The following is a 45,389-nucleotide window of genomic DNA, read 5'->3' as shown; positions in this document are numbered from 1 at the left end:
TGCGCGCCGGGCCCGCTGCGCCCGCCCGCGGCGTGCCGGCGGCGGCCGCGCTCGTCCCGGTTGCGCGCGCCGGCGTCAGCGTCGAAGGAGGCATGTCGTTTCTCGCCATCGCGCTCAGAAGTTCTTCTTCAGGTCCATGCCCTGATACATCGACGCGACGAGCTCGCCGTAGCCATTGAACATCAGCGTCTTGCGCTTCGGCGTGAAGAAGCCGTCGTCGCCGATCCGCCGCTCGGTCGCCTGGCTCCAGCGCGGATGATCGACGTTCGGATTCACGTTCGAATAAAAGCCGTATTCGTTCGGTGCATACGTGTTCCAGCTCGTCTTCGGCTGCTTGTCGACGAAGCGGATCTTCACGAGCGACTTCGCGCTCTTGAAGCCGTACTTCCACGGCACGACGATCCGCACCGGCGCGCCGTTCTGGTTCGGCAACACCTGGCCATAGACACCCATCGTCAGCAGCGTCAGCGGATGCATCGCCTCGTCCATCCGCAGCCCTTCGGCGTACGGCCAGTCGAGCACGGGCGTCGACAGGCCCGGCATCTGTGACGGGTCGGCCAGCGTGACGAACTGCACGTATTTCGCGTTGCCGGTCGGCTGCACGCGCTTGATCAGCTCGGACAGCGGCACGCCGATCCACGGGATCACCATCGACCAGCCCTCGACGCAGCGCAGCCGGTATACGCGCTCTTCGAGCGGCGCGAGCTTCAGCAACTCGTCGAGATCGAATACCTTCGGGTGCAGCACCTCGCCTTCGACGCTCACGCGCCACGGACGCGGCCTGAGCATGCCCGCATTCTGCGCCGGGTCGCCCTTGTCGGTGCCGAATTCGTAGAAGTTGTTGTAGGACGTGATGTCCTTGAACGGCGTCACCTTGTCGGCCGCGACGAACTTCGCGTTGGTTTTCGCCGCGAGCTTCGCCGCGCGGGCGTCGGGAGAAGCATAGGCGGCGAACGCCGCACCGCTCGTGCCGAGCAATCCGCCCACGGCCGCCATACCGGCAGCCTGCAGCACGCGCCGCCGGTTCTCGAACATCGCGCGCGGCGTAATGTCGCTTTGCGCGATGTCGCTGCCGGTCAGCAGCGTGCGCAAAGGGTGTTTGATCCACATCGTGCGGCTCCTCGTGCGTGCGCGGCGCGCATGCTTCATGAGCGTTCGACCCGGCCCGTCATGCGCCGTTCGACGCGTGGGCCGCCCGCTCGTTACCAAAGAAAAACCGCCGGGCACGCAGTGCGCCGGCGGTCGTTTGTCGGACCAGCATCGGAAATCTTACAGCTTGCCGTAGCTGTGCAGCCCGGACAGGAACATGTTGACGCCGAGGAACGCGAACGTCGTCACGAGCAGGCCCGTGAGCGCCCACCATGCGGCGACCGTGCCACGCAGGCCCTTCATCAGGCGCATGTGCAGCCATGCCGCATAGTTGAGCCACACGATCAGCGCCCAGGTTTCCTTCGGGTCCCAGCTCCAGTAGCCGCCCCATGCTTCGGCGGCCCACAGCGCGCCGAGGATCGTCGCGATCGTGAAGAACGCGAAACCGACCGCGATCGACTTGTACATCACGTCGTCGAGCACCTCGAGCGTCGGCAGACGATCGGCGAGCACGCCACGCTCCTTCATCAGGTACGCGACCGACACCATCGCCGACAGCGCGAAGCTGCCGTAGCCGATGAAGTTCGCCGGCACGTGGATCTTCATCCACCAGCTCTGCAGCGCCGGCACGAGCGGCTGGATCTGCTGCGCATCGCGCGCAACCGAGTACCACATCAGGAAGCCGACGGCGGCGCTGATCACCAGCAGCACGAACGCGCCGAGCGCACGCGTGCCGTAGTGGCCTTCGTAGTACAGATACAGCAGCGCGGTGATCAGGCTGAACAGTACGAACACTTCATACAGATTCGACACCGGGATGTGTCCGACGTCGGCGCCGATCAGGTAGGACTCGTACCAGCGCACCATCAGCCCGGTGAAGCCCATCAGCACCGCGACCCACGTGAGCTTCTGGCCGATCGCCGAGCCCGACGGCGAGCGTGCGAGCAGGCCGATCCAGTAGAAGATCGTCGCGAGCACGAACAGCGCGCTCATCCACAGGATCGCGGACTGGCTCGACAGGAAGTACTTCAGGAAGAACGCCGCATCGGCGCGCGCGAGATCGCCCTGATAGATCTGGATCGACAGCAGCGACAGCACGGCGATCGACGCCATCAGCAGCCGCGCGGGCTTCCAGCGCCAGCCGAGCACGACGAGCGCCGGCACGGTGCCGATCATCACCGCCTTGTCGTAGTAATTCATGTGCTCGTTGTAGTGCACGAACGCATAGCCCGCGCCTACCACGAGTGCCAGGGCGAACAGCCAGTCGAGCAGCGACAGGCGGGCGAGGAACGGACGGTCGTCGAACAACGGCGCCGAAATCGGAGCCTGGCCAGGCCCCGAACGGGAAGAGGAAACTTGAGTGAGATCCATGATGTTACCGGGTGGAATTCTCGGAATCAGAACCGTCGCCGGCGGGCGGACGGGCAGTCGCGGTCGCGCCGGCGGGCGCGGCATCGCGGGGTGCGGCGCGCAAGGCGGCGCCGGCCGCGTCGCGCGTCTGCACGAATTCTTTCTCGAAATCGAAGGTCTTGCGGGCTGTGGACATCGCCATCACCACATCGACGCCGGAGCCTGCATCCTTGAGCCAGAACCAGAGGCGCCGCTCGCGCACGTAGAACATCGAGAAGATGCCGGCGACCAACAGGAGGCTGCCAAGATACACCAGATTCTTGCCCGGTGCGCGCGTCAACTGAAATACCGAAGCTTGCACCTGCTTGAATGAGTCAAGCTGCAAATAGACCGGCGATCCATACAAAAAGCTGTCCGATAGTGCATTGATCGCGTTCTGCACGAAGCGCACCGTGTCGCTGCCCTGCTGCGCGGGCGGCTCGCCGGCACGCTCGCGCGCGATCTGCCAGACCTCCCACATCGAGCCCTCGAGCATGCGCAGCAAAAGGCTTGCCGCCTTTTCCTGCTCGCCCTTCGGCACCGAACGGTCGATGAACGTGGCGACCGCCTGGAAGCCGCCGATCGGCTGGCCGTCGGCGCCGCGGCCGACGCTGTCGTCGCTTGCCGCAAACAGGGTCAGGACTTTCGATGCGCTGTCCTGCAGGCGCGTACGCAGCGATGCGTCGGTGCCCGGCAGCGAACGCTGCGCGAAGCGCGCGGCGGCTTCGGCGCGCACGGCCGGATCCTCGAGCGCGGCGCGCAGGCGCATCCATTCGCCGATCGAATCCTCGCTGTCGGCCGGAATGCGCATGTAGCGGAACGGATCGTTCGGGCTCGCGCGCACACCGGCGAGGAACACGCGCGCGCCGCCCATGTCGACGGGCAGCATGTAGTTGTTGAACTCGCGCGCCTGGCCGTCCTTGCCGCGAATCTTGTACTGCACCGACGGCCCGATGTTGTGGAGCTGCATCGGCTTCGACGTCTTCGCGCCCGAGCCGAGCCGGTCGTCGAACACTTCCTTCAGCGTCTCCGTCTTCGCGACGCCGCGCACGTCCGGCTTGCCGCTCGCGTCGGCCATGTTCTCGACGTTGATCGCGCGGAAGTCGGCGAACTCGATGGTGTCGCCGTCGCTGCCCGGCATCTGCAGCGGGGCCGAACTGCCGATCGTGCCCTTCACCGCGAACGTCTTCGCGTTGTCGCCCGTCATCGGGTAGGCCGTCATCTGCATCTGCGAGCCGCCGTCCTGGAAGCTCGACTGGTAGATCGACACGCCCTTGTACGTGAACGGCTTGTTGACCTCGACGCGCGCCGGGATCTTCTGGCCCGTCTCGCGATCGATCACGACGATGTCGCTCGCGAAGAGCTTCGGCATCCCGGTCGTGTAGTAGTCGACGATGAACTTGTTGAGCTGGATCGAGAACGGCAGGTCCTGGATCAGCGAGCCGCTCGGCTGATTCAGGATCGCGGTCGACACGAACTGCCCTTCCGGCACCCATGCGTAGCCGCGGAACGTCGGGTTCGACGTGGACAGACGGTGGTCGGCCGAGATATCGCTGATCGTCGCGCTGGTGTTGACGGGGCTCTTGCCGAACATCCACATCTGGAATTTGATCGGCAGGTTGCTGTCGAGCAGGCCGCCGATACAGATCACGATGATGGCAAGGTGGGCGGAGATGTAGCCCCACTTCGTCAGCGCGCCGCGCTTCGCGGAGATCAGCGTCGCGCCGTCGGTTTCGCGCACGACGTGCTTGTAGCCGGCCTTGGTGACGAACGCGGCGAGCGTGGCGGCCACGGTCGCACGCGTGCCGGACGCCGTGTATTCGGCCTTGTGATGGAACGCGCGCAGGCTGCCTTCACGGACCTTGTCCTTCCAGCTCTTCGCATCGGCGAGCATCTTCGGCGCGTTGCGGATCACGCACAGCGAGATCGACGCGACGAGGAAGATCAGGATCAGCATGAACCACCACGCGCTGTACACGTTGTACAGGCCCAGCGCGCGGAAGATGTCCGCCCAGAACGGCCCGAACTGGTTCACGTAGTTCGGATACGGATCGTCCTGGGTCAGGACCGTGCCGATGATGCTGGCGATCGACAACACCACCAGCAGCGCAATCGCGAAGCGCATCGAGCTCACCAGCTCGACCGCGCGTTTGGACGCACTCTGACCAGACTTCGACTGCAACCCCGACGTGGTAACGCTCATTCAAACTCCGACTGACAACAAAAAAGGGCAAGGCGGCCGCAAGCACGCGGCGCCCCACCCTTTTCTTGTTCTGACTCCGGCCGCCCTGCGGGCGCCCGGTCACTGCATCCGCGACGGACCGTTCAATGCAGGCCGGCGATGTAATCGGCGACGGCCTTGATCTCGGTGTCCGACAGACGCGACGCGATCTGATGCATCGCGTCGTTGTTGTTGCGCGCACCGACACCCTGCTGGAACGCGGTCAACTGGGTAACGGTGTAATCCGCCCATTGCCCCGACAGGCGCGGGTACTGGACCGGCATCCCCTGGCCCGTCGGCCCGTGGCAGCTCGCGCACGCGGGCACGCCCTTTTCCGCGATGCCGCCGCGGTAAATCTTCTGGCCGATCGGCACGGTCGCCGCATCGCGTGCCGCACCGACCTTCATCGTCTGCGACCCGTAATACGCGGCAACGCTACGCATGTCGGCCGCGCTCAACGCGCTCGCGAACCCGACCATCACCGCGTTGGTCCGCGCCGGCCCCTTCGCGCCCGGCTGGGTCTTGAAGTCGTTCAGCTGCTTGACCAGATATTCGGGATGCTGGCCGGCGAGTTTCGGGAAACTGCCCGACGCGCTGTTGCCGTCGGCGCCGTGACACGACGCGCAAACCTGCCCGGCAATCGCCTTGCCGCGGTCCAGATCCGGCTTTGCCGCATCCGCCGCTTTTGCCTCCGCCACGAAACCTACGAACCCTGCTGCAACCTGAAGCACCATCAGAGACTTGCACAGTCGATTCATTCGCACACCCTGTTTCGTCTTGTGGGAATTAGAGGTTCTGCAAAAAACGACGTCGACCAGTCTACCGCAGAAGCTACATAAAAGCGCGAGGCAGGCGCCTGCAGCCCTGCGGCAAAACCGGCGTATTGTACAATATCGCGCTGAAAGCTCCCGCGCCTATCGGGGCTACCCCGCCTCCACCAAGCGGCTCGCGCCGCCCGTCCCACCGGTTCCCCCCATGGCCTTTTTGCTCCATCAAGCCCGCTTCTACACGACCGTCAACCATCTGCGCGACCTGCCGCCGACGGTGCAACCGGAAATCGCATTCGCCGGCCGCTCGAATGCCGGCAAATCGACGGCGATCAACGTGCTGTGCAACCAGAAGCGGCTCGCCTTCGCGTCGAAGACGCCCGGCCGCACGCAGCACATCAACTACTTCTCCGTCGGCCCGGCCGCCGAGCCCGTCGCGAACCTGGTCGACCTGCCCGGCTACGGCTACGCGGAAGTGCCGGGGGCCGCGAAGGCCCACTGGGAAATGCTGCTGTCGTCGTATCTGGCGACCCGTTCGCAACTCTGCGGCCTGATCCTGATGATGGATTCGCGTCGCCCGCTGACCGATCTCGATCGCCGGATGATCGAGTGGTTCACGCCGACCGGCAAGCCGATCCATACGCTGCTGACGAAGTGCGACAAATTGACGCGGCAAGAAAGCATCAACGCGCTGCGAACCACGCAAAAGGGGCTCGACGCGTATCGCGACCAGGGCGTGCAGGGCAAGCTGACCGTCCAGCTGTTCTCGGCGATGAAGCGCGTCGGGCTCGACGAGGCGCACGAACTGATCGAAAGCTGGGTGCGGCCGTCCGTCGCCGACGAAAAAAGCGAGCCTGTAGCACAATGACCGGACAGCGCGCGGCCGGGTGTGGCCGTGCGCGCCTGACGGTGCCTGCGAATTCGGCCGGCTCATAAAAAAACCCGCCGTTGAACGGCGGGTCAAACAGCCTAATCGAAAAACGACAGGCACCCGCTCAGGGAGGAGAAGCGGGGAGCAGCGCGCGACGCGTGCCGCTCGATCGCTATCATATACCAACGGTCTCGAAAATGACCTAAGGGTTCCGTAAGGTTCTTCTTGCCCTGATTTCTGCCAAATCGCCATGAGCTTCCATCCGCTTCACCGTCCGCGCCGGATGCGCCGCGACGACTTCTCCCGGCGCCTGATGCGCGAAAACCGCCTGACCACTGATGACCTGATCTACCCGGTGTTCGTCGTCGAAGGCACCAACGAACGGCAGCCCGTGCCGTCGATGCCCGGCGTCGAGCGCGTGTCGGTCGATCTGCTGATGCACGTCGCCGAGCAGTGCGTCGAGCTCGGTGTGCCCGTGCTGTCGCTGTTCCCGGCCATCGAGCCGTCGCTGAAGACGCCTGACGGCCGCGAGGCAGCCAATCCGGAAGGCCTGATCCCGCGCGCCGTGCGCGAGCTGAAAAAGCGCTTCCCCGAGCTCGGCGTGCTGACCGACGTCGCGCTCGACCCGTACACGAGCCACGGCCAGGACGGCGTGCTCGACGAAAACGGCTACGTGATCAACGACGAGACCATCGAAATCCTGGTCGATCAGGCGTGTGCGCAGGCCGAGGCCGGCGTCGACATCGTCGCGCCGTCGGACATGATGGACGGCCGGATCGGCGCGGTGCGCGAAATGCTGGAAAGCGACGGCCATATCCATACGCGGATCATGGCCTACTCGGCCAAGTTCGCGTCGGCATTCTACGGTCCGTTCCGCGACGCGGTCGGCTCGGCGTCCAATCTGGGCAAGGGCAACAAGATGACCTACCAGATGGATCCGGCGAACAGCGACGAAGCGCTGCGCGAGGTGCGCCTCGACATCGACGAAGGCGCCGACATGGTGATGGTCAAGCCCGGCATGCCGTATCTCGACATCGTGCGCCGCGTGAAGGACGAGTTCCGCTTCCCGACCTACGTGTACCAGGTGAGCGGCGAATACGCGATGCTGAAGGCCGCCGCGATGAACGGCTGGCTCGACCACGACAAGGTCGTGCTCGAATCGCTGCTCGCGTTCAAGCGCGCGGGCGCCGATGGCGTGCTCACGTACTTCGCGCTCGACGCCGCGCGCCTGCTGAAAGCGCAGCGCTAAGCCGGGCGCGTTGCCCGCACAATAAAAAACGGCGGAACACTTCGGTGTTCCGCCGTTTTTTATTCGTGTCGATCAGCCGAACTGGCGGAGGCCGCCGGTACATGCCGTGGAATGCGCGTCACACCGTCGGCACTGCCGCCCGATCGAGGCTGCGCAGGAATGTCTCGGCAGCCTGATAGCCGACCACGCGACCGATTTCGTTGCCGCTGCGATCGAAGAAGATGATCCCCGGCGGCCCGAACAGGTTGAAGCGCTTGAGCAGCGCCTGGTCGTCCGGATTGTTCGCCGTGACGTCGGCGCGCACCAGGTGCAGCTGTCCGAGCCGCGCCTGCACGCGGGCGTCCGTGAACGTCAGATGCTCCATCTCCTTGCAGCTCACGCACCAGTCGGCATAGAAATCGAGCATCACCGGCCGGTCCGACGTCTTCAGCAGCGCGTTGAGCTCCGCGCTGGAGCGCACCGATGCGAATGCCGGGCCGCCGGCCTGAGCGGAGGCCGCACCGGCGGCCGCCGACGCGTCGCCCGATGCGACGGTGCGCGACGCGAGCACGGCCAGCGGCTTCACGGGATCGTTCGACCCGGCAGCGAGACCGACGAGCAGCGTCGCGGCCCAGATCGCGAGTGCCGCGCCGAGCCCGCGGGCGAGGCGGCGCCAGATCGAGGCCACGCCCAGATTCGGCGTGAACAGGCCCAGCGCCGCGGCAGCGACAAGCAGCCACAATGCCGACAGCACCATCTTCAGGCCGCCGGCCAGCACGGGCCACACGATCCACAACGCGGCCGCAAGCAGGACGATGCCGAAGAACACCTTCACACCGTCCATCCATGCGCCGGCGCGCGGCAGCACCGTGCCGGCGCCGATGCCGACGATGAGCAGCGGCACGCCGAGGCCCAGCCCCATCGCAAACAGCGCGGCGCCGCCGAGCAGTGCGTTGCCGGTATGGGCGATGAACGCGAGCACCGCAAACAACGGTGCCGTCATGCAGGCGCCGACGACCAGCGCCGACAACGCGCCCATCGCGGCGACCGCCGCGAAATGGCCGCCGCGGCGCGCGCTCGATGCCTCTGCCGCGCCATTCTGCCAACGCGCAGGCATCGCGATGTCCTTGCCCGAAATCAGCGACACCGCAAACGCGGTGAGCAAGACGCCGAACGCGCCGAGCACCCACGGGTTCTGCAACCATGCGCCCAGGCTCTGGCCGACCAGTGCCGCTGCAATGCCGAGAACGGTATAGACGAGCGCCATGCCGACCACGTAGGTCAGCGACAGCGCAAAGCCGCGTGCGTGCGTCGCGCGCGTGCCCTGACCGATGATGATTGCGGACACGATCGGAATCATCGGGTACGAACACGGCAGCAGGCTCAGCACGACGCCTGCGACGAAATACAGCGCGACGATCGTGAAGAAGCCGTGCCCTTCGAGCAGCGACTGCGCGAAATCGGCGCTCGTCACCTTGTCGAACCAGCTGCCCGAAGCCGCGGCACCATTGGCCGACGCGGCCGTGCCCAGCGCGGCCCCGTCGACTTTCACGACGTGCTCGGCAGGCGGATAGCAGATGCCCTCGTCGGCGCAGCCCTGCGACGTCACCGCGAGCTCGAACGGCCCTGTCGCCTGCTTGACGGGCACGCGAATCACGACCTCGTCGCGATAGGTCTCGACTTCCTTCTGGAAGGTCTGATCGAACTTCACGTGACCGGCCGGGAATTGCGGCTCGCCGAGCGTCGCCTGGCCGCCCTTCACCGCGAACGCGAACCGCTCGCGGTACAGGTAATAGCCTTTGGCGACCTTGAAGCGGACGTCCACCTGCCCCGGCGCTTCGCTCGCACTGAACTTGAACGCGACCGACGGATCGAGGAAATCGTCGGCCGCGCGCGCGACCGAAAGGCCGCCCAGCACGAACACGAGCGACAACAGGACTGCAAGGAACCGCAGCGCGCGCACGCGCACGGAAAGCGCCATACCGTTAAACATGAAATAGACGTTGAGTTTCGCTGGTCACCCACTGGCCGTACCCGGCCGAAGCCGTGGCCTGCCACGAGACGATTTCGGGCGTCTCGTATGGATGATGCGCGAGAATAAACCGCTCCAGTTCGAGCGAGCGCATCGGGCTCGTCTTGAACAGCAACTGGATCTCGTCGGCCGTTTCGACCTTGCCCTGCCAGTGATAGCGCGACTTGATCGCGCCGAGCTCGGACACGCACGCGGCCAGCCGTGCGCCCAGTGCGCCATCGGCAAGCGCTGCGGCCGTCGCCGCGTCGGGCACCGTCGTCAGCATCAACACCACCACCATACGCGCCCTCCTGGCTGGTTGACCGGCCTCCGGCCCCCTGATCTTCCTTCCGGGGCCTGCATCGGCCGTCCCGTATCGTAGCGCAGCCCGCGCGACGCTGCCGGCACCGCCCTGCGACAATCGATCGCAGGCGCGCATCAAAAACAAAAAGGGCCAAGCAATTGCTCGGCCCCTTTCAGATCCTGCTGCGTACCGGAAGCTTACTCAGCTTCTTGCACGTTTTCCGTTTCGTCGACTTCCGGACGATCGAGCAGCTCGACCAGTGCCATCGGTGCGTTGTCGCCGACGCGGAAGCCGAACTTCAGCACGCGCAGGTAGCCGCCCGGACGGTTCGCGAAACGCGGACCGAGCACGTCGAACAGCTTCGCGACCGAGTCACGATCGCGCAGGCGGTTGAATGCCAGGCGACGGTTTGCCAGGGACGGCTTCTTGCCGAGCGTGATCAGCGGCTCGACGACTTTACGGAGTTCCTTCGCCTTCGGCAGCGTCGTCTTGATGACTTCGTGCTCGATCAGCGAGTTGGACATGTTACGGAGCATAGCCAGACGGTGGCTGCTCGTGCGGTTCAGTTTCCGCAGACCATGACGATGGCGCATTTCAGTTTCCTTGATTCAAAGTTTTGATCCAGCTCTTCTATCGCACCTCGATGGGTGCACGGGCCGGTAGAGAAAAAAGCAAGATGCGGATTTTAAAGGAAAATCCGCATCTTTGCCAACTACGGCTATAGCGACTAGCGACGCTACAGGCGGGCTTACTTGTCGAGACCAGCCGGCGGCCAGTTTTCGAGCTTCATGCCCAGCGTGAGACCGCGCGAAGCGAGCACTTCCTTGATCTCGTTGAGCGACTTGCGACCGAGGTTCGGCGTCTTCAGCAGCTCGTTTTCCGTGCGCTGGATCAGGTCGCCGATGTAGTAGATGTTCTCGGCCTTCAGGCAGTTCGCCGAACGAACCGTCAGCTCGAGATCGTCCACCGGACGCAGCAGGATCGGATCGATCTGCGGTGCGCGCGACGGTGCTTCCGCAGCCGTTTCCGTGCCTTCCAGTGCCGCGAAAACGGACAATTGGTCGACCAGGATGCGTGCCGATTGACGGATCGCCTCTTCCGGGGTGATCACGCCGCTCGTCTCGATGTTCATCACGAGCTTGTCGAGGTCGGTACGCTGCTCGACACGTGCGCTTTCAACGGCATAGCTGACCCGGCGAACCGGCGAGAACGATGCGTCGAGGACGATGCGGCCGATGATCTTGGCCGTGTCTTCGCCGTAGCGACGGACGTTGCCGGGCACATAGCCGCGACCCTTCTCGATCTTGATCTGAACGTCGAGCTTGCCGCCCTTCGACAGGTGTGCGATCACGTGATTCGGGTTGATGACTTCGCAATCGTGAGCCAGCTCGATATCGCCGGCCGTGACGACGCCTTCGCCTTCCTTGCGCAGGGTCACCGTCACTTCGTCACGGTTGTGCAGCTTGAACACCACACCCTTCAGGTTCAGCAGCAGGTTGACGACGTCCTCTTGCACGCCATCAAGCGTCGAGTACTCGTGCACCACGCCTGCGATCGTCACTTCGGTCGGCGCGTAGCCGACCATCGACGACAGCAGCACGCGGCGAAGCGCATTGCCCAAGGTGTGGCCGTAACCGCGTTCGAACGGTTCCATGACCACCCTCGCGTGGTTCTCGCCAAGCGATTCCACGGCGATGATCTTGGGTTTCAGCAAACTGGTTTGCATGGGCTTTCCTTTTCAATACCCTCGGCTCGTTACACCGATAAGGCTGACCGGTAACAACCAGAAAATAAACAGCCGAGGCCCCTCCTTGCGCAACGCAATCGGGGTACCTCGGCCGTCAATCGGATTAACGCGAATACAATTCGACGATCAGGCTTTCGTTGATGTCGCCAGCGATGTCAGCGCGTTCCGGCATTTGCTTGAACGTGCCTTCGAACTTCTTCGCATCGACTGCAACCCAGCTCGGCATGCCGCCTTGCTCGGCCAGCGACAGCGCTTCGACGATACGCGCCTGCTTCTTCGCCTTTTCGCGGATCGCGACGACGTCACCGGCCTTCACTTGCTGCGACGGCACGTTCGCGACGACGCCGTTCACGGTGATCGACTTGTGGCTCACCAGCTGACGCGCTTCAGCGCGGGTCGAGCCGAAGCCCATGCGATACACGACGTTGTCGAGACGCGACTCGAGCAGTTGCAGCAGGTTTTCACCCGTGTTGCCCTTGCGGCGGTCGGCTTCAGCGAAGTAACGACGGAACTGACGCTCCAGGACGCCGTAAATACGCTTGACCTTCTGCTTTTCGCGCAGCTGCGTACCATAGTCGGACGTACGTGCGCCCGAGGTACGGCCGTGCTGGCCCGGCTTGCTGTCGAGCTTGCACTTGTCGGCGAGCGAGCGGCGCGCGCTCTTCAGGAACAGGTCGGTGCCTTCACGGCGGGACAGCTTGGCCTTGGGGCCGATATAACGTGCCACTTTGCATTCCTTTATCAATCAGTCACGCGGAGCAAAATCCGCGCTAGTTCGCGCCCTTTGGGGCGAACGGTGGGCTTAGTCAATCAAAAAAGCAACGCCCGTCGACGCTACGCGGCGACAGGCAAATGTGCCAGCACGAACGTGCCAGCAGCATTCTTAGATACGACGACGCTTCGGCGGACGGCAGCCGTTGTGCGGAATCGGGGTGACGTCCGAAATCGCGGTGATCTTGATGCCGAGGCCATGCAGTGCACGCACTGCCGACTCACGACCCGGGCCCGGGCCCTTGATCCGCACTTCCAGATTCTTCACGCCGTATTCCATCGCGACGCGACCGGCCGACTCAGCAGCAACCTGAGCAGCGAACGGCGTCGACTTCCGCGAGCCCTTGAAGCCCTGGCCGCCCGACGTCGCCCATGCCAGCGCATTGCCCTGGCGATCGGTGATCGTGATGATCGTGTTGTTGAACGACGCGTGAACGTGAACCACGCCTTCAGCGACGTTCTTCTTAACCTTCTTGCGAACGCGTTGCGCCGCGGTGTTCGAAGCCTTAGCCATTACGTTTTCCTGTAACTGTCAGTTCCGCTTACTTCTTCAGCGCTTGCGCTGCACGACGCGGACCCTTGCGGGTACGTGCGTTCGTACGCGTACGCTGACCGCGCATCGGCAGGCCCTTGCGATGACGAACGCCACGGTAGCAACCGAGGTCCATCAGGCGCTTGATGTTCATCGTCACTTCACGGCGCAGATCGCCTTCGACGATGAACTTGCCCACTTCTTCACGCAGCTTTTCGAGGTCTGCGTCGGTCAGGTCCTTGACCTTCTTCGAGAATTCCACGCCAGACGCCACGCAGATGCTGCGCGAGCGCGTGCGGCCGATACCGAAGATTGCCGTCAGGCCGATCTCGGTATGCTGGTGATTCGGGATGTTAACCCCTGCGATACGAGCCATTGTTTTTCCTCAAACAAAAAGCGCAAACAAACGCGCGGTCAGCCTTGGCGCTGCTTGTGGCGCGGATCCGAGCTGCAGATCACGCGAACGACGCCTTTGCGCTTGATGATCTTGCAATTGCGGCAAATGCGCTTAACCGATGCCATCACTTTCATGATAATACCCTTTTTTCAAATCACTTCGCCCGGAACACGATCCGCGCACGAGACAGATCGTAAGGCGTCAATTCAACCGTCACCTTGTCGCCCGGCAGGATGCGGATGTAGTGCATCCGCATCTTCCCGGAGATATGCCCCAACACGACATGGCCGTTTTCCAGCTTCACGCGGAAGGTCGCATTCGGGAGGTTTTCGATCACCTCACCCTGCATCTGGATTACATCGTCTTTGGCCATAGTCCTGAATTAACGCATTGGGATGTTGCCGCCCTTGAAGTTTGCCTTCTTGAGCAGCGACTCATACTGTTGCGACATAACGTACGACTGCACCTGCGCCATGAAGTCCATCGTGACGACGACAATGATCAGCAGCGACGTTCCACCAAAATAAAACGGCACGTTCCAGCGCAGCACCAGGAATTCCGGCAGCAGACACACGAAGACGATGTAGATCGCACCGGCCAGCGTCAGACGCGTGAGGATGCGGTCGATATATCGTGCGGTCTGGTCGCCCGGACGGATGCCCGGAACAAACGCACCGCTCTTCTTCAGGTTGTCTGCGGTTTCCCTGCTGTTGAACACCAGCGCGGTGTAGAAGAAGCAGAAAAACACGATTGCCAGCGTGTACAGCAGCACATAGACCGGCTGACCCGGCTTCAGCGCCTCCGCGACGTCATGCAACGTGTTGGAGAGCCAGCCTCCCGTCGGTTGACCCGTGCTGAACCAGCCAAGAATCGTGGCCGGAAACAGGATGATCGACGACGCGAAGATCGGCGGAATCACGCCCGACATGTTCAGCTTCAGCGGCAAGTGCGACGACTGCCCACCGTAGATCTTGTTGCCAACCTGACGCTTCGCGTAGTTCACGAGGATCTTGCGCTGACCGCGTTCGATGAACACGACCAGGTAAGTCACCGCGGCAATCAGAACGACGATGATGATCGCCGAGAACGGCCCCATCGAACCCGTTTTCACCAGTTCGAGCAACCCACCCACGGCATTCGGGAACCCTGCTGCGATCCCGCCGAAGATGATGATCGAGATACCGTTGCCCAGACCACGCTCGGTGATCTGCTCACCCAGCCACATCAGGAACATCGTGCCGGTCACCAGCGTCACGACCGTCGTCACACGGAACAGCATGCCGGGGTCGATGACGAGGCCCGGCTGGTTTTCCAGCGCAGCCGCGATACCGAACGCCTGGAAGGTCGCGAGCACCACGGTGAAATACCGCGTGTACTGCGTGATCTTCCGTTGCCCTGCCTGCCCTTCCTTCTTCAGCGCCTCGAGCTGCGGCGAGACGATCGCCAACAGCTGCATGATGATCGACGCCGAGATGTACGGCATGATCCCCAGCGCGAAGATCGTGAAGCGGGAAAGCGCGCCACCCGAGAACATGTTGAACATGCCCAGGATGCCGCCCGCCTGGCTCTGGAACAGCTTCGCCAGTTGATCCGGATCGATGCCCGGCACGGGGATGTGCGCGCCGATGCGATAGACGATCAGCGCCAGGAGCAGGAACATCGCTCGCCGGCGCAGATCGCCGAATTTCGCCGTGCTTCGACCGGGTTTTGCAAGACTCGGGCTGTTAGCCAAGTACCTTCTCCGATGAATGCAAGTGACGACGCGCTACGCGTGTCACTCGGCGAACGAACCGCCAGCCGCTTCGATCGCAGCGCGCGCACCCTTGGTGGCACCGAGACCCTTCACGACGATCTTGCGCTTCAGTTCACCCGTCGCGATGATCTTTGCGCTCTTCGTCAGCTCGCCGACCAGGCCGGCTTGCTTCAGTGCGAGCAGATCGATCTCGTCGACCGGCAGCTTCTCGAGGTCGCCCAGGCGCACTTCACCGACGAATTCCTTCGTCAGCGACGTGAAGCCGCGCTTCGGCAGACGACGTTGCAGCGGCATCTGACCGCCTTCGAAACCGACTTTGTGGAAGCCGCCCGAACGCGATTTCTGACCCTTGTGACCACGGCCAGCCGTCTTGCCGAGGCCCGAACCGATGCCGCGGCCGACGCGACGCTTGGCGTGCTTGGCACCAGCGGCCGGCTTCAGGTTATTCAATTCCATATCAACTCCTTGATCCGTAGGGCCGCTTACGCGATGACCTTAACGAGGTACGAGACCTTGTTGATCATGCCGCGGACCGCCGGCGTATCCTGCAGCTCGCTAACCGAGTTGAGTCGGCGCAGGCCGAGGCCACGCACGGTCGCACGGTGCGATTCGCGGGTCCCGATCAGGCTCTTCACGAGCTGAACCTTGACAGTTTTTTCAGACATGGTGACCACCCGGGCTTAGCCCAAAATATCTTCGACGGACTTGCCGCGCTTCGCCGCGATGTCTGCCGGGGTCGACTGCTTGCGCAGACCGTCCAGCGTGGCGCGAACGAGGTTGTACGGGTTCGTCGAACCGTGGCTCTTCGCCACGACGTTCTGAACGCCCATCACGTCGAACACTGCGCGCATCGGGCCGCCGGCGATCACGCCCGTACCTGCCTTCGCCGGAGCGAGGAGGACAGCGGATGCGCCGTGCTTGCCGTGCACTTCGTGCTGCAGCGTGCCGTTCTTGAGCGGCACCTTGAACATGTTGCGGCGAGCTTGTTCCATTGCCTTCTGGACAGCGACCGGCACTTCCTTCGCCTTGCCCTTGCCCATACCGATGCGGCCATCACCGTCGCCAACCACGGTCAGTGCGGCGAAGCCGAGAATACGGCCACCCTTCACGACCTTGGTCACGCGATTGACCGAAATCATCTTTTCGCGAAGGCCGTCGTCGCGCTCGTCAGCCTGAACTTTCGCTTGCATCTTTGCCATGACGAATTCCTTCCTTAGAACTTGAGCCCAGCTTCGCGAGCTGCCTCAGCCAGCGCCTTGACGCGGCCGTGGTAGCGGAAGCCCGAGCGGTCGAAGGCGACGGATTCGATGCCGGCAGCCTTTGCCTTTTCGGCAATACGCTTGCCGATCAGCGTCGCGGCATTGACGTTGCCGCCCTTGCCCGACTTGTCGGCCAGTTCTGCGCGCACCTCTGCTTCGAGCGTCGACGCGCTGGCGAGCACCTTGGTGCCGCACGGCGAGAACACTTGAGCGTAGATGTGCGTGTTCGTGCGATGCACGGCGAGACGCGCGACCTGCAGCTCAGCGATCTTGATACGCGTCTGGCGAGCGCGGCGCAGGCGAGATTGAGTCTTATCCATGATTGCGCACCCTTACTTCTTCTTCGTTTCTTTGAGGATCACAACCTCGTCGGAATAGCGCACGCCCTTGCCCTTGTACGGCTCCGGCGGACGGTAACCGCGGACTTCCGCAGCCACTTGACCGACTTGTTGCTTGTTGATCCCCTTGATCACGATTTCGGTTTGCGTCGGGGTTTCAGCCTTGACGCCTTCCGGCATCTGGTGCACCACCGGGTGCGAGAAACCCAGCGACAGGTTCAGCTTGTCGCCTTGCGCTTGCGCACGGTAACCGACGCCAACCAGCGTCAGCTTGCGCTCGAAACCCTTGGTCACGCCGTGCACGGCATTCGCGATGATCGCGCGCATCGTGCCCGACAGTGCATTTGCTTCGCGGCTTTCGTTGACCGGCGACAGATTCAGCGTGCCGTCGTTGTTCGCCACGTTCACGAGCGGATTGATCGCTTGCGTGATGGTGCCCAGCGGGCCCTTGACGGTGATTGCACCGTCGGCCAGCTTGACTTCCGCGCCTTGCAGCGCGATCGGGCTTTTACCTACTCGAGACATGTTTCTCTCTCCTCGGCTTTAAGCAACGTAGCAGATGACTTCGCCGCCGACGCCGGTAGCGCGCGCCTTGCGGTCGGTCATCACGCCCTTCGGCGTCGACACGATTGCCACACCCAGGCCGTTCATGACCTGCGGAATGTCGTTACGGCCGCGGTACACGCGCAGACCAGGCTTCGACACGCGCTCGAGGCGTTCGATGACCGGGCGACCTGCGTAGTACTTCAGCGCGATATTCAGTTCGGACTTCGCACCTTCCGCCTTCACGGCGAAATCGTCGATATAACCTTCGTCCTTCAGGACTTGCGCGATTGCAACCTTGACCTTCGACGAGGGCATCGCGACCGATACCTTCTCGACCATCTGCGCGTTGCGGATGCGAGTCAGCATATCGGCGATAGGATCACTCATGCTCATTTACGTTTCTCCTATTACCAGCTCGCCTTGGTCAGGCCAGGAATCTCGCCACGGAATGCGATTTCACGAATCTTGTTACGCGCGAGGCCGAATTTACGGAACGTGCCACGCGGACGGCCCGTGATCGCGCAGCGGTTACGCTGGCGGGTCGGGTTTGCGTTGCGGGGCAGTTGCTGCAGCTCCAGGCGTGCTTCGTAGCGCTCTTCTTCCGACTTGCTTTGGTCTTCGACGATCGCCTTCAGCGCTTCGCGCTTTGCTGCGAACTTCGCGACCAGGCGGGCGCGCTTCTTTTCACGTTCGATCAGTGCCAGTTTAGCCACGGTAACCTCAGTTTCTGAACGGGAACTTGAAGCTGGCGAGCAGTGCCTTTGCTTCGTCGTCAGTCTTCGCAGTCGTCGTGATGCTGATGTTCAGCCCACGCAGTGCGTCGATCTTGTCGTAGTCGATTTCGGGGAAAATGATCTGCTCTTTCACACCGATGTTGTAATTGCCACGGCCATCGAAAGCACGACCCGACACGCCGCGGAAGTCACGCACGCGGGGCAGGGCAACGGTCACGAAACGGTCGAGGAATTCATACATCGCTTGACCACGCAGCGTCACCATCGCGCCGATCGGGTAGCCCTGGCGAATCTTGAAGCCTGCGATTGCCTTGCGTGCCTTCGTGACGACCGGCTTCTGACCGGCGATCTTCGTGAGGTCGCCAACGGCGTTCTCGATGATCTTCTTGTCAGCGATCGCTTCGCCAAGACCCATGTTCAGCGTGATCTTGGTGATGCGCGGCACTTCCATGACCGACTTGTAACCGAACTTCTCGATCAGGCCGGGCACAACCTTTTCTTTGTAAAACTCTTGAAAACGAGCCATTTTTTACTCCGCTGCGTCAGGCGCTCAGTACGGCACCGGTCGTCTTCAGGAAGCGAACCTTCTTGCCTTCCTCGACCTTGATGCCAACACGCGACGCCTTGCCATTCGCGTCGACCAGTGCGACGTTCGAAATATGCAGGGGCATCGTCTTCGCTTCCACGCCGCCCGTCGTACCCTTCATCGGGTTCGGCTTCACATGCTTCTTGACGAGGTTGATACCTTCAACCGTCACATGTTCTGCACCGACAGCCAGCACGACGCCGCGCTTGCCCTTGTCTTTGCCAGTGACGACGATAACTTCGTCACCCTTGCGAATCTTGTTCATCGCGACTCCTTACAGCACTTCCGGCGCCAGCGAAACGATCTTCATGAATCGTTCGCTACGCAGCTCACGCGTCACCGGCCCGAAGATACGGGTGCCGATCGGCTCGAGCTTGTTATTCAAAAGCACAGCGGCGTTGCCGTCGAACTTGATCAGCGAGCCGTCTTGACGGCGCACGCCCTTGGCGGTGCGGACCACCACGGCGTTGTAAATTTCGCCTTTCTTCACGCGCCCGCGCGGCGTTGCTTCTTTGACGGTCACCTTGATGATGTCGCCAATGCCGGCATAACGACGCTTCGAGCCGCCGAGCACCTTGATGCACATGACTTCACGCGCACCCGTGTTGTCGGCTACTTCGAGCCGAGATTCGGTCTGGATCATGGTTTGTCTTTCCCAACTTAATCCGGATGCACCACCATGATGCATTCGGTCAGTCTTGGTCCCGTCAGCCAATCGGCTGCTTGGGTTGGAACAGCAGCGACGGCAAACGAAACCCGCCATCGCAATTCGGTGAATCTTTCGGACAGGCTGGCGCCAGTCCGCTTCCCCCACCAACTTCGCCCGCGACGGGGCTCCCATAAAGAGGGAAGACCAGGATTATAACAAATAACCCTGGTCACGCAAGCAAAAACTTTGCGATTTCAAGCACTTCGTGGCGAAGTGCCTGTTACTACCTACTGCGCTGCCCGCTTAGATGACGCGAGCGGCTTCGACGAGGCGCGACACCGTCCAGGCCTTCGTCTTCGACAGAGGACGAGTTTCCTGGATTTCAACGAGGTCACCCTCGTTGTAGGTGTTCGCTTCATCGTGCGCGTGGTACTTCTTCGAGCGCACGACATACTTGCCGTAGATCGGGTGCTTGACGCGGTGCTCGATCAGCACGGTGACGGTCTTGTCCATCTTGTTGCTGACGACCCGACCGACCAGCGTCCGCTTCAGCGAGGTTTTCACGCTATCGTTCATTTCTGGTTCGCCTTCTGAGTCATGACGGTCCGCACACGTGCGATGTCGCGACGAACCTTCTTCAGCTGGCTCGTGTTCGTGAGCTGCTGGGTCGCGAGTTGCATGCGCAGGCCGAATTGCGCCTTCAGCAGGTCCGCCAGCTCCTTGTTGAGCGCGGCCTGGTCTTTCTGGAGAAGTTCGGAAGCCTTCATGTTTTCTCCTTAGGCGCCGAGCTGGCGCACGATGAATGCCGTCTTCAGCGGCAGCTTGGCTGCGGCCAGACGGAACGCTTCGCGTGCCAGTTCTTCGGTTACGCCGTCCATTTCATAGAGCATCTTGCCCGGCTGAATCTCGGCGACGTAGTACTCCGGGTTACCCTTACCGTTACCCATACGCACTTCGGCCGGCTTCTGCGAAATCGGCTTGTCCGGGAAGATCCGAATCCAGATGCGGCCGCCACGCTTGATGTGACGCGTCATTGCACGACGCGCCGCTTCAATCTGACGTGCGGTCAAACGACCGCGACCGATCGCCTTCAGGCCGAATTCACCGAACGACACTGCGTTGCCGCGCGTCGCCTTGCCGGTGTTACGACCCTTCTGCTCTTTACGATACTTTCTGCGTTTCGGTTGCAGCATCGTTATTCTCCAGTCTTGCCGTCTTCGGGCTTGCCGGCGCCGCGGCGCGGTGCGCCACGACGAGCACCCGGAGCGCCGCCTTCGCCGTCACGGCGCGGACGACGGTCGCCCGGACGCGCATTGCGACGCGGACGCTTGTCTTCGGCTACTTCTTCCACCACCGGTGCGTCGTTGCGGCCGAGCGTATCGCCCTTGTAGACCCACACCTTGACGCCGATGATCCCGTAAGTCGTCTTCGCTTCCGAAGTCGCGTAGTCGATATCAGCACGCAGCGTGTGAAGCGGCACGCGACCTTCGCGATACCACTCCGTACGAGCGATTTCGATACCGTTCAGACGGCCTGCGCTCATGATCTTGATGCCTTGGGCACCCAGACGCATCGCGTTCTGCATCGCACGCTTCATCGCGCGACGGAACATGATCCGGCGCTCGAGCTGTTGCGTGATCGAGTCAGCGATCAGCTGAGCATCGGTTTCCGGCTTGCGGATTTCTTCGATGTTGACGTGAACCGGCACGCCCATGCGGCGTTGCAGTTCCGTCTTCAGCTGCTCGATATCCTCGCCCTTCTTGCCGATGACCACGCCCGGACGCGAGCTGTAAATCGTGATGCGCGCGTTCTTCGCCGGACGCTCGATGACCACCCGACCGACCGAAGCGTTCTTCAGCTTCTTCTTCAGGTATTCACGAACACCGATGTCTTCCTGCAGCATCGCCGCGAAATTGTTGTTGTTCGCGTACCAACGCGAAGCCCAATTGCGGCTGACAGCCAGGCGGAAGCCAGTCGGATGAATTTTCTGTCCCATCGTATGGCTCCTTAATTCCCGACCGTCACAGTGATGTGACAGGATTGCTTCTCGATGCGGTTACCGCGGCCCTTGGCGCGCGCGGTGAAACGCTTGAGCGATGCAGCCTTGTCGACGTAGATGCTCTTGATCTTGAGCTCGTCGATATCAGCGCCTTCGTTGTGCTCCGCATTCGCGATTGCCGACAGCACAACCTTCTTCACGATGCCAGCCGCCTTCTTCGGCGAGAACGTCAGAACGTTCAGCGCCTTGTCGACCGGCAAACCGCGGATCTGGTCAGCCACAAGGCGCGTTTTCTGCGCCGAGATGCGGGCACCGCGATGAATTGCTTTCACTTCCATCTTGATTGCCCCTTATTTCTTGGCCTTCTTGTCGGCTGCGTGACCCTTGAACGTACGGGTCAGTGCGAACTCGCCAAGCTTGTGGCCGACCATGTTTTCCGAGATGTACACCGGAACGTGTTGACGGCCGTTGTGAACAGCGATCGTCAGGCCGATGAAATCCGGCAGAATCGTCGAGCGACGCGACCAGGTCTTGATCGGCTTTTTGTCGCGCGAAGCTGCAGCCGCCTCAACTTTCTTCAGCAAATGGGCGTCGCAGAACGGACCTTTTTTAACAGAACGTGCCATTGCCTACTCCTTAACGCTTGTGACGGCGCTGGACGATCATCGTCGTCGTGCGCTTGTTGCTGCGGGTGCGGTAACCCTTAGCCGGCGTACCCCACGGGCTCACCGGGTCGCGACCTGCAGCCGTCTTGCCCTCACCACCACCGTGCGGGTGATCGACCGGGTTCATCGCAACGCCACGCACCGTCGGGCGGATACCGCGCCAGCGGTTCGCGCCAGCCTTGCCGATCTGGCGCAGGCTATGCTCTTCGTTGCCGACTTCACCGATCGTTGCACGGCACTCGATGTGCACGCGGCGGATTTCGCCCGAACGCAGACGAACCTGCGCGTAGACGCCTTCACGTGCGAGCAGCATGGCCGACGTGCCAGCCGAACGCGCCATTTGCGCGCCCTTGCCCGGCAGCATCTCGATGCAGTGGATCGTCGTACCGACCGGAATGTTGCGGATCGGCAGCGTGTTGCCTGCACGGATCGGCGCTTCCGAACCCGACATCAGCTGTTGGCCGACGGTCAGGCCCTTCGGGGCGATGATGTAGCGACGTTCGCCGTCTGCGTAGAGCACCAGCGCGATGTTCGCGCTGCGGTTCGGGTCGTACTCGAGACGTTCGACCTTTGCCGGGATGCCATCCTTCGTGCGACGGAAATCGACGATACGGTAGTGCTGCTTGTGACCACCACCCTTGTGACGCGTGGTGATACGACCGTTGTTGTTACGGCCGGCGGTCGAGCTCTGCGAGTCGAGCAGTGCCGCGAACGGCTTGCCCTGGTGCAGGTTCTTGTTGACCACCTTGACCATCGCGCGGCGACCCGGCGATGTCGGCTTAACTTTAACGATTGCCATAATTACTTGGCCTCCGCTTCAAAGTTGATTTCCTGGCCGGGCTTCAGGCAAACGTACGCCTTCTTCACGTCCTTGCGGCGGCCCATCGAACGGCCGAAGCGCTTTTGCTTGCCCTTCTGAACCAGCACGTTGACCGAATCAACTTCAACCTTGAACAGCAGCTCGACAGCCGCCTTCACTTCCTGCTTCGTGGCATCCGGTGCGACTTCGAACACGACTTGCTCGTTCTTGTCGGCAACCAGCGTCGCCTTTTCCGAAATCACCGGCGCGAGCAGGACCTGCATCAAACGATGATCGTTCTTGCGAATCTCGCTCATGACAGCAACTCCTCGATCTGGGCGACCGCAGCCTTCGTGACCAGCACTTTCTTGAAGTAGATCAGCGACAGCGGGTCAGCGTAGCGCGGCTCGACAATCGCCACGTGCGGCAGGTTGCGCGAAGCCAGGTACAGGTTCTCGTCGACCGTGTCCGTAATGATCAGAACGGAGTCGAGACCCATGGTCTTGAATTTGTCGGCCAGCAGCTTGGTCTTCGGCGCTTCGAGGATGATGTCCTCGACGACCGACAGACGGCCTTCACGGGCCAGCTGCGAGAAGATCGAGCAGAGACCTGCGCGATGCATCTTCTTGTTGACCTTGTGCGAGAAGTTCTCTTCCGGCGAGTTCGGGAAGATGCGACCACCGCCACGCCACAACGGGCTCGACGACATACCGGCACGAGCGCGGCCCGTACCCTTCTGACGCCACGGCTTCTTGGTGGTGTGCTTGACTTGCTCACGGTCCTTCTGTGCGCGGTTACCCTGGCGAGCATTCGCCTGGTACGCGACGACGACCTGGTGGATCAGCGCTTCGTTGTAGTCACGACCGAACACGACGTCCGACGCGTTGACCACTGCACCTTCCTGACCATTTTCGTTCAGGAGCTTGAGTTCCATTATTTCGCCCCCTTGGTCTTGACGGCCGGCGTCACGAAAACCTTGCCGCCCTTCGCGCCCGGAATCGCACCCTTGACGAGCAGCAGCTTGCGCTCTGCGTCGATACGAGCGATTTCGAGGTTCTGCACCGTCACCGTAACGTCACCGAGGTGACCCGTCATGCGCTTACCCGGGAAAACGCGACCCGGATCCTGCGCCATACCGATCGAGCCCGGCACGTTGTGCGAGCGCGAGTTACCGTGAGTAGCACGGCCGGAGGAGAAGTTGTAACGCTTGATCGTACCAGCGTAGCCCTTACCGATCGACACGCCTTGCACGTCGACCTTCTGGCCCACTTCGAAAAGATCTGCACCGACCACGGCGCCATTCGACAGCTCGGCTGCCTTGGCCGCGTCAATGCGGAATTCCTTGAGGATTTCACCGGCTTCGACACCGGCTTTGGCGAGATGACCTGCCAGCGGCTTCGTCACGCGCGATGCGCGGCGGGAGCCGAATGCAACCTGCACGGCCGTGTAGCCGTCGGTTTCAACAGTCTTGATCTGCGTCACGCGGTTGTCCGACACGTCCAGCACGGTGACGGGAATCGAATCCCCTTCAGCCGTGAAGATACGGGTCATACCAACCTTGCGACCTACGAGTCCAAGGCTCATCATTTTCTCCATTCCCGACTGCGATTGGTCGGGGCTGATTTACAAAATGCCGGGCACGCAAGGCCCAACTTTTCTTCGCGAATACACGAAAAGCCAAGCAGTATAGCCCGACTTTTTGATTTCCGCAAGCAATACAAAGACTTAGCGCCGCCCAGCGAGCCGGTTGGCGCCGAAAGCCTTACTGCAGCTTGATTTCCACGTCGACGCCAGCCGGCAGATCGAGCTTCATCAGCGCGTCAACCGTCTTGTCGGTCGGATCGACGATGTCCATCAGGCGCTGGTGGGTACGGATTTCGAGCTGATCGCGCGACGTCTTGTTGACGTGCGGCGAACGCAGGATGTCAAAACGCTGAATGCGCGTCGGCAGCGGCACCGGGCCACGGACGATTGCGCCAGTCCGCTTCGCGGTATCGACGATCTCGGCAGCCGATTGATCGATCAGACGATAGTCGAAAGCCTTCAGGCGAATGCGGATTTTCTGTTGCTGCATGACGATTCCTTGAAAAGAGCGAGGCGATGTTGCATCGCCGGACACTAAAAGAACGCGAAACACGGTGCCTGCGGGGAGCGAGGCGCCGGGATCCGAACGGCACTTCCACTGCTAAGCCCGCGATTCTACACGAAAAATCAAAGCGGTGGTGTTGCTTTGTCGATGCGCGTGGCGGCACGGCACAAAGAAAAACCGGGTGCCAGATCAAACTGGACACCCGGTTTCGACGGTACGACTGCTTACCGTGGAATCGCGGACCCCGGAGGGATCCGCGGATCGTCGATCTTACTCGATGATCTTGGCGACGACGCCGGCGCCGACGGTACGGCCGCCTTCGCGGATGGCGAAGCGCAGACCTTCTTCCATCGCGATCGGCGCGATCAGCTTCACCGTGATCGACACGTTGTCGCCCGGCATCACCATTTCCTTGTCCTTCGGCAGCTCGATCGAGCCCGTCACGTCCGTCGTACGGAAGTAGAACTGCGGACGGTAGTTGTTGAAGAACGGCGTGTGACGGCCGCCTTCGTCCTTGCTCAGCACGTACACTTCAGCCGTGAAGTGCGTGTGCGGCGTGATCGAACCCGGCTTCGCCAGAACCTGGCCACGCTCCACGTCTTCACGCTTCGTGCCGCGCAGCAGGATACCGACGTTGTCGCCTGCCTGACCTTGGTCCAGCAGCTTGCGGAACATTTCAACGCCCGTGCAGGTCGTCTTCACCGTCGGCTTGATACCGACGATTTCGATTTCCTCGCCGACCTTCACGACGCCGCGCTCGACACGACCCGTCACCACCGTACCACGGCCCGAGATCGAGAACACGTCTTCCACCGGCATCAGGAACGCGCCGTCAACTGCACGCTCCGGCGTCGGGATGTACGTGTCCAGTGCGTCTGCCAGGCTCATGATCGCCACTTCGCCCAGCTCGCCCGTGTCGCCTTCCAGCGCCAGCTTGGCCGAACCCTTCACGATCGGCGTGTCGTCGCCCGGGAAGTCGTACTTCGACAGGAGTTCGCGAACTTCCATCTCGACCAGCTCGAGCAGTTCAGCGTCGTCCACCATGTCGCACTTGTTCAGGAACACGATGATGTACGGAACGCCAACCTGACGCGCCAGCAGGATGTGCTCGCGCGTTTGCGGCATCGGGCCGTCTGCTGCCGAGCAAACCAGGATCGCGCCGTCCATCTGCGCTGCGCCCGTGATCATGTTCTTCACATAGTCAGCGTGGCCCGGGCAGTCGACGTGTGCGTAGTGGCGGTTAGCCGTTTCGTACTCGACGTGTGCCGTGTTGATCGTGATGCCGCGCGCCTTTTCTTCCGGTGCCGCGTCGATCTGGTCGTACGCCTTCGCTTCGCCGCCGAACTTCTTCGTCAGAACCGTCGTGATCGCTGCCGTCAGCGTCGTCTTGCCGTGGTCAACGTGACCAATCGTACCAACGTTGACGTGCGGCTTGGTCCGCTCAAATTTACCTTTTGCCATGATTCTCTTCTTTCAAAAAATATCGGTTGGTAGCTACAGATTTACTTCGACTTCGCGCTGATGATCGCTTCAGCAACGTTGCGCGGAGCTTCAGCGTAGTGCTTGAACTCCATCGTGTACGTTGCACGACCTTGCGTCAGCGAACGCAGCGACGTCGAGTAACCGAACATTTCCGACAGCGGCACTTCGGCGCGAACGATCTTGCCGCCGCCAACCATGTCTTCCATGCCCTGGACGATGCCGCGACGGCCCGACAGGTCGCCCATCACGTTGCCCATGTAGTCTTCCGGCGTCTCGACTTCGACAGCCATCATCGGCTCGAGGACGACCGGGTTCGCCTTGCGCATCGCTTCCTTGAACGCCATCGAACCGGCCATGCGGAACGCGTTTTCGTTCGAGTCGACGTCGTGGTACGAACCGAACGTCAGGTGAACCTTCACGTCGACGACCGGGAAGCCAGCCAGCACGCCCGACTTCAGCGTGTCCTGGATACCCTTGTCGACCGCCGGGATGTATTCACGCGGAATCACACCACCCTTGATCTCGTCGAAGAACTCGTAGCCCTTGCCTTGTTCGTTCGGCTCGAGCGTGATGACCGCGTGACCGTACTGGCCGCGACCACCCGACTGCTTGACGAACTTGCCGTCGACGTCCTTCGCCGTCGAACGGATCGTTTCGCGGTACGCAACCTGCGGCTTGCCGACGGTCGCTTCCACGCCGAATTCACGCTTCATCCGGTCGACCAGAATTTCGAGGTGGAGCTCGCCCATGCCCGAAATGATGGTCTGGCCCGACTCTTCGTCGGTCTGCACGCGGAACGACGGGTCTTCCTGAGCCAGACGGTTCAGTGCGAGGCCCATCTTTTCCTGGTCAGCCTTGGTCTTCGGCTCGACTGCCTGCGAAATCACCGGCTCCGGGAACACCATGCGCTCGAGAACGATCGGGTTCGCCGGGTCGCACAGCGTGTCGCCCGTGGTGGCTTCCTTCAGGCCGACCGCTGCAGCGATGTCGCCTGCACGGACTTCCTTGATTTCTTCACGCTGGTTCGCGTGCATCTGCAGAATACGGCCGAGGCGTTCCTTCTTGCCCTTGGTCGAGTTCAGCAGCGTGTCGCCCGAGTTGACGACGCCCGAGTACACACGGAAGAAGATCAGCTGGCCGACGAACGGGTCGGTCATGATCTTGAACGCGAGCGACGAGAACTTCTCTTCGTCCGACGCCTTGCGCTCGGCTTCTTCACCGTTTTCGAGCTCGCCCTTGACCGGCGGGATGTCGACCGGCGACGGCAGGAAGTCGATCACGGCGTCGAGCATACGCTGCACGCCCTTGTTCTTGAACGCGGTACCGCACAGCATCGGCTGGATTTCGCACGCGATCGTACGATCGCGCAGCGCCTTGACGATGTCGGCTTCCGGCAGATCGCCTTCTTCCAGGTACTTGTTCATCAGGTCTTCGCTGGCTTCGGCAGCCACTTCGACCATCTTTTCGCGCCATTCCTTGCAGGTCTCTGCGAGCTCGGCCGGGATGTCGACGTAGTCGAACTTCGTGCCTTGCGACGCTTCGTCCCAAATGATCGCCTTCATCTTGATCAGGTCGACCACGCCCTTGAAGTTTTCTTCCGAGCCGATCGGCACCACGACCGGAACCGGGTTCGCCTTCAGGCGCAGACGGAGCTGGTCGTAGACCTTGAAGAAGTTCGCGCCGGTACGGTCCATCTTGTTGACGAACGCGAGACGGGGCACCTTGTACTTGTTAGCCTGGCGCCACACCGTTTCCGACTGCGGCTGCACGCCGCCCACTGCGCAGTACACCATGCATGCGCCGTCGAGCACGCGCATCGAGCGTTCGACTTCGATCGTGAAGTCGACGTGACCCGGGGTGTCGATGATGTTGATGCGGTGTTCCGGATAGTTGCCACCCATGCCCTTCCAGAAGGCCGTGGTAGCAGCGGACGTGATCGTGATGCCACGCTCTTGTTCCTGCTCCATCCAGTCCATCGTGGCTGCGCCGTCGTGGACTTCACCGATCTTGTGGTTCACACCGGTGTAAAACAGAATGCGCTCGGTCGTCGTCGTTTTGCCGGCGTCGATGTGAGCGCTAATACCGATATTGCGGTAGCGCTCGATAGGAGTCTTGCGAGCCACTTTGATCCTCTACTGGGATGACACGATGCAGCCCTGCTGCATCGTGCTTCAACACAAACGGGCGAGGCGCCTGAAAAGCGCACCCGCCCGGAATTTATTTCCGCAAACAGCCCAGCCAGGCGCTTAGAAACGGAAATGCGAGAACGCGCGGTTGGCTTCCGCCATGCGGTGAACTTCGTCGCGCTTTTTCATCGCGCCGCCACGGCCTTCGGCCGCTTCGGAGAGTTCGCCTGCCAGACGCAGAGCCATCGACTTCTCGCTGCGCTTCTTCGCAGCCTCACGCAGCCAGCGCATCGCCAATGCCATACGACGCGACGGGCGCACTTCGACCGGAACTTGATAGTTGGCACCACCAACGCGGCGGCTCTTCACTTCGACCACCGGCTTCACGTTGTTGAGCGCAACGGTGAACACTTCCAGCGGGTCCTTGCCACCCTTGGTCTGGATTTGTTCGAATGCGCCATAAACGATGCGCTCTGCGACCGACTTCTTGCCGGACAGCATCAGCATGTTCATGAACTTGGCTACATCAACGTTGCCGAACTTCGGATCCGGCAACACTTCCCGCTTGGGGACTTCGCGACGACGCGGCATGATTCTTCCTTTACCTGTTCAGTTGGAGCTGTATCCAGCCCCGCGGCCACCAACAAACCCGATCACATCTTCACGACTAACCAGCTTGGCCGGGTGACCACTTACTCGACAGCACCGGCAATCCGGCACTCCCGCCTTGACCGCCCTGCGGCGATCCCTGATCAAAAACTGCTTACTTGGCAGCCTTTGCACGCTTCGCGCCGTACTTCGAACGCGCTTGCTTACGGTCCTTGACGCCCTGGGTATCCAGCGAGCCGCGAACCATGTGGTAACGCACACCCGGCAAGTCCTTCACACGGCCGCCGCGGATCAGCACAACCGAGTGTTCCTGCAGGTTGTGGCCTTCACCGCCGATGTACGAAATCACTTCGAAGCCGTTCGTCAGACGAACCTTGGCGACCTTACGGAGTGCCGAGTTAGGCTTCTTCGGCGTCGTCGTGTACACACGGGTGCACACGCCGCGACGCTGGGGGCAGTCCTGCAGGGCCGGGCTCTTGCTCTTCGTCGTTTCCGACTGACGGCCTTTGCGAACCAGTTGGTTGATGGTTGGCATTGTTTATTCCTGAAATTGAACAAAATCTGCACATCGATTTCGGGCAAAGCGAGAATCGGCGCACAGTTGACTTCCGAACCGGCGATACGGACACGAACCTTGGAACGCGACTCGGCCCGCCGAATACCGGAACCCAGCATCATATTCCGGAAATGCCAACTAAGTCAACGGCTTGCGTGATTTGCCGGCCGCGCGGGCGGTTTACCGAAAGGGTCGAAACCGCTGTGAGCCGCACACATCACGCCGATTCGACGACGTCGATGATCTCGTCGCCGAAACGCTCGAGCTTGCGTACGCCCATACCGGGGATGTGGCGCAGGTCGTCGATCGTCTCGGGCGCGTTGCGCGCGATCTCGGCGAGCGTCGCGTCGTGGAAGATCACGTAGGCCGGCACGCCGTCGGATTTCGCGGTTTCCGCACGCCACGCACGCAGCGCGTCCCAGCGGGCGCGCTCGCGCGTGCCCATGCCGGCCGTCGGGTCGACGCGCGTGCCGCTGCGGCTCGACGACTGGCGCGTGCGCTGCGGCTTCACGTAGCGGCGCAGCGTGACCTTCTCCTCGTTCTTCAGCACCGGCTTCGCGGCCTCGGTCAGCATCAGCGCGCCGAAGCCGCCATGGTCGACCGCCAGATAGCCGGACGCGACGAGTTGCCGGAAAATCGCACGCCATTCGGGCTCGGACAGCGACGCGCCGATCCCGAACGTGCTCAGCTGGTCGTGGCCACGCTGCAGCACCTTCTCGGTGCGGCCGCCGCGCAGGATCTCGATCAGATGGCTCGAGCCGAAATTGAAGCCGCTCGCACGCTGCGCACGAAACACGCACGACAGCGCCATCTGCGCTTCGCGCGTCGCGTCCCATGAATCGGGCGGCTCGAGGCATGTGTCACAGTTGCCGCACGGCTGGCTCGCCTCGCCGAAATAGTTCAGCAGCCGCACGCGCCGGCACGAGATCGTCTCGCACAGCCCGAGCAGCGCGTCGAGCTTCGCCGTCTGCACCCGCTTGTGCGCGTCGTCCGCATCGGACTCGTCGATCATCTTGCGCTGCTGGACGACGTCGCCGAGGCCATACGCCATCCACGCGTTCGCCGGCATCCCGTCGCGACCCGCGCGACCGGTTTCCTGGTAGTAGCCTTCGACGCTCTTCGGCAAATCGAGGTGCGCGACGAAACGCACGTCGGGCTTGTCGATGCCCATACCGAACGCGATCGTCGCGCACATCACGATGCCTTCCTCGCGCTGGAACATTTCCTGGTGCTTCTGCCGCACCTCGAATTCCATGCCCGCGTGATACGGCAGCGCACGCACGCCCTGCGCCTTCAGCCATTCGGCCGTTTCCTCGACCTTGCGGCGCGACAGGCAGTACACGACGCCCGCGTCGGTCGTGCCGTCCGCGTTCGTGTGCTCGGCGCGGATGAAATCGAGCAGCTGCGAACGCGCGTTGTCCTTTTCGACGATCCGGTAGCGGATGTTCGGCCGGTCGAAACTCGATATGAACACGCGCGCATCGTCGAGCGCGAGACGATGGATGATCTCGTCGCGCGTGATCGCGTCCGCAGTGGCCGTCAGCGCAATGCGCGGCACCGACGGGAAACGCTCGTGCAGCACCGACAGCTGGATGTATTCGGGACGGAAGTCATGGCCCCACTGCGACACGCAGTGCGCTTCGTCGATCGCGAACAGGCCGATCTTCGCGCGCTCGAGCAGCTCGAGAAAGCGCCCGGTCATCAGGCGCTCGGGCGCGACGTACAGCAGGTCGATCTCGCCTTCGCGCAACGCGCGCTCGGTTGCCGCGGCCTCGGCGCCCGACAGCGTCGAGTTCAGGTAAGCCGCACGCACGCCGACTTCGCTGAGCGCGGCGACCTGGTCCTGCATCAGCGCGATCAGCGGCGACACGACGATGCCGGCGCCCTGCCCGGCCTCACGGCGCAGCAGTGCCGGAATCTGATAGCACAGCGACTTGCCGCCGCCCGTCGGCATCAGCACGAGGCAATCGCCGCCGCCGGCGACGTGCTCGACGATCTCGCCCTGCTGGCCGCGAAATGCGGAATAACCAAAGACTTCGTCGAGGATTTCGAGGGCGCGGGACATGAATGAGAACGAGGACGGCGGAACGATGACCGCGATTTTAACAACCCGCTCGCACGACGCGCGGCGAATCGCTCAACGTTGGCCGATCGGACAGGGTTCGCGCACGCGCATGACGGTCCTGCCGCAACCGTGCGACAAGCCCGTCATGCGCGTGAACGACGGATAAAAAAAACCGCCCGGGTGGAACCGGGCGGTTTCGATGACAGCGAGTGCAGCAGCGTGAGGCGGCTCGCGCCGCCCCCACCGCTTACTCGGCTGCCGGGTGTTGCGGCTCTTCGGCCGGCGTGCTCGGCGTACCGAAGTCGAATGCCTCTTCCGCTGCGATCTGGTCGAAACGCTCGCGGTCGGACATTTCCTTCGCCTTGCGTGCCTTGTGGAACGCGAGACCCGTACCGGCCGGGATCAGACGGCCGACGATCACGTTTTCCTTCAGGCCGCGCAGATCGTCGCGCTTGCCCATGATCGCCGCTTCGGTCAGCACGCGGGTCGTTTCCTGGAACGATGCCGCGGAGATGAACGAGTCGGTGGAAAGCGACGCCTTCGTGATACCGAGGAGCACGTTGTCGTACGACGCCGGGCGCTTGCCCTCGGCGATCATGCGATCGTTCTCGTCCAGCATGTCGGAACGCTCGACCTGTTCGCCCGGGATGAAGCGCGTATCGCCGTTGTCGGTGATCTGCACACGACGCAGCATCTGGCGAACGATCACCTCGATGTGCTTGTCGTTGATCTTCACGCCCTGCAGACGGTACACGTCCTGCACTTCGTCGACGATGTAGCGCGACAGCGCCTCGATACCCTGCAGACGCAGGATGTCGTGCGGATCGGCCGGACCGTCCACGATCATTTCGCCCTTGTTGACGACCTGGGCATCGTGGACCAGAACCTGCTTTTCCTTCGCGATCAGGAACTCGTGCTGATTGCCTTCGAGGTCCGTGATGACGAGACGCTGCTTGCCCTTCGTGTCCTTACCGAACGACGTCGTACCGGTGACTTCCGCGAGAATGCCGGCATCCTTCGGCGAACGCGCTTCGAACAGTTCCGCCACCCGCGGCAGACCGCCGGTAATGTCACGCGTCTTCTGCGCTTCCGTCGGGATACGTGCGAGCACTTCACCCACCTGCACCTGCTGGCCGTCCTTCACGGTGATCAGCGCGCCGACCTGGAAGCCGATCTGCACTGCGTGCTCCGTGCCCGGGATCTTCACTTCTTCGCCGTTCGCGTCGAGCAGTTTCACCTGCGGACGCACGCTCTTCGAAGCTTGCGAACCACGACGCTTCACGTCGATCACGACCAGCGTCGACAGGCCGGTCACGTCGTCGATCTGCTTCGCGACGGTCACGCCTTCCTCGACGTTCTCGAACTTCACCGTACCACCGTACTCGGTGATGATCGGACGCGTCATCGGATCCCACGTGGCCAGCTGCGTGCCGGCCTTGATCGTCGCGCCGTCGAGCTGCAGCAGCGTCGCGCCGTACGGGATTTTGTGACGTTCGCGCTCGCGGCCGATATCGTCGGTGATCAGCGCCTCGCCCGAACGCGAAATGACGATCTGCTCGCCCTTCGCGTTGGTGACGTAACGCATCGTCGCCGTGAAACGCACGATACCGTTGCTCTTCGCTTCGACCGACGACGCCACTGCCGCACGCGATGCCGCACCACCGATGTGGAACGTACGCATCGTCAGCTGCGTGCCCGGCTCACCGATCGACTGTGCCGCGATCACGCCGACTGCTTCGCCGACGTTCACGAGCGAGCCGCGGCCGAGGTCACGGCCATAGCAGGCCGCGCACAGACCGTAACGCGTTTCGCAGGTCAGCGGCGTGCGCACGCGCACTTCGTCGATGCCGAGGCGTTCGATTTCCTCGACCGCCGTTTCGTCGAGCAGCGTGCCCGATTCGTACAGCGTTTCCTGCGTTTCCGGGTTCACGACGTCCGCGACCGCGACGCGGCCGAGGATACGGTCGCGCAGCGCTTCGACGACTTCACCGCCTTCGACGAGTGCCTTCATCGCCACGCCGTTCGACGTGCCGCAATCGTCTTCCACCACGACCAGATCCTGCGTGACGTCAACCAGACGACGCGTCAGGTAACCCGAGTTCGCGGTCTTCAGTGCCGTATCAGCCAGACCCTTACGTGCACCATGGGTCGAGATGAAGTACTGCAACACGTTCAGGCCTTCGCGGAAGTTCGCGGTAATCGGCGTCTCGATAATCGAGCCGTCCGGCTTCGCCATCAGGCCACGCATACCGGCCAGCTGACGAATCTGAACCGCCGAACCCCGGGCGCCCGAGTCGGCCATCATGTAGATCGAGTTGAACGACTCCTGGCGCGTCTCGTTGCCGTCGCGGTCCGTCACCGGCTCCGTCGACAGCTGCTCCATCATCGCCTTGCCGACCGCTTCCGACGTCGCCGACCAGATGTCGACCACGTTGTTGTAGCGTTCCTGCGCGGTGACGAGACCCGACATGTACTGGCGGTCGTACTCCTTCACCTTCTTCGCGGCGTCGCCGACGATCGTTTCCTTCTGCGGCGGCACGAGCATGTCGTCCACGCAGATCGAGATGCCGGCGCGCGTCGCGAGACGGAAACCCGACTGCATCAGCTGGTCGGCGAACACCACCGTCGCACGCAGACCGCACTTGCGGAACGCCGTGTTGATCAGGCGCGAGATTTCCTTCTTCTTCAGCGGCTTGTTCAGCACCGAGAACGGCAGGCCGTGCGGCAGGATCTCCGACAGGATCGCGCGACCGACGGTCGTCGCGTACAGCGAGATCTTCGGCACGAATTCCGGCGCGCCTTCCGACGTGTCTTCATTGCGGACCATTTCGGTGATCCGCACGTTGACGCGCGAGGCCAGCTCGACTTCCTTGTTCTCGTACGCGCGGATCACTTCCGACACGCCCGTGAACGACAGGCCTTCGCCCTTGCCGTTGATCGCTTCGCGGGTCGCGTAGTACAGACCCAGCACGATATCCTGCGACGGCACGATCGACGGATCGCCGTTGGCCGGGAACAGCACGTTGTTCGACGCCAGCATCAGCGTACGCGCTTCCATCTGCGCTTCGAGCGACAGCGGCACGTGAACGGCCATCTGGTCACCGTCGAAGTCGGCGTTGAACGCCGCGCAGACGAGCGGGTGCAGCTGAATTGCCTTGCCTTCGATCAGCACCGGCTCGAACGCCTGGATACCGAGACGGTGCAGCGTCGGCGCACGGTTCAGCATCACCGGGTGTTCGCGGATCACCTCTTCGAGGATGTCCCACACCACCGGCGTCTGGTTCTCGACTTCCTTCTTCGCGGCCTTGATGGTCGTCGCGACGCCCATCACTTCCAGCTTGTTGAAGATGAACGGCTTGAACAGCTCGAGCGCCATCAGCTTCGGCAGACCGCACTGGTGCAGCTTCAGCGTCGGGCCGACCACGATGACCGAACGGCCCGAGTAGTCGACGCGCTTGCCCAGCAGGTTCTGACGGAAACGACCGCCCTTGCCCTTGATCATGTCGGCGAGCGACTTCAGCGGACGCTTGTTCGCGCCCGTCATCGCCTTGCCGCGACGACCGTTGTCGAGCAGCGAGTCGACGGCTTCCTGCAGCATCCGCTTTTCGTTGCGGACGATGATTTCAGGCGCCTTCAGCTCGAGCAGACGCTTCAACCGGTTGTTACGGTTGATCACGCGGCGATACAGGTCGTTCAGGTCCGACGTCGCGAAACGGCCGCCATCCAGCGGCACGAGCGGACGCAGTTCCGGCGGCAGCACCGGCAGCACTTCGAGGATCATCCACTCGGGCTTGATGCCCGAGCGCTGGAATGCCTCGAGGACCTTCAGGCGCTTCGCGTACTTCTTGATCTTCGCTTCCGAGCCGGTGTTCTTCAGCTCGGTGCGCAGCGTCTCGACCTGCTCGTCGATGTTGATCGCGCGCAGCAGTTCACGCACGCCTTCCGCGCCCATTTCGGCACGGAATTCGTCGCCGTATTCCTCGACCTTGTTGTAGTAATCCTCTTCGGTCATGATCTGCCGCGCCTTCAGCGGCGTCATGCCCGGTTCGATCACCACGTACGCTTCGAAGTACAGCACGCGTTCGATGTCGCGCAGCGTCATGTCGAGCACCATGCCCAGACGCGACGGCAGCGACTTCAGGAACCAGATGTGCGCGACCGGCGAGGCCAGCTCGATGTGGCCCATGCGTTCGCGACGCACCTTCGCCAGCGTCACTTCGACGCCGCACTTCTCGCAGATCACGCCGCGGTGCTTCAGGCGCTTGTACTTGCCGCACAGGCACTCGTAGTCCTTGATCGGCCCGAAGATCTTCGCGCAGAACAGACCATCGCGTTCCGGCTTGAACGTACGGTAGTTGATGGTCTCCGGCTTCTTCACTTCACCGAAGGACCACGAACGGATCTTGTCCGGCGAGGCCAGACCGATCTTGATCGCGTCGAAAACTTCTTCCTGTTGGACTTGCTTGAATAGATCGAGCAGAGCTTTCATTGCCTTCTCTCCGTAGTCCGATTAATTGCGGTCGAGATCGATGTCGATACCGAGCGAGCGGATTTCCTTCACCAGCACGTTGAAGGATTCCGGCATGCCTGCATCGATCACGTGATCGCCCTTGACGAGGTTTTCATAAACCTTGGTCCGGCCATTCACGTCATCCGACTTCACCGTCAGCATTTCCTGCAGCACGTAGGACGCGCCGTACGCTTCGAGTGCCCACACTTCCATTTCACCGAAACGCTGGCCACCGAACTGCGCCTTACCACCCAGCGGCTGCTGCGTGACGAGCGAGTACGGGCCGGTCGAACGCGCGTGCATCTTGTCGTCGACCAAGTGGTGCAGCTTCAGGTAGTGCATGTAGCCGAGCGTCACGCGACGTTCGAACATCTCGCCCGTGCGGCCGTCGTACAGGCGGACCTGGTTCTTCGACGGGTTCATGCCGAGCTGTTCGGCGATCTCGTCCGGGAACGCGAGGTCGAGCATCTTGCCCATTTCTTCCTCGGTCGCACCGTCGAACACCGGCGTCGCGAACGGCACGCCTTCGCGCAGATTCTTCGCGAGTTCGAGGATCTCGTCGTCGGTGAAGCTTTCCAGATCTTCCTGGCGGCCCGACTCGTTGTAGATCTTCGTCAGGAACGTGCGCAGTTCCTCGATCTTCGCCTGACGCTGCAGCATTTCGCCGATACGCCAGCCGAGGCCCTTCGCGGCCCAGCCGAGGTGCACTTCCAGAACCTGACCCACGTTCATCCGCGACGGCACGCCAAGCGGGTTCAGCACGACGTCTGCCGGACGGCCATCGGCCATGTACGGCATGTCTTCGATCGGGACGATCTTCGACACGACACCCTTGTTACCGTGACGGCCTGCCATCTTGTCGCCAGGCTGCAGACGACGCTTCACCGCGAGGTACACCTTGACCATCTTCAGCACGCCCGGCGGCAGTTCGTCGCCTTGCGTGAGCTTCTTGCGCTTCTCTTCGAACGCGAGGTCGAACTGGTGACGCTTCTCTTCGATCGAGTTCTTGATCGCTTCGAGCTGCGCCGCTGCTTCGTCTTCCGCCAGGCGGATGTCGAACCAGTGGTAGTGGTCGAGGTCTTCCAGGTAAGCCTGGTCGATCTTCGTGCCCTTCGCGAGCTTCTTCGGACCGCCGTTCGCTACCTTGCCCACCAGCATGCGTGCGAGACGCTGGAACGCGTCGCCTTCCACGATGCGCAGCTGGTCGTTCAGGTCGAGACGGTAGCGCTTCAGTTCGTCGTCGATGATCTGTTGCGCACGCTTGTCGCGCTGGATGCCTTCACGCGTGAACACCTGGACGTCGATCACGGTGCCGTTCATGCCCGACGGCACGCGCAGCGACGTGTCCTTCACGTCCGAAGCCTTCTCGCCGAAGATCGCGCGCAGCAGCTTCTCTTCCGGCGTCAGCTGGGTCTCGCCCTTCGGCGTGACCTTGCCGACCAGCACGTCGCCCGCTTCGACTTCAGCACCGATGTACACGATGCCCGATTCGTCGAGACGGCCGAGCTGGACTTCCGCCAGGTTCGAGATGTCGCGCGTGATTTCTTCCGGCCCGAGCTTCGTGTCGCGTGCAACGACGTTCAGCTCTTCGATGTGGATCGACGTGTAGCGATCGTCCGCGACCACCTTCTCCGAGATCAGGATCGAATCCTCGAAGTTGTAGCCGTTCCACGGCATGAACGCGATCAGCATGTTCTGGCCGAGCGCGAGCTCGCCCAGGTCCGTCGAGGCGCCGTCGGCCAGCACGTCGCCGCGCGAGACCTTGTCGCCCATCTTCACGATCGGACGCTGGTTGATGTTCGTGTTCTGGTTCGAACGCGTGTACTTGATCAGGTTGTAGATGTCGACACCGACTTCACCTGCGACCGCTTCGTCGTCGTTCACGCGAATCACGATACGGCCTGCGTCGACGTAGTCGACCACACCGCCGCGGAACGCCTGAACCGTCGTACCCGAGTCGACCGCGCAGGTGCGCTCGATGCCCGTACCGACGACCGGCTTTTCCGGACGCAGACACGGCACGGCCTGACGCTGCATGTTCGAACCCATCAGTGCACGGTTCGCGTCATCGTGCTCGAGGAACGGAATCAGCGAGGCTGCAACCGACACGATCTGCGACGGCGCGACGTCCATGTACTGGATACGATCCGGCGTGACCATCATCGTTTCGCCGGCTTCACGCGACGACACGAGTTCGTCGATCAGCTGGCCGTTCTCGTCGATCGCGGCGTTCGCCTGAGCGATCATGTAGCGGCCTTCCTCGATCGCCGACAGGTAGTCGATCTGGTCGGTCACCTTGCTGTCCACGACCTTGCGGTACGGCGTCTCGAGGAAGCCGTACTCGTTCAGGTGCGCGTACAGTGCGAGCGAGTTGATCAGACCGATGTTCGGACCTTCCGGCGTTTCGATCGGGCACACGCGGCCGTAGTGGGTCGGGTGCACGTCGCGGACTTCGAAGCCTGCGCGCTCGCGCGTCAGGCCGCCCGGGCCCAGCGCGGAAACACGGCGCTTGTGCGTGATTTCCGACAGCGGGTTGGTCTGGTCCATGAACTGCGACAGCTGCGACGAACCGAAGAACTCGCGGATCGCCGACGAAATCGGCTTCGAGTTGATCAGGTCGTGCGGCATCAGGTTTTCGCTTTCGGCCTGGCCGAGGCGTTCCTTGACCGCGCGCTCGACACGCACGAGACCCGCGCGGAACTGGTTTTCCGCCAGTTCGCCGACGCAACGCACGCGACGGTTGCCGAGGTGGTCGATGTCGTCCACTTCGCCCTTGCCGTTGCGCAGCTCGACGAGGATCTTGATCGTCGCGAGGATGTCGTCGTCCTGCAGCGTCATCGGGCCGACGATCTCGTCACGGCCGACGCGGCGGTTGAACTTCATACGGCCGACCTTCGACAGGTCGTACGCTTCTTCGCTGTAGAACAGACGATTGAACAGCGCCTCGACCGCTTCTTCGGTCGGCGGCTCGCCCGGACGCATCATGCGGTAGATCGCGATGCGCGCGGCCGTCTTGTCGGTCGTTTCGTCGACACGCAGCGTCGACGAGATGTACGGGCCCTGGTCCAGATCGTTCGTGTAGAGCGTCTGGATGTCCTTGATGCCCGCTTCGCGCAGCTTCTCGAGCACGCTTTCCGTGACTTCGTCGTTCGCGCTCGCGATCACTTCGCCGGTGTCGCCGTCGACGACGTTCTTCGCCAGCACGCGGCCGAGCAGATAGTCTTCCGGCACCGAGATGAACTTGGTCTTCGCGGCTTCGAGGTCGCGAATGTGCTTCGCGTTGATCCGCTTGTCCTTCTGGACGATGACCTTGCCGTCGCGATCCGTGATGTCGAAACGCGCGACTTCACCACGCAGGCGCTCGGGCACGAACTCGAGTTGCGCGCCTTCGTCCATCAGCGTGAAGTTGTCGAACACGAAGAAGTTCGCGAGGATCTGTTCCGGCGTCAGGCCGATGGCCTTCAGCAGGATCGTGACCGGCATCTTGCGGCGACGGTCGACGCGGAAGTACAGGATGTCCTTCGGATCGAATTCGAAGTCGAGCCACGAGCCGCGGTACGGAATGATCCGTGCCGAGAACAGCAGCTTGCCCGAGCTGTGCGTCTTGCCCTTGTCGTGTTCGAAGAACACGCCCGGCGAACGGTGCAGCTGCGAGACGATGACACGCTCGGTGCCGTTGATGACGAACGAGCCCGTCGGCGTCATGAGCGGCATTTCGCCCATGTACACTTCCTGCTCTTTCACTTCCTTGACGACCGGCTTGTTCGGCGATTCCTTGTCGAGGATGACAAGGCGGACCTTCGCGCGCAGCGCGGAGCAGTACGTCAGGCCACGCTGCTGGCATTCCTTGATGTTGAATGCCGGCGCGGACAGCGCATAGCTCACGAACTCGAGGCGCGCGAAGCCGTTGTGCGAAACAATGGGAAATACCGATGTGAATGCGGCCTGCAAACCTTCAGGCTTGCGTTGCGTCGCCGGCACATCAGCTTGCAGAAACGTGCTGAATGATTCAAGCTGGGTGGCCAGCAAGAACGGAACTTGGTGAACGATGGGGCGCTTCGCGAAACTCTTGCGAATGCGCTTCTTCTCGGTGAAGGAATATTGCATACGATCTCCGAATCACGGCGGGTGCTGTCGAGGCGGGATACCTGGACGTTTCAAACCCGAGTGTTCACCGACTGAGACCCGATGGCCGCCCGATGGCTTGAACGAGCCGAGAAGCTTGGTGGTTGGCCGCTACCAACCGCTGGCTGACGGCAGCGGATGCCTGTGTTGCCCGCTACCCGACCAAACTTGCCTTCTGCAGTCGCTTCAGAAGACAAAGAGAAGCGCCAATCGCGACACTGACAACGATTTGGCGGTTTTCTTTGGCCTCTGGGGCCGATTATTCGGGCTCCCGAATGAGTGCCAGAATAACGTCCCCACAAAGCACAAAAAGGCCGGCGGTGAAAATACCGCCAGCCTTCGCACAGCGCGTCGAAACTTACTTGACTTCGACCTTCGCGCCTGCGTCTTCCAGCTTCTTCTTGGCTTCTTCAGCAGCAGCCTTGTCGACGCCTTCCTTGACAGCCTTCGGTGCGCCGTCAACGACGTCCTTCGCTTCCTTCAGGCCCAGGCCCGTCAGTTCGCGAACTGCCTTGATGACTGCAACCTTGTTGCTGCCTGCTTCAGCCAGGACGACCGTGAATTCGGTCTTCTCTTCTGCTGCAGCAGCTGCGCCGCCGCCTGCCGGGCCAGCGACTGCCACTGCAGCTGCCGACACGCCAAACTTCTCTTCGAACGCCTTGACCAGTTCGTTCAGTTCCAGAACGGTCATCCCTTCGACTGCTGCCAGGATGTCTTCTTTTGCGATTGCCATTTGAAATACTCCTAAATTGAATTCGGATACAGCCAGCGATCAGTAACGCTGATGCACGTTCGCTTACGCAGCTTCCGCTTGCTTCTTCTCGGCCAGCGCGGCGAGAGCACGCGCGAAGCCCGAAACAGGCGATTGCATAACGAACAGCAGCTTCGAGAGCAGTTCTTCGCGGCTCGGGATGCTTGCCAGCGCTTGCACGCCAGCCTTGTCCATCACCTTGCCATCGAACGAACCAGCCTTGATGACCAACTTGTCATTGCTCTTGCTGAAGTCGTTGACGACCTTAGCAGCAGCAATTGCATCTTCCGAGATGCCGTAGATCAGCGGACCAGTCATCTGCTCTGCCAGCGGAGCAAAGGGCGTACCTTCAACAGCGCGACGCGCCAGCGTGTTCTTCAACACGCGCAGGTAAACCTGTTGCTCACGCGCTTTCGCGCGCAGCTTGGTCAGATCGCCAACCGCAATTCCACGATACTCAGCCAGCACAACGGTCTGGGCCTTCGCGACTTGCGCGGAAACCTCAGCGACGACGGCTTGCTTGTCTTCTCTATTAAGCGGCACGGTTAGCCTCCAGAAACGATACGTTCGGCGCGGCCGGCATGGCCGAAACCTCACGTACCTCGTTCAACAACGGCGTCCGACCTCGTTAGGAGTATTTCCACCTCACGCCATGAATTGCTTCACGACCTGCGGCTTCACCACTGCAAAACTTTTTCGGGTTCGCCATCTGCGTTGGCTTGAATTAAGGAATCGCCTGCCTGCTGCGTCCCACCAACGGTCTTTGATAACCGGTTGCCCGCCCCACTGCACGAACAACCGCCCAAAGCCCATGTAGGCCGCTTCGCGAACGAAACGGCCCGAATACTTGCTTACTGTGCTGCCAGCGTAGCCTGGTCGACACGCACGCCAACGCCCATCGTGCTCGACAGTGCGATCTTGCGCAGGTACACGCCCTTGCTCGTTGCCGGCTTCGCCTTCTGCAGCGCTTCGATCAGCGCCGACAGGTTCGAACGCAGCGCGGTCGATTCGAACGATGCACGGCCGATGGTCGCGTGGATGATACCGGCCTTGTCGACACGGAATTGCACCTGACCAGCCTTCGCGTTCTTGACGGCGGTTGCGACGTCCGGCGTGACCGTACCGACCTTCGGGTTCGGCATCAGGCCGCGCGGGCCGAGGATCTGGCCGAGCGTACCGACGATACGCATCGTGTCCGGCGAAGCGATCACGATGTCGAAGTCCATCTGGCCAGCCTTGATCTGCTCAGCCAGGTCTTCCATACCGACGATTTCCGCGCCTGCTGCACGAGCTTGCTCGGCCTTTTCGCCTTGCGCGAACACAGCAACGCGAACCGACTTGCCCGTACCTGCCGGCAGAACGACCGAACCACGAACGACCTGGTCCGACTTCTTTGCATCGATGCCGAGCTGAACTGCGACGTCGATCGACTCGTTGAACTTCGCGCTCGCGCATTCCTTCACGAGTGCCAGTGCGTCTTCGATCGCGTACAGCTTCTGACGGTCGACCTTGGCAGCAAATGCCTGACGGCGCTTGGAGATCTTAGCCATTTACACGCCCTCCACAGTGATGCCCATCGAGCGTGCGCTACCAGCGATGGTGCGAACGGCTGCGTCCAGATCAGCTGCCGTAAGGTCCGGCATCTTGGTCTTCGCGATTTCTTCGGCTTGAGCGCGCGTGATCGAACCGACCTTGTCGGTGTGCGGCTTGCTCGAGCCCTTGTCCACCTTCGCCGCCTTCTTGATCAGGACGGTCGCCGGCGGCGTCTTCATCACGAACGTGAAGCTCTTGTCAGCGAATGCCGTGATGACCACCGGCACCGGCAGACCCGGCTCCATGCCTTGGGTCTGCGCGTTGAACGCCTTGCAGAACTCCATGATGTTCAGGCCGCGCTGGCCCAGTGCCGGACCGACCGGCGGCGACGGGTTGGCTTTACCTGCAGGGATCTGCAGCTTGATAAAGCCGACAATCTTCTTTGCCATTTGAAAACCTCGTTGGAACGCCAGACGGCGTTCGGTGAGTGATAACGCGCGTTCGCCGTTGGCTACTGACGCTCCTCAACGGCCATGACGCGGACCGTAAGCGCGAAGGTGGGCAGCCGAGGCTGCCCACCGAATCGGGATCAAACTTTTTCGACCTGACCGAACTCGAGTTCGACCGGGGTGGAGCGGCCAAAGATGGTGACCGACACACGCACGCGCGATTTTTCGTAGTTGACTTCTTCGACCGTGCCGTTGAAGTCCGTGAACGGGCCTTCCTTGACACGCACCATCTCGCCAACCTCGAACAGGGTCTTCGGGCGCGGCTTCTCAACGCCTTCCTGCATCTGCGACATGATCTTTTCGACTTCCTTCGGGGAAATCGGAGTCGGGCGGTTACGTGCGCCGCCGACGAAACCGGTGACCTTTGCCGTGTTCTTCACGAGGTGCCACGTTTCGTCCGTCATTTCCATTTCGACCAGCACGTAGCCGGGGAAGAAACGACGCTCGGTCACAGCCTTGTGACCGCCTTTTACTTCGACCACTTCTTCGGTCGGGACCAGGATCTGACCGAATTTGTCCTGCATGCCAGCACGTTCGATGCGCTCCTGAAGCGCACGTTGCACGCTCTTCTCCATGCCGGAGTAGGCGTGCACGACGTACCAACGCTTTCCGCTCGGGGATGCCGGAGTATCGCTCATATCATTTCCAACCCAGAATCGCCGAGAAAATCACCCATTCGATCGATTTGTCACTCAACCAGAGGAAAATCGCCATCACGAGCACGAAACCGAACACGACGAGTGTGGTTTGCGTTGCTTCCTTGCGGGTGGGCCAAACGACCTTGCGGACTTCCTTGTACGAATCCTTGGCAAACGCGATGAGGCTCTTGCCAGGTGCGGACATCAGCCCGACGGCCACGCCGGCGATGATACCTACCGCCAACGCGGCACCGCGGACATACCACTGCTGGTTGGCCAGCCAGAAGAAGCCCACGAATCCGGCCAAGACCAGCAATACGCCCAGGGCCAGCATCAGCTTATCGCCGGAGGTATTTACAGTTTCGACGGATGGATTCGCCATAACACCTTAAAACAAATGCCACGTGTGGCACGTGGCGATTTTTGGCAGGGGCAGAGGGAATCGAACCCCCAACCTTCGGTTTTGGAGACCGACGCTCTGCCAGTTGAGCTATACCCCTAAACCATGTTGGGACTGGCTGCTGCCAGCCCCAAAACTGTCGATCAACGAATAACTGGCTTACTCGATGATCTTGGCGACGACGCCGGCGCCGACGGTACGGCCGCCTTCGCGGATGGCGAAGCGCAGACCTTCTTCCATCGCGATCGGCGCGATCAGCTTCACCGTGATCGACACGTTGTCGCCCGGCATCACCATTTCCTTGTCCTTCGGCAGCTCGATCGAGCCCGTCACGTCCGTCGTACGGAAGTAGAACTGCGGACGGTAGTTGTTGAAGAACGGCGTGTGACGGCCGCCTTCGTCCTTGCTCAGCACGTACACTTCAGCCGTGAAGTGCGTGTGCGGCGTGATCGAACCCGGCTTCGCCAGAACCTGGCCACGCTCCACGTCTTCACGCTTCGTGCCGCGCAGCAGGATACCGACGTTGTCGCCTGCCTGACCTTGGTCCAGCAGCTTGCGGAACATTTCAACGCCCGTGCAGGTCGTCTTCACCGTCGGCTTGATACCGACGATTTCGATTTCCTCGCCGACCTTCACGACGCCGCGCTCGACACGACCCGTCACCACCGTACCACGGCCCGAGATCGAGAACACGTCTTCCACCGGCATCAGGAACGCGCCGTCAACTGCACGCTCCGGCGTCGGGATGTACGTGTCCAGTGCGTCTGCCAGGCTCATGATCGCCACTTCGCCCAGCTCGCCCGTGTCGCCTTCCAGCGCCAGCTTGGCCGAACCCTTCACGATCGGCGTGTCGTCGCCCGGGAAGTCGTACTTCGACAGGAGTTCGCGAACTTCCATCTCGACCAGCTCGAGCAGTTCAGCGTCGTCCACCATGTCGCACTTGTTCAGGAACACGATGATGTACGGAACGCCAACCTGACGCGCCAGCAGGATGTGCTCGCGCGTTTGCGGCATCGGGCCGTCTGCTGCCGAGCAAACCAGGATCGCGCCGTCCATCTGCGCTGCGCCCGTGATCATGTTCTTCACATAGTCAGCGTGGCCCGGGCAGTCGACGTGTGCGTAGTGGCGGTTAGCCGTTTCGTACTCGACGTGTGCCGTGTTGATCGTGATGCCGCGCGCCTTTTCTTCCGGTGCCGCGTCGATCTGGTCGTACGCCTTCGCTTCGCCGCCGAACTTCTTCGTCAGAACCGTCGTGATCGCTGCCGTCAGCGTCGTCTTGCCGTGGTCAACGTGACCAATCGTACCAACGTTGACGTGCGGCTTGGTCCGCTCAAATTTACC

At 61.8% G+C, this 45,389-nt stretch carries 52 protein-coding genes and 1 tRNA gene; 3 read left to right on the top strand and 50 right to left on the bottom strand.

Annotated elements, in window-relative coordinates; all coding sequences use genetic code 11:
* Window positions 1-114 precede the first annotated feature (114 nt).
* The 4 genes from msrP to O1Q03_RS34110 all read right to left on the bottom strand — a co-directional run bounded on the left by msrP (window position 115) and on the right by O1Q03_RS34110 (window position 5,457).
* Window positions 115-1,110, bottom strand: a complete 996-nt coding sequence (gene msrP / locus O1Q03_RS34125; protein WP_269509244.1) for a protein-methionine-sulfoxide reductase catalytic subunit MsrP — start codon at window positions 1,108-1,110, stop codon at window positions 115-117.
* 159 nt (window positions 1,111-1,269) lie between these two features.
* Complete coding sequence (gene ccsB / locus O1Q03_RS34120) at window positions 1,270-2,460, bottom strand: c-type cytochrome biogenesis protein CcsB (RefSeq protein ID WP_269509242.1); 1,191 nt, start codon at window positions 2,458-2,460, stop codon at window positions 1,270-1,272.
* A gap of 4 nt (window positions 2,461-2,464) precedes the next feature.
* Entirely contained in the window at window positions 2,465-4,681 is a 2,217-nt protein-coding gene (locus tag O1Q03_RS34115; protein ID WP_269509240.1) for a cytochrome c biogenesis protein ResB, read from the bottom strand.
* Window positions 4,682-4,803: 122 nt separating this feature from the next.
* Window positions 4,804-5,457 carry a c-type cytochrome gene (locus O1Q03_RS34110; RefSeq protein ID WP_269509246.1) on the bottom strand — a complete coding sequence of 218 codons (654 nt, stop codon included), beginning with the start codon at window positions 5,455-5,457 and terminating at the stop codon, window positions 4,804-4,806.
* Window positions 5,458-5,674: 217 nt separating this feature from the next.
* Between O1Q03_RS34110 and yihA the strand changes: the two genes are divergently transcribed.
* Together yihA and hemB are read left to right on the top strand one after the other, a co-directional pair.
* The gene (gene yihA / locus O1Q03_RS34105) at window positions 5,675-6,334 is read left to right on the top strand and encodes a ribosome biogenesis GTP-binding protein YihA/YsxC (protein WP_269509238.1); all 660 of its coding nucleotides are present in this window, start codon (window positions 5,675-5,677) and stop codon (window positions 6,332-6,334) included.
* Window positions 6,335-6,587: 253 nt separating this feature from the next.
* Window positions 6,588-7,586, top strand: coding sequence for a porphobilinogen synthase (gene hemB, locus O1Q03_RS34100; protein ID WP_269509237.1), 999 nt, complete (start codon window positions 6,588-6,590; stop codon window positions 7,584-7,586).
* 118 nt (window positions 7,587-7,704) lie between these two features.
* Here the strand turns inward: hemB and dsbD are convergent, their stop codons facing one another.
* From dsbD to recQ, 36 genes are all read right to left on the bottom strand, one after another.
* Window positions 7,705-9,558: a protein-disulfide reductase DsbD gene (gene dsbD, locus O1Q03_RS34095; protein ID WP_269509235.1), complete on the bottom strand. Its 1,854-nt coding sequence runs from the start codon at window positions 9,556-9,558 to the stop codon at window positions 7,705-7,707.
* Window positions 9,551-9,877 carry a divalent-cation tolerance protein CutA gene (gene cutA / locus O1Q03_RS34090; protein ID WP_269509233.1) on the bottom strand — a complete coding sequence of 109 codons (327 nt, stop codon included), beginning with the start codon at window positions 9,875-9,877 and terminating at the stop codon, window positions 9,551-9,553. The genes dsbD and cutA overlap by 8 nt, the downstream gene beginning before the upstream one ends.
* A gap of 200 nt (window positions 9,878-10,077) precedes the next feature.
* Complete coding sequence (rplQ, locus tag O1Q03_RS34085; protein ID WP_006477175.1) at window positions 10,078-10,473, bottom strand: 50S ribosomal protein L17; 396 nt, start codon at window positions 10,471-10,473, stop codon at window positions 10,078-10,080.
* A gap of 155 nt (window positions 10,474-10,628) precedes the next feature.
* A complete protein-coding gene (locus O1Q03_RS34080) occupies window positions 10,629-11,606 on the bottom strand; it encodes a DNA-directed RNA polymerase subunit alpha (protein ID WP_006477176.1) in 978 nt (325 codons plus the stop codon).
* A 124-nt stretch (window positions 11,607-11,730) separates the two neighbouring features.
* Window positions 11,731-12,354: a 30S ribosomal protein S4 gene (rpsD, locus tag O1Q03_RS34075; protein WP_012362893.1), complete on the bottom strand. Its 624-nt coding sequence runs from the start codon at window positions 12,352-12,354 to the stop codon at window positions 11,731-11,733.
* Between the two features lie 156 nt (window positions 12,355-12,510).
* Window positions 12,511-12,912, bottom strand: a complete 402-nt coding sequence (gene rpsK, locus O1Q03_RS34070; protein WP_004197937.1) for a 30S ribosomal protein S11 — start codon at window positions 12,910-12,912, stop codon at window positions 12,511-12,513.
* A gap of 28 nt (window positions 12,913-12,940) precedes the next feature.
* Window positions 12,941-13,306 (bottom strand): 30S ribosomal protein S13, encoded by a 366-nt coding sequence (gene rpsM, locus O1Q03_RS34065; RefSeq protein WP_014898353.1) that lies wholly within the window; start codon window positions 13,304-13,306, stop codon window positions 12,941-12,943.
* A gap of 38 nt (window positions 13,307-13,344) precedes the next feature.
* Window positions 13,345-13,461: a 50S ribosomal protein L36 gene (gene rpmJ / locus O1Q03_RS34060; protein WP_004199844.1), complete on the bottom strand. Its 117-nt coding sequence runs from the start codon at window positions 13,459-13,461 to the stop codon at window positions 13,345-13,347.
* 20 nt (window positions 13,462-13,481) lie between these two features.
* The gene (infA, locus tag O1Q03_RS34055; RefSeq protein ID WP_004521905.1) at window positions 13,482-13,700 is read right to left on the bottom strand and encodes a translation initiation factor IF-1; all 219 of its coding nucleotides are present in this window, start codon (window positions 13,698-13,700) and stop codon (window positions 13,482-13,484) included.
* A gap of 9 nt (window positions 13,701-13,709) precedes the next feature.
* Window positions 13,710-15,059, bottom strand: a complete 1,350-nt coding sequence (gene secY / locus O1Q03_RS34050) for a preprotein translocase subunit SecY (protein ID WP_269509231.1) — start codon at window positions 15,057-15,059, stop codon at window positions 13,710-13,712.
* Window positions 15,060-15,101: 42 nt separating this feature from the next.
* Window positions 15,102-15,536: a 50S ribosomal protein L15 gene (rplO, locus tag O1Q03_RS34045; RefSeq protein ID WP_006482880.1), complete on the bottom strand. Its 435-nt coding sequence runs from the start codon at window positions 15,534-15,536 to the stop codon at window positions 15,102-15,104.
* A gap of 26 nt (window positions 15,537-15,562) precedes the next feature.
* Entirely contained in the window at window positions 15,563-15,745 is a 183-nt protein-coding gene (gene rpmD, locus O1Q03_RS34040) for a 50S ribosomal protein L30 (protein WP_006400644.1), read from the bottom strand.
* Window positions 15,746-15,760: 15 nt separating this feature from the next.
* The gene (gene rpsE / locus O1Q03_RS34035) at window positions 15,761-16,279 is read right to left on the bottom strand and encodes a 30S ribosomal protein S5 (RefSeq protein WP_006752931.1); all 519 of its coding nucleotides are present in this window, start codon (window positions 16,277-16,279) and stop codon (window positions 15,761-15,763) included.
* A 14-nt stretch (window positions 16,280-16,293) separates the two neighbouring features.
* Window positions 16,294-16,659 carry a 50S ribosomal protein L18 gene (gene rplR, locus O1Q03_RS34030; protein WP_006477183.1) on the bottom strand — a complete coding sequence of 122 codons (366 nt, stop codon included), beginning with the start codon at window positions 16,657-16,659 and terminating at the stop codon, window positions 16,294-16,296.
* A 12-nt stretch (window positions 16,660-16,671) separates the two neighbouring features.
* Complete coding sequence (gene rplF / locus O1Q03_RS34025) at window positions 16,672-17,202, bottom strand: 50S ribosomal protein L6 (protein ID WP_085042828.1); 531 nt, start codon at window positions 17,200-17,202, stop codon at window positions 16,672-16,674.
* Window positions 17,203-17,220: 18 nt separating this feature from the next.
* Window positions 17,221-17,616: a 30S ribosomal protein S8 gene (gene rpsH, locus O1Q03_RS34020; protein ID WP_006477185.1), complete on the bottom strand. Its 396-nt coding sequence runs from the start codon at window positions 17,614-17,616 to the stop codon at window positions 17,221-17,223.
* Window positions 17,617-17,630: 14 nt separating this feature from the next.
* Window positions 17,631-17,936 carry a 30S ribosomal protein S14 gene (rpsN, locus tag O1Q03_RS34015; RefSeq protein ID WP_006482884.1) on the bottom strand — a complete coding sequence of 102 codons (306 nt, stop codon included), beginning with the start codon at window positions 17,934-17,936 and terminating at the stop codon, window positions 17,631-17,633.
* Window positions 17,937-17,943: 7 nt separating this feature from the next.
* Complete coding sequence (gene rplE, locus O1Q03_RS34010) at window positions 17,944-18,483, bottom strand: 50S ribosomal protein L5 (protein ID WP_006477186.1); 540 nt, start codon at window positions 18,481-18,483, stop codon at window positions 17,944-17,946.
* A 16-nt stretch (window positions 18,484-18,499) separates the two neighbouring features.
* Entirely contained in the window at window positions 18,500-18,808 is a 309-nt protein-coding gene (gene rplX / locus O1Q03_RS34005) for a 50S ribosomal protein L24 (protein WP_006477187.1), read from the bottom strand.
* Window positions 18,809-18,817: 9 nt separating this feature from the next.
* Window positions 18,818-19,186 carry a 50S ribosomal protein L14 gene (gene rplN / locus O1Q03_RS34000; RefSeq protein WP_006752929.1) on the bottom strand — a complete coding sequence of 123 codons (369 nt, stop codon included), beginning with the start codon at window positions 19,184-19,186 and terminating at the stop codon, window positions 18,818-18,820.
* Window positions 19,187-19,495: 309 nt separating this feature from the next.
* Entirely contained in the window at window positions 19,496-19,768 is a 273-nt protein-coding gene (rpsQ, locus tag O1Q03_RS33995; protein ID WP_043191859.1) for a 30S ribosomal protein S17, read from the bottom strand.
* Window positions 19,765-19,959 (bottom strand): 50S ribosomal protein L29, encoded by a 195-nt coding sequence (gene rpmC, locus O1Q03_RS33990; RefSeq protein WP_006400652.1) that lies wholly within the window; start codon window positions 19,957-19,959, stop codon window positions 19,765-19,767. The genes rpsQ and rpmC overlap by 4 nt, the downstream gene beginning before the upstream one ends.
* Before the next feature lie 9 nt (window positions 19,960-19,968).
* Window positions 19,969-20,385 (bottom strand): 50S ribosomal protein L16, encoded by a 417-nt coding sequence (gene rplP / locus O1Q03_RS33985; protein WP_006482873.1) that lies wholly within the window; start codon window positions 20,383-20,385, stop codon window positions 19,969-19,971.
* Between the two features lie 2 nt (window positions 20,386-20,387).
* Window positions 20,388-21,188, bottom strand: coding sequence for a 30S ribosomal protein S3 (gene rpsC, locus O1Q03_RS33980; protein WP_006482899.1), 801 nt, complete (start codon window positions 21,186-21,188; stop codon window positions 20,388-20,390).
* Window positions 21,189-21,199: 11 nt separating this feature from the next.
* Complete coding sequence (gene rplV / locus O1Q03_RS33975; protein WP_004199272.1) at window positions 21,200-21,529, bottom strand: 50S ribosomal protein L22; 330 nt, start codon at window positions 21,527-21,529, stop codon at window positions 21,200-21,202.
* A 12-nt stretch (window positions 21,530-21,541) separates the two neighbouring features.
* On the bottom strand, window positions 21,542-21,817 hold the full coding sequence (gene rpsS, locus O1Q03_RS33970) for a 30S ribosomal protein S19 (RefSeq protein WP_004199273.1): 276 nt from the start codon (window positions 21,815-21,817) through the stop codon (window positions 21,542-21,544).
* A 10-nt stretch (window positions 21,818-21,827) separates the two neighbouring features.
* Window positions 21,828-22,655, bottom strand: a complete 828-nt coding sequence (gene rplB, locus O1Q03_RS33965) for a 50S ribosomal protein L2 (protein WP_006482900.1) — start codon at window positions 22,653-22,655, stop codon at window positions 21,828-21,830.
* A gap of 2 nt (window positions 22,656-22,657) precedes the next feature.
* Window positions 22,658-22,972: a 50S ribosomal protein L23 gene (gene rplW, locus O1Q03_RS33960; RefSeq protein WP_004199275.1), complete on the bottom strand. Its 315-nt coding sequence runs from the start codon at window positions 22,970-22,972 to the stop codon at window positions 22,658-22,660.
* Entirely contained in the window at window positions 22,969-23,589 is a 621-nt protein-coding gene (rplD, locus tag O1Q03_RS33955) for a 50S ribosomal protein L4 (RefSeq protein WP_006477192.1), read from the bottom strand. The genes rplW and rplD overlap by 4 nt, the downstream gene beginning before the upstream one ends.
* Complete coding sequence (rplC, locus tag O1Q03_RS33950) at window positions 23,589-24,239, bottom strand: 50S ribosomal protein L3 (RefSeq protein WP_006752926.1); 651 nt, start codon at window positions 24,237-24,239, stop codon at window positions 23,589-23,591. The genes rplD and rplC overlap by 1 nt, the downstream gene beginning before the upstream one ends.
* A gap of 178 nt (window positions 24,240-24,417) precedes the next feature.
* Window positions 24,418-24,729 carry a 30S ribosomal protein S10 gene (rpsJ, locus tag O1Q03_RS33945; RefSeq protein WP_004199280.1) on the bottom strand — a complete coding sequence of 104 codons (312 nt, stop codon included), beginning with the start codon at window positions 24,727-24,729 and terminating at the stop codon, window positions 24,418-24,420.
* Between the two features lie 285 nt (window positions 24,730-25,014).
* A complete protein-coding gene (gene tuf, locus O1Q03_RS33940; protein ID WP_269509229.1) occupies window positions 25,015-26,205 on the bottom strand; it encodes an elongation factor Tu in 1,191 nt (396 codons plus the stop codon).
* Between the two features lie 41 nt (window positions 26,206-26,246).
* Window positions 26,247-28,349 (bottom strand): elongation factor G, encoded by a 2,103-nt coding sequence (gene fusA, locus O1Q03_RS33935; RefSeq protein ID WP_044849034.1) that lies wholly within the window; start codon window positions 28,347-28,349, stop codon window positions 26,247-26,249.
* Window positions 28,350-28,472: 123 nt separating this feature from the next.
* On the bottom strand, window positions 28,473-28,943 hold the full coding sequence (rpsG, locus tag O1Q03_RS33930) for a 30S ribosomal protein S7 (protein WP_006477195.1): 471 nt from the start codon (window positions 28,941-28,943) through the stop codon (window positions 28,473-28,475).
* Window positions 28,944-29,115: 172 nt separating this feature from the next.
* Window positions 29,116-29,496 (bottom strand): 30S ribosomal protein S12, encoded by a 381-nt coding sequence (rpsL, locus tag O1Q03_RS33925; protein ID WP_006400662.1) that lies wholly within the window; start codon window positions 29,494-29,496, stop codon window positions 29,116-29,118.
* 238 nt (window positions 29,497-29,734) lie between these two features.
* Window positions 29,735-31,582, bottom strand: coding sequence for a DNA helicase RecQ (recQ, locus tag O1Q03_RS33920; RefSeq protein WP_269509227.1), 1,848 nt, complete (start codon window positions 31,580-31,582; stop codon window positions 29,735-29,737).
* On the opposite strand from recQ, the gene O1Q03_RS33915 reads away from it, so the two are divergent.
* Entirely contained in the window at window positions 31,581-31,748 is a 168-nt protein-coding gene (locus tag O1Q03_RS33915; protein ID WP_269509225.1) for a hypothetical protein, read from the top strand. The two genes, recQ and O1Q03_RS33915, sit on opposite strands and share 2 nt — an antisense overlap.
* Before the next feature lie 81 nt (window positions 31,749-31,829).
* On the opposite strand, the gene rpoC is transcribed toward O1Q03_RS33915, so the two are convergent.
* From rpoC to tuf (O1Q03_RS33865), 10 genes are all read right to left on the bottom strand, one after another.
* A complete protein-coding gene (rpoC, locus tag O1Q03_RS33910; RefSeq protein WP_269509223.1) occupies window positions 31,830-36,071 on the bottom strand; it encodes a DNA-directed RNA polymerase subunit beta' in 4,242 nt (1,413 codons plus the stop codon).
* A 21-nt stretch (window positions 36,072-36,092) separates the two neighbouring features.
* The gene (rpoB, locus tag O1Q03_RS33905) at window positions 36,093-40,199 is read right to left on the bottom strand and encodes a DNA-directed RNA polymerase subunit beta (RefSeq protein WP_269509221.1); all 4,107 of its coding nucleotides are present in this window, start codon (window positions 40,197-40,199) and stop codon (window positions 36,093-36,095) included.
* A 376-nt stretch (window positions 40,200-40,575) separates the two neighbouring features.
* Entirely contained in the window at window positions 40,576-40,950 is a 375-nt protein-coding gene (gene rplL, locus O1Q03_RS33900) for a 50S ribosomal protein L7/L12 (protein ID WP_009687178.1), read from the bottom strand.
* Window positions 40,951-41,013: 63 nt separating this feature from the next.
* The gene (gene rplJ, locus O1Q03_RS33895; RefSeq protein ID WP_021161756.1) at window positions 41,014-41,511 is read right to left on the bottom strand and encodes a 50S ribosomal protein L10; all 498 of its coding nucleotides are present in this window, start codon (window positions 41,509-41,511) and stop codon (window positions 41,014-41,016) included.
* A 308-nt stretch (window positions 41,512-41,819) separates the two neighbouring features.
* Entirely contained in the window at window positions 41,820-42,518 is a 699-nt protein-coding gene (gene rplA / locus O1Q03_RS33890; protein ID WP_017333534.1) for a 50S ribosomal protein L1, read from the bottom strand.
* A complete protein-coding gene (gene rplK / locus O1Q03_RS33885; RefSeq protein ID WP_006753591.1) occupies window positions 42,519-42,950 on the bottom strand; it encodes a 50S ribosomal protein L11 in 432 nt (143 codons plus the stop codon).
* Between the two features lie 140 nt (window positions 42,951-43,090).
* A complete protein-coding gene (nusG, locus tag O1Q03_RS33880) occupies window positions 43,091-43,648 on the bottom strand; it encodes a transcription termination/antitermination protein NusG (protein ID WP_006400672.1) in 558 nt (185 codons plus the stop codon).
* 1 nt (window position 43,649) lies between these two features.
* Window positions 43,650-44,030: a preprotein translocase subunit SecE gene (secE, locus tag O1Q03_RS33875; RefSeq protein ID WP_006482892.1), complete on the bottom strand. Its 381-nt coding sequence runs from the start codon at window positions 44,028-44,030 to the stop codon at window positions 43,650-43,652.
* 42 nt (window positions 44,031-44,072) lie between these two features.
* Window positions 44,073-44,148, bottom strand: a tRNA-Trp gene (locus O1Q03_RS33870).
* A 59-nt stretch (window positions 44,149-44,207) separates the two neighbouring features.
* The coding region (gene tuf / locus O1Q03_RS33865) for an elongation factor Tu (protein ID WP_269509219.1) at window positions 44,208-45,389 on the bottom strand (1,182 nt) is incomplete at its 5' end.

Origin of the sequence: Burkholderia sp. IMCC1007, assembly GCF_027257875.1 — a bacterium.
Taxonomy (GTDB): Bacteria; Pseudomonadota; Gammaproteobacteria; order Burkholderiales; family Burkholderiaceae; genus Burkholderia.
The sequence above is the reverse complement of the archived record's forward strand: the minus strand, read 5'-3'. Positions and strand labels throughout refer to the sequence as shown.

Bases quoted from the DNA above. Each gene is read 5' to 3' on its own strand.
- msrP (WP_269509244.1), bottom strand. From the start codon at position 1,110: ATGTGGATCAAACACCCTTTGCGCACGCTGCTGACCGGCAGCGACATC.
- ccsB (WP_269509242.1), bottom strand. From the start codon at position 2,460: ATGGATCTCACTCAAGTTTCCTCTTCCCGTTCGGGGCCTGGCCAGGCT.
- O1Q03_RS34115 (WP_269509240.1), bottom strand. From the start codon at position 4,681: ATGAGCGTTACCACGTCGGGGTTGCAGTCGAAGTCTGGTCAGAGTGCG.
- O1Q03_RS34110 (WP_269509246.1), bottom strand. From the start codon at position 5,457: ATGAATCGACTGTGCAAGTCTCTGATGGTGCTTCAGGTTGCAGCAGGG.
- yihA (WP_269509238.1), top strand. From the start codon at position 5,675: ATGGCCTTTTTGCTCCATCAAGCCCGCTTCTACACGACCGTCAACCAT.
- hemB (WP_269509237.1), top strand. From the start codon at position 6,588: ATGAGCTTCCATCCGCTTCACCGTCCGCGCCGGATGCGCCGCGACGAC.
- dsbD (WP_269509235.1), bottom strand. From the start codon at position 9,558: ATGTTTAACGGTATGGCGCTTTCCGTGCGCGTGCGCGCGCTGCGGTTC.
- cutA (WP_269509233.1), bottom strand. From the start codon at position 9,877: ATGGTGGTGGTGTTGATGCTGACGACGGTGCCCGACGCGGCGACGGCC.
- rplQ (WP_006477175.1), bottom strand. From the start codon at position 10,473: ATGCGCCATCGTCATGGTCTGCGGAAACTGAACCGCACGAGCAGCCAC.
- O1Q03_RS34080 (WP_006477176.1), bottom strand. From the start codon at position 11,606: ATGCAAACCAGTTTGCTGAAACCCAAGATCATCGCCGTGGAATCGCTT.
- rpsK (WP_004197937.1), bottom strand. From the start codon at position 12,912: ATGGCTAAGGCTTCGAACACCGCGGCGCAACGCGTTCGCAAGAAGGTT.
- rpsM (WP_014898353.1), bottom strand. From the start codon at position 13,306: ATGGCTCGTATCGCAGGGGTTAACATCCCGAATCACCAGCATACCGAG.
- rpmJ (WP_004199844.1), bottom strand. From the start codon at position 13,461: ATGAAAGTGATGGCATCGGTTAAGCGCATTTGCCGCAATTGCAAGATC.
- infA (WP_004521905.1), bottom strand. From the start codon at position 13,700: ATGGCCAAAGACGATGTAATCCAGATGCAGGGTGAGGTGATCGAAAAC.
- rplO (WP_006482880.1), bottom strand. From the start codon at position 15,536: ATGGAATTGAATAACCTGAAGCCGGCCGCTGGTGCCAAGCACGCCAAG.
- rpmD (WP_006400644.1), bottom strand. From the start codon at position 15,745: ATGTCTGAAAAAACTGTCAAGGTTCAGCTCGTGAAGAGCCTGATCGGG.
- rpsE (WP_006752931.1), bottom strand. From the start codon at position 16,279: ATGGCAAAGATGCAAGCGAAAGTTCAGGCTGACGAGCGCGACGACGGC.
- rplR (WP_006477183.1), bottom strand. From the start codon at position 16,659: ATGGATAAGACTCAATCTCGCCTGCGCCGCGCTCGCCAGACGCGTATC.
- rplF (WP_085042828.1), bottom strand. From the start codon at position 17,202: ATGTCTCGAGTAGGTAAAAGCCCGATCGCGCTGCAAGGCGCGGAAGTC.
- rpsH (WP_006477185.1), bottom strand. From the start codon at position 17,616: ATGAGCATGAGTGATCCTATCGCCGATATGCTGACTCGCATCCGCAAC.
- rplE (WP_006477186.1), bottom strand. From the start codon at position 18,483: ATGGCTCGTTTTCAAGAGTTTTACAAAGAAAAGGTTGTGCCCGGCCTG.
- rplX (WP_006477187.1), bottom strand. From the start codon at position 18,808: ATGAACAAGATTCGCAAGGGTGACGAAGTTATCGTCGTCACTGGCAAA.
- rplN (WP_006752929.1), bottom strand. From the start codon at position 19,186: ATGATCCAGACCGAATCTCGGCTCGAAGTAGCCGACAACACGGGTGCG.
- rpsQ (WP_043191859.1), bottom strand. From the start codon at position 19,768: ATGAACGATAGCGTGAAAACCTCGCTGAAGCGGACGCTGGTCGGTCGG.
- rpmC (WP_006400652.1), bottom strand. From the start codon at position 19,959: ATGAAGGCTTCCGAACTTCTCCAGAAAGACCAGGCCGCGCTCAACAAG.
- rplP (WP_006482873.1), bottom strand. From the start codon at position 20,385: ATGCTGCAACCGAAACGCAGAAAGTATCGTAAAGAGCAGAAGGGTCGT.
- rpsC (WP_006482899.1), bottom strand. From the start codon at position 21,188: ATGGGACAGAAAATTCATCCGACTGGCTTCCGCCTGGCTGTCAGCCGC.
- rplV (WP_004199272.1), bottom strand. From the start codon at position 21,529: ATGGAAGTGAAAGCAATTCATCGCGGTGCCCGCATCTCGGCGCAGAAA.
- rpsS (WP_004199273.1), bottom strand. From the start codon at position 21,817: ATGGCACGTTCTGTTAAAAAAGGTCCGTTCTGCGACGCCCATTTGCTG.
- rplB (WP_006482900.1), bottom strand. From the start codon at position 22,655: ATGGCAATCGTTAAAGTTAAGCCGACATCGCCGGGTCGCCGCGCGATG.
- rplW (WP_004199275.1), bottom strand. From the start codon at position 22,972: ATGAGCGAGATTCGCAAGAACGATCATCGTTTGATGCAGGTCCTGCTC.
- rplD (WP_006477192.1), bottom strand. From the start codon at position 23,589: ATGGAACTCAAGCTCCTGAACGAAAATGGTCAGGAAGGTGCAGTGGTC.
- rplC (WP_006752926.1), bottom strand. From the start codon at position 24,239: ATGAGCCTTGGACTCGTAGGTCGCAAGGTTGGTATGACCCGTATCTTC.
- rpsJ (WP_004199280.1), bottom strand. From the start codon at position 24,729: ATGCAGCAACAGAAAATCCGCATTCGCCTGAAGGCTTTCGACTATCGT.
- tuf (WP_269509229.1), bottom strand. From the start codon at position 26,205: ATGGCAAAAGGTAAATTTGAGCGGACCAAGCCGCACGTCAACGTTGGT.
- rpsG (WP_006477195.1), bottom strand. From the start codon at position 28,943: ATGCCGCGTCGTCGCGAAGTCCCCAAGCGGGAAGTGTTGCCGGATCCG.
- rpsL (WP_006400662.1), bottom strand. From the start codon at position 29,496: ATGCCAACCATCAACCAACTGGTTCGCAAAGGCCGTCAGTCGGAAACG.
- O1Q03_RS33915 (WP_269509225.1), top strand. From the start codon at position 31,581: ATGAATGAGAACGAGGACGGCGGAACGATGACCGCGATTTTAACAACC.
- recQ (WP_269509227.1), bottom strand. From the start codon at position 31,582: ATGTCCCGCGCCCTCGAAATCCTCGACGAAGTCTTTGGTTATTCCGCA.
- rpoC (WP_269509223.1), bottom strand. From the start codon at position 36,071: ATGAAAGCTCTGCTCGATCTATTCAAGCAAGTCCAACAGGAAGAAGTT.
- rpoB (WP_269509221.1), bottom strand. From the start codon at position 40,199: ATGCAATATTCCTTCACCGAGAAGAAGCGCATTCGCAAGAGTTTCGCG.
- rplL (WP_009687178.1), bottom strand. From the start codon at position 40,950: ATGGCAATCGCAAAAGAAGACATCCTGGCAGCAGTCGAAGGGATGACC.
- rplA (WP_017333534.1), bottom strand. From the start codon at position 42,518: ATGGCTAAGATCTCCAAGCGCCGTCAGGCATTTGCTGCCAAGGTCGAC.
- rplK (WP_006753591.1), bottom strand. From the start codon at position 42,950: ATGGCAAAGAAGATTGTCGGCTTTATCAAGCTGCAGATCCCTGCAGGT.
- nusG (WP_006400672.1), bottom strand. From the start codon at position 43,648: ATGAGCGATACTCCGGCATCCCCGAGCGGAAAGCGTTGGTACGTCGTG.
- secE (WP_006482892.1), bottom strand. From the start codon at position 44,030: ATGGCGAATCCATCCGTCGAAACTGTAAATACCTCCGGCGATAAGCTG.